At 33.9% G+C, this 57671-nt stretch carries 59 protein-coding genes and 1 other RNA gene (2 of these 60 running past the window's edge); 37 read left to right on the top strand and 23 right to left on the bottom strand.

Going from position 1 to position 57671, the window contains the following annotated elements; translation table 11 throughout:
- On the top strand, positions 1-702 hold the end of the coding sequence (locus B0I10_RS00795) for a DUF6029 family protein (RefSeq protein ID WP_220086184.1). The gene continues 1008 nt to the left of window position 1, outside the view; only the last 702 of its 1710 coding nucleotides appear in the window; its start codon lies off the left edge, out of view; its stop codon occupies positions 700-702.
- A gap of 53 nt (positions 703-755) precedes the next feature.
- Here B0I10_RS00795 and B0I10_RS00790 read toward each other — a convergent pair whose 3' ends face one another.
- The 7 genes from B0I10_RS00790 to B0I10_RS00760 form a co-directional block, all read right to left on the bottom strand.
- A complete protein-coding gene (locus B0I10_RS00790) occupies positions 756-1526 on the bottom strand; it encodes a CDP-alcohol phosphatidyltransferase family protein (RefSeq protein WP_112084583.1) in 771 nt (256 codons plus the stop codon).
- Between the two features lie 43 nt (positions 1527-1569).
- Positions 1570-2589 carry a COX15/CtaA family protein gene (locus tag B0I10_RS00785; protein WP_112084582.1) on the bottom strand — a complete coding sequence of 340 codons (1020 nt, stop codon included), beginning with the start codon at positions 2587-2589 and terminating at the stop codon, positions 1570-1572.
- Between the two features lie 72 nt (positions 2590-2661).
- The gene (locus B0I10_RS00780; protein WP_112084581.1) at positions 2662-4083 is read right to left on the bottom strand and encodes a CCA tRNA nucleotidyltransferase; all 1422 of its coding nucleotides are present in this window, start codon (positions 4081-4083) and stop codon (positions 2662-2664) included.
- Between the two features lie 95 nt (positions 4084-4178).
- On the bottom strand, positions 4179-4493 hold the full coding sequence (locus B0I10_RS00775) for a GxxExxY protein (protein ID WP_317047169.1): 315 nt from the start codon (positions 4491-4493) through the stop codon (positions 4179-4181).
- A gap of 85 nt (positions 4494-4578) precedes the next feature.
- Positions 4579-5148, bottom strand: a complete 570-nt coding sequence (locus B0I10_RS00770; RefSeq protein ID WP_112084580.1) for an L-threonylcarbamoyladenylate synthase — start codon at positions 5146-5148, stop codon at positions 4579-4581.
- Positions 5149-5150: 2 nt separating this feature from the next.
- The gene (locus tag B0I10_RS00765) at positions 5151-6062 is read right to left on the bottom strand and encodes a glycosyltransferase family 2 protein (RefSeq protein WP_112084579.1); all 912 of its coding nucleotides are present in this window, start codon (positions 6060-6062) and stop codon (positions 5151-5153) included.
- A gap of 1 nt (position 6063) precedes the next feature.
- Positions 6064-6861: a glycosyltransferase family 2 protein gene (locus B0I10_RS00760; protein WP_112084578.1), complete on the bottom strand. Its 798-nt coding sequence runs from the start codon at positions 6859-6861 to the stop codon at positions 6064-6066.
- 57 nt (positions 6862-6918) lie between these two features.
- Here B0I10_RS00760 and B0I10_RS00755 point away from each other — a divergent pair, with 57 nt between their 5' ends.
- Genes B0I10_RS00755 through B0I10_RS00745 form a run of 3 tightly spaced genes read left to right on the top strand, consistent with a single transcriptional unit; the run spans position 6919 to position 9375 of the window.
- The gene (locus tag B0I10_RS00755; protein ID WP_112084577.1) at positions 6919-7770 is read left to right on the top strand and encodes a glycosyltransferase family 17 protein; all 852 of its coding nucleotides are present in this window, start codon (positions 6919-6921) and stop codon (positions 7768-7770) included.
- Positions 7771-7774: 4 nt separating this feature from the next.
- Complete coding sequence (locus B0I10_RS00750; RefSeq protein ID WP_112084576.1) at positions 7775-8539, top strand: lipopolysaccharide kinase InaA family protein; 765 nt, start codon at positions 7775-7777, stop codon at positions 8537-8539.
- Positions 8540-8562: 23 nt separating this feature from the next.
- Entirely contained in the window at positions 8563-9375 is an 813-nt protein-coding gene (locus B0I10_RS00745; RefSeq protein WP_112084575.1) for a glycosyltransferase family 2 protein, read from the top strand.
- Positions 9376-9422: 47 nt separating this feature from the next.
- On the opposite strand, the gene B0I10_RS00740 is transcribed toward B0I10_RS00745, so the two are convergent.
- From B0I10_RS00740 to B0I10_RS00730, 3 genes are read right to left on the bottom strand one after another with little or no spacing between them, the layout of a single operon-like run.
- Positions 9423-10496: a glycosyltransferase family 9 protein gene (locus B0I10_RS00740; RefSeq protein ID WP_245942922.1), complete on the bottom strand. Its 1074-nt coding sequence runs from the start codon at positions 10494-10496 to the stop codon at positions 9423-9425.
- Entirely contained in the window at positions 10493-11479 is a 987-nt protein-coding gene (locus B0I10_RS00735; RefSeq protein ID WP_181456864.1) for a glycosyltransferase family 2 protein, read from the bottom strand. The genes B0I10_RS00740 and B0I10_RS00735 overlap by 4 nt, the downstream gene beginning before the upstream one ends.
- Before the next feature lies 1 nt (position 11480).
- Positions 11481-12296 carry a 2,3,4,5-tetrahydropyridine-2,6-dicarboxylate N-succinyltransferase gene (locus tag B0I10_RS00730; protein WP_112084573.1) on the bottom strand — a complete coding sequence of 272 codons (816 nt, stop codon included), beginning with the start codon at positions 12294-12296 and terminating at the stop codon, positions 11481-11483.
- A 124-nt stretch (positions 12297-12420) separates the two neighbouring features.
- Here B0I10_RS00730 and B0I10_RS00725 point away from each other — a divergent pair, with 124 nt between their 5' ends.
- The 7 genes from B0I10_RS00725 to mazG all read left to right on the top strand — a co-directional run bounded on the left by B0I10_RS00725 (position 12421) and on the right by mazG (position 16302).
- Entirely contained in the window at positions 12421-13317 is an 897-nt protein-coding gene (locus B0I10_RS00725; protein ID WP_220086183.1) for a copper resistance protein NlpE N-terminal domain-containing protein, read from the top strand.
- A 28-nt stretch (positions 13318-13345) separates the two neighbouring features.
- Complete coding sequence (locus B0I10_RS00720; RefSeq protein WP_112084571.1) at positions 13346-13579, top strand: hypothetical protein; 234 nt, start codon at positions 13346-13348, stop codon at positions 13577-13579.
- On the top strand, positions 13569-13850 hold the full coding sequence (locus tag B0I10_RS00715) for a type II toxin-antitoxin system RelE/ParE family toxin (protein WP_112084570.1): 282 nt from the start codon (positions 13569-13571) through the stop codon (positions 13848-13850). The genes B0I10_RS00720 and B0I10_RS00715 overlap by 11 nt, the downstream gene beginning before the upstream one ends.
- A gap of 1 nt (position 13851) precedes the next feature.
- On the top strand, positions 13852-14268 hold the full coding sequence (ruvX, locus tag B0I10_RS00710) for a Holliday junction resolvase RuvX (protein WP_112084569.1): 417 nt from the start codon (positions 13852-13854) through the stop codon (positions 14266-14268).
- Between the two features lie 105 nt (positions 14269-14373).
- Positions 14374-14961 (top strand): peptide deformylase, encoded by a 588-nt coding sequence (gene def / locus B0I10_RS00705; protein ID WP_112084568.1) that lies wholly within the window; start codon positions 14374-14376, stop codon positions 14959-14961.
- 27 nt (positions 14962-14988) lie between these two features.
- Positions 14989-15456, top strand: coding sequence for a DUF5606 family protein (locus tag B0I10_RS00700; RefSeq protein WP_112084567.1), 468 nt, complete (start codon positions 14989-14991; stop codon positions 15454-15456).
- A 72-nt stretch (positions 15457-15528) separates the two neighbouring features.
- Positions 15529-16302, top strand: a complete 774-nt coding sequence (gene mazG, locus B0I10_RS00695) for a nucleoside triphosphate pyrophosphohydrolase (protein WP_112084566.1) — start codon at positions 15529-15531, stop codon at positions 16300-16302.
- A gap of 2 nt (positions 16303-16304) precedes the next feature.
- On the opposite strand, the gene B0I10_RS00690 is transcribed toward mazG, so the two are convergent.
- A complete protein-coding gene (locus B0I10_RS00690; protein ID WP_112084565.1) occupies positions 16305-16985 on the bottom strand; it encodes a Crp/Fnr family transcriptional regulator in 681 nt (226 codons plus the stop codon).
- Between the two features lie 105 nt (positions 16986-17090).
- Between B0I10_RS00690 and B0I10_RS00685 the strand changes: the two genes are divergently transcribed.
- From B0I10_RS00685 to B0I10_RS00630, 12 genes are all read left to right on the top strand, one after another.
- Entirely contained in the window at positions 17091-19514 is a 2424-nt protein-coding gene (locus B0I10_RS00685; protein ID WP_112084564.1) for a heavy metal translocating P-type ATPase, read from the top strand.
- A 58-nt stretch (positions 19515-19572) separates the two neighbouring features.
- Positions 19573-19773, top strand: a complete 201-nt coding sequence (ccoS, locus tag B0I10_RS00680) for a cbb3-type cytochrome oxidase assembly protein CcoS (protein ID WP_112084563.1) — start codon at positions 19573-19575, stop codon at positions 19771-19773.
- A 2-nt stretch (positions 19774-19775) separates the two neighbouring features.
- On the top strand, positions 19776-21968 hold the full coding sequence (ccoN, locus tag B0I10_RS00675) for a cytochrome-c oxidase, cbb3-type subunit I (protein ID WP_112084562.1): 2193 nt from the start codon (positions 19776-19778) through the stop codon (positions 21966-21968).
- 2 nt (positions 21969-21970) lie between these two features.
- The gene (locus B0I10_RS00670; protein WP_112084561.1) at positions 21971-22144 is read left to right on the top strand and encodes a CcoQ/FixQ family Cbb3-type cytochrome c oxidase assembly chaperone; all 174 of its coding nucleotides are present in this window, start codon (positions 21971-21973) and stop codon (positions 22142-22144) included.
- A gap of 22 nt (positions 22145-22166) precedes the next feature.
- On the top strand, positions 22167-23108 hold the full coding sequence (locus B0I10_RS00665) for a cbb3-type cytochrome c oxidase N-terminal domain-containing protein (protein ID WP_112084560.1): 942 nt from the start codon (positions 22167-22169) through the stop codon (positions 23106-23108).
- 51 nt (positions 23109-23159) lie between these two features.
- A complete protein-coding gene (gene ccoG, locus B0I10_RS00660; RefSeq protein WP_112084559.1) occupies positions 23160-24578 on the top strand; it encodes a cytochrome c oxidase accessory protein CcoG in 1419 nt (472 codons plus the stop codon).
- A gap of 50 nt (positions 24579-24628) precedes the next feature.
- Entirely contained in the window at positions 24629-25075 is a 447-nt protein-coding gene (locus tag B0I10_RS00655) for a FixH family protein (RefSeq protein WP_112084558.1), read from the top strand.
- Between the two features lie 77 nt (positions 25076-25152).
- The gene (locus tag B0I10_RS00650; RefSeq protein WP_112084751.1) at positions 25153-25854 is read left to right on the top strand and encodes a sulfite exporter TauE/SafE family protein; all 702 of its coding nucleotides are present in this window, start codon (positions 25153-25155) and stop codon (positions 25852-25854) included.
- 143 nt (positions 25855-25997) lie between these two features.
- On the top strand, positions 25998-28127 hold the full coding sequence (locus B0I10_RS00645) for an elongation factor G (RefSeq protein ID WP_112084557.1): 2130 nt from the start codon (positions 25998-26000) through the stop codon (positions 28125-28127).
- Positions 28128-28236: 109 nt separating this feature from the next.
- The gene (locus B0I10_RS00640; protein WP_112084556.1) at positions 28237-29847 is read left to right on the top strand and encodes a tetratricopeptide repeat protein; all 1611 of its coding nucleotides are present in this window, start codon (positions 28237-28239) and stop codon (positions 29845-29847) included.
- A 115-nt stretch (positions 29848-29962) separates the two neighbouring features.
- The gene (locus tag B0I10_RS00635; protein ID WP_112084555.1) at positions 29963-31435 is read left to right on the top strand and encodes a T9SS type A sorting domain-containing protein; all 1473 of its coding nucleotides are present in this window, start codon (positions 29963-29965) and stop codon (positions 31433-31435) included.
- Positions 31436-31562: 127 nt separating this feature from the next.
- Positions 31563-33011, top strand: coding sequence for a T9SS type A sorting domain-containing protein (locus tag B0I10_RS00630; protein WP_112084554.1), 1449 nt, complete (start codon positions 31563-31565; stop codon positions 33009-33011).
- A gap of 73 nt (positions 33012-33084) precedes the next feature.
- Here B0I10_RS00630 and hemN read toward each other — a convergent pair whose 3' ends face one another.
- A complete protein-coding gene (gene hemN, locus B0I10_RS00625) occupies positions 33085-34443 on the bottom strand; it encodes an oxygen-independent coproporphyrinogen III oxidase (protein ID WP_112084553.1) in 1359 nt (452 codons plus the stop codon).
- A 388-nt stretch (positions 34444-34831) separates the two neighbouring features.
- Here hemN and B0I10_RS00620 point away from each other — a divergent pair, with 388 nt between their 5' ends.
- The gene (locus B0I10_RS00620; RefSeq protein WP_112084552.1) at positions 34832-35695 is read left to right on the top strand and encodes a hydroxymethylglutaryl-CoA lyase; all 864 of its coding nucleotides are present in this window, start codon (positions 34832-34834) and stop codon (positions 35693-35695) included.
- 172 nt (positions 35696-35867) lie between these two features.
- The gene (locus B0I10_RS00615; RefSeq protein ID WP_112084551.1) at positions 35868-36368 is read left to right on the top strand and encodes a tetratricopeptide repeat protein; all 501 of its coding nucleotides are present in this window, start codon (positions 35868-35870) and stop codon (positions 36366-36368) included.
- 35 nt (positions 36369-36403) lie between these two features.
- On the opposite strand, the gene B0I10_RS00610 is transcribed toward B0I10_RS00615, so the two are convergent.
- The gene (locus tag B0I10_RS00610) at positions 36404-37027 is read right to left on the bottom strand and encodes a putative polyvalent protein kinase domain-containing protein (protein WP_112084550.1); all 624 of its coding nucleotides are present in this window, start codon (positions 37025-37027) and stop codon (positions 36404-36406) included.
- A gap of 105 nt (positions 37028-37132) precedes the next feature.
- On the bottom strand, positions 37133-38212 hold the full coding sequence (locus B0I10_RS00605) for a glutaminyl-peptide cyclotransferase (protein ID WP_112084549.1): 1080 nt from the start codon (positions 38210-38212) through the stop codon (positions 37133-37135).
- 87 nt (positions 38213-38299) lie between these two features.
- On the opposite strand from B0I10_RS00605, the gene ffs reads away from it, so the two are divergent.
- Positions 38300-38397, top strand: an RNA gene (ffs, locus tag B0I10_RS00600) — signal recognition particle sRNA small type.
- Positions 38398-38505: 108 nt separating this feature from the next.
- A complete protein-coding gene (locus tag B0I10_RS00595) occupies positions 38506-39501 on the top strand; it encodes an enolase C-terminal domain-like protein (protein ID WP_112084548.1) in 996 nt (331 codons plus the stop codon).
- Between the two features lie 160 nt (positions 39502-39661).
- Here B0I10_RS00595 and B0I10_RS00590 read toward each other — a convergent pair whose 3' ends face one another.
- Positions 39662-40099 carry a hypothetical protein gene (locus tag B0I10_RS00590; RefSeq protein WP_146740282.1) on the bottom strand — a complete coding sequence of 146 codons (438 nt, stop codon included), beginning with the start codon at positions 40097-40099 and terminating at the stop codon, positions 39662-39664.
- A 429-nt stretch (positions 40100-40528) separates the two neighbouring features.
- Between B0I10_RS00590 and B0I10_RS00585 the strand changes: the two genes are divergently transcribed.
- Both B0I10_RS00585 and fsa read left to right on the top strand, forming a co-directional pair.
- Entirely contained in the window at positions 40529-41332 is an 804-nt protein-coding gene (locus B0I10_RS00585) for an SDR family oxidoreductase (protein ID WP_112084546.1), read from the top strand.
- 228 nt (positions 41333-41560) lie between these two features.
- The gene (gene fsa, locus B0I10_RS00580; protein WP_112084545.1) at positions 41561-42217 is read left to right on the top strand and encodes a fructose-6-phosphate aldolase; all 657 of its coding nucleotides are present in this window, start codon (positions 41561-41563) and stop codon (positions 42215-42217) included.
- Between the two features lie 64 nt (positions 42218-42281).
- Here the strand turns inward: fsa and B0I10_RS15885 are convergent, their stop codons facing one another.
- Positions 42282-42785, bottom strand: a complete 504-nt coding sequence (locus B0I10_RS15885) for a TlpA family protein disulfide reductase (protein WP_394336149.1) — start codon at positions 42783-42785, stop codon at positions 42282-42284.
- Positions 42786-43843: 1058 nt separating this feature from the next.
- Here B0I10_RS15885 and B0I10_RS00570 point away from each other — a divergent pair.
- From B0I10_RS00570 to B0I10_RS00550, 5 genes are all read left to right on the top strand, one after another.
- Complete coding sequence (locus tag B0I10_RS00570; protein ID WP_112084543.1) at positions 43844-45460, top strand: ABC-F family ATP-binding cassette domain-containing protein; 1617 nt, start codon at positions 43844-43846, stop codon at positions 45458-45460.
- A 92-nt stretch (positions 45461-45552) separates the two neighbouring features.
- The gene (gene pyrR, locus B0I10_RS00565) at positions 45553-46116 is read left to right on the top strand and encodes a bifunctional pyr operon transcriptional regulator/uracil phosphoribosyltransferase PyrR (protein WP_112084542.1); all 564 of its coding nucleotides are present in this window, start codon (positions 45553-45555) and stop codon (positions 46114-46116) included.
- Complete coding sequence (locus B0I10_RS00560; RefSeq protein ID WP_112084541.1) at positions 46109-47035, top strand: aspartate carbamoyltransferase catalytic subunit; 927 nt, start codon at positions 46109-46111, stop codon at positions 47033-47035. The genes pyrR and B0I10_RS00560 overlap by 8 nt, the downstream gene beginning before the upstream one ends.
- A gap of 52 nt (positions 47036-47087) precedes the next feature.
- Complete coding sequence (locus B0I10_RS00555) at positions 47088-47420, top strand: ribonuclease Z (protein ID WP_112084540.1); 333 nt, start codon at positions 47088-47090, stop codon at positions 47418-47420.
- 35 nt (positions 47421-47455) lie between these two features.
- Complete coding sequence (locus B0I10_RS00550; RefSeq protein WP_112084539.1) at positions 47456-48361, top strand: ribonuclease Z; 906 nt, start codon at positions 47456-47458, stop codon at positions 48359-48361.
- A gap of 63 nt (positions 48362-48424) precedes the next feature.
- On the opposite strand, the gene B0I10_RS00545 is transcribed toward B0I10_RS00550, so the two are convergent.
- On the bottom strand, positions 48425-49219 hold the full coding sequence (locus tag B0I10_RS00545; RefSeq protein WP_112084538.1) for an alpha/beta hydrolase: 795 nt from the start codon (positions 49217-49219) through the stop codon (positions 48425-48427).
- Between the two features lie 49 nt (positions 49220-49268).
- Between B0I10_RS00545 and B0I10_RS00540 the strand changes: the two genes are divergently transcribed.
- Positions 49269-49670, top strand: coding sequence for a TerB family tellurite resistance protein (locus tag B0I10_RS00540; protein WP_112084537.1), 402 nt, complete (start codon positions 49269-49271; stop codon positions 49668-49670).
- Positions 49671-50052: 382 nt separating this feature from the next.
- On the opposite strand, the gene B0I10_RS15880 is transcribed toward B0I10_RS00540, so the two are convergent.
- Both B0I10_RS15880 and B0I10_RS00530 read right to left on the bottom strand, forming a co-directional pair.
- Positions 50053-50370 (bottom strand): DoxX family protein, encoded by a 318-nt coding sequence (locus B0I10_RS15880; protein WP_394336148.1) that lies wholly within the window; start codon positions 50368-50370, stop codon positions 50053-50055.
- A 23-nt stretch (positions 50371-50393) separates the two neighbouring features.
- Positions 50394-50741, bottom strand: coding sequence for a DoxX family protein (locus B0I10_RS00530; protein ID WP_112084536.1), 348 nt, complete (start codon positions 50739-50741; stop codon positions 50394-50396).
- 1175 nt (positions 50742-51916) lie between these two features.
- Here B0I10_RS00530 and B0I10_RS00520 point away from each other — a divergent pair.
- The gene (locus tag B0I10_RS00520) at positions 51917-53185 is read left to right on the top strand and encodes a T9SS type A sorting domain-containing protein (RefSeq protein ID WP_181456863.1); all 1269 of its coding nucleotides are present in this window, start codon (positions 51917-51919) and stop codon (positions 53183-53185) included.
- Positions 53186-53404: 219 nt separating this feature from the next.
- Complete coding sequence (locus B0I10_RS00515; protein WP_112084533.1) at positions 53405-53839, top strand: Hsp20/alpha crystallin family protein; 435 nt, start codon at positions 53405-53407, stop codon at positions 53837-53839.
- Between the two features lie 68 nt (positions 53840-53907).
- Here B0I10_RS00515 and B0I10_RS00510 read toward each other — a convergent pair whose 3' ends face one another.
- From B0I10_RS00510 to B0I10_RS00500, 4 genes are all read right to left on the bottom strand, one after another.
- The gene (locus B0I10_RS00510) at positions 53908-54405 is read right to left on the bottom strand and encodes a hypothetical protein (protein WP_112084532.1); all 498 of its coding nucleotides are present in this window, start codon (positions 54403-54405) and stop codon (positions 53908-53910) included.
- A gap of 37 nt (positions 54406-54442) precedes the next feature.
- On the bottom strand, positions 54443-56983 hold the full coding sequence (locus B0I10_RS00505; protein ID WP_112084531.1) for a hypothetical protein: 2541 nt from the start codon (positions 56981-56983) through the stop codon (positions 54443-54445).
- Between the two features lie 2 nt (positions 56984-56985).
- Positions 56986-57144 (bottom strand): hypothetical protein, encoded by a 159-nt coding sequence (locus tag B0I10_RS15590; protein ID WP_181456862.1) that lies wholly within the window; start codon positions 57142-57144, stop codon positions 56986-56988.
- A gap of 132 nt (positions 57145-57276) precedes the next feature.
- Positions 57277-57671 carry the end of a response regulator gene (locus B0I10_RS00500; RefSeq protein ID WP_112084530.1) on the bottom strand. Its footprint extends 2494 nt past the window's final position, so only the last 395 of its 2889 coding nucleotides appear in the window; its start codon lies off the right edge, out of view — the gene reads right to left on this strand; its stop codon occupies positions 57277-57279.

Raw genomic sequence — 57671 nt, 5'->3', positions numbered from 1 at the left:
TATCAAGCTCAAGTTGGTTTTGATTTCAAAGACCCACGAATTTTAAAAGTAGGAGAAACCGGTGGTCAAATTGATATTTTTTATGAGTTTGCCAAAGACACAAAAATAGGCGGCAAATATGGAACGAAAGTAGCTTTAAATATGGCATCGTGGTATAATTTACCAGGCCAATATCGATTAACTCCGGCTGATTATGAAACAAACTTTTTTGGAGTAGGAACAAAATATTTTTCCGATTATAATTTAGAAGTTAAAAAACAATTGTCTGAAAATTGGCGAACGGGATTTTACTACATCAATCAATATTACAACAAGCCTTGGGTAGAAGATGGAAGTTCGGATGTTCGAACGAATATCGTTACAGCAGAAGCCGTTTATAACTTTGAATCCAACAAGTCCATCCGTTTTGAAGCAGAACATTTATGGGCAGACACCGATTTTAAAAATTGGGCAGGAGGAACGGTTGAACTGAACTTAAATGATAAATATTCTTTCTATGTTTGGGATATTATCAATTATGGAAATGATGACACATCTAAACAAAAACATTACTACAATTTTGGTGGAGCCTACCGAATCAATTCAACGCGTATTGCCATGAATTATGGTCGTCAACGTGGTGGTTTAGTGTGTGTGGGTGGCGTTTGTCGTTTTGTTCCGGAAAGTACCGGTTTTACGCTTTCGATTAATACGGCGTTTTAAAGCAGGATTTCAGCAATAATTTATAGAGCCTTTTCATTTTTGGAAAGGCTTTTTTAATGAATCCATATTTTTCTAATTCCAATCAACACAAATAACAAAATCGAATAGATTACAAAAAAAGGTACAATCCATTCTATCCAACCCAGTGGAAGCATAATGGCAATAATTAACAATTGAAAACCTAATCCATAAGCAGAAAGTAAGGTCATAAACCAGTTTGGAAAGGTTTTTACTTTGTAGGCATCCGCATCTAAAAAGTGAATAATTTCGTCAAATTGTCCATAAACAACAGTATAAATTTTAAAAAGAATGTTCACTAATTCCTGACTTTCTCCCGGCAACGCTTTGGGTGTTTTGTATTCAAAAATTTTACTGGTCGAATCACCACCCACCGATTTTGTTCGTAAGATGACATAGTAATAATTGTATAATGTTCCTTGCAACTGAATAGCCCAAAAAGCTACAATCGTAAACCACAAAGAGGTGGATGAAACATAGCAAATGACCATTAAAAAACCAAAATTCAGGAAAATATCAAATATACTATCCAAATACCTGCCTGAATAGGAAGGCGTTTTTTTCAGTCGAGCCAATTCACCATCGGCCGCATCAATAATCGATTTAAGAATAATGAAAAAAGCAGCCCAAACATAATGTTGATAAAGGATGCAATACATCGCAATTAATCCACTGATGCCAAAAAGTAGCGTCACATGGATCGGTGTAAAGCGTGTGTTTTTTAATTGTAAAGCAAAAATTCTTCCGAACGTTCTACCATAATCGGATAAATCTAAAAATTTATCCTGAGCGGCGAGTTTAGACATGTAATGTATTCTAACAAAAAAATGCGACAATATAGTCTGAAATTTATTTACTAAAGCGATGCAAAGTAAATGTCATGGCACTTAGTAATAAAAAAGCCATCAATTGATGAGCTAATCCCAGCCAAAGCGGTACATGAAATAAAAGCGTAAAAATACCCAAAATAAATTGAATAAATACAAATAAAACCAATGTTTTAACTGATTTTGATTGAAGTGCTGAAAGCGTATATTTTTTACTTCTTATAAACAATAAAATCATCAAACCAACGACTACATAGGCTAACGTTCGATGAACGAATTGCACACCACTTTTTCCTTCGGTTAAATTTTTTACTATGGTTGGTTGTTCAATCCAAACGGTTTCATGAATCACTTTTCCTTCACTCATCAACGGCCAGTGATTGTGAATTAATCCGGCGTTTAATCCGGCGACAAATCCACCATAAATGATTTGAATGATTAAAACCACCATCGCAATTCGAGCTAATTTTCGCAACGGTAAAATCACTTCAATTTTGTTGGGATAAATTAAATCCAACGCCACCCAAAGTGTATAAGCAAACGTGATGAATGCAAAAGTTAAGTGCAAAGCCAAACGATAATGACTCACATCGGGATTGTCAATTAAACCGCTTTTGACCATAAACCATCCTAAAAAACCTTGAAATCCACCCATCAATAGAAGGATGATACATTTTTTTATAGTTGAAGCGTCTAATTTTTTCTTAATCAAAAAATATACAAATGGAATGATGAAAACAATACCAATAATTCTTCCGATGAAGCGGTGAAACCATTCCCAGAAATAAATGAATTTGTAATCATCCATGGTAAAATCATTATGAATATTGATTTTTTGGTATTCGGGAAATTTCTTGTATTCTTCAAATGCTTCATTCCACGCTTGGTCGGATGTGGGAGGAAAAGTATCGGTCACCAAATGCCAATCGGTCATCGAAAGTCCGGAGTTGGTAAGGCGAGTGATACCACCCACCATCACCATAATAAACAATAAGACACAGCCGGAAAGAAGCCAAATTATAACGGGTTTGTTCGTTTTCATGTTTTATAAACTTAATGCAAAATTACAGCACTTTTGCTGATTGGCTTTTATAAACAAAAGTTAATCTTATAGTTAATTTTTTAGTATTTGCAATCCTAATTTTTCAGCTCTTTTCAGCATATAAGCGTATGCTGCATCATATTCATTCGGGATTTCACCTTCTAAAATCGCTTCTTTAATTGCCTCTTTCAAAACCCCAATTTCACGAGAAGGTTTTAAATTGAAAATAGCCATAATCTCTTCCCCGGAAATGGGTGGTTGAAAATTTCGCACATGGTCGCGTTCTTCCACTTCCACAATTTTTTGACGAACGATTTTGAAATTATTATGGTATTTTTTAAATTTATTGGGATTTTTAGTGGTAATGTCAGCTTCGCATAAAATCATCAAATCTTCAATGTCTTCGCCGGCATCAAATAGCAAACGGCGCACAGCAGAATCGGTCACTAAATCTTGTGAAAGAACAATCGGTCTTGAACTCAACATCACCAATTTGGAAACGAATTTCATTTTATGATTTTGTGGCATGTGTAAACGCTCGAAGATTCTCTTGACCATTTTTCCACCTAAAAATTCGTGTCCGTGAAACGTCCAACCTTGTTTTTTGTTGAACTTTTTGGTGGGAGCTTTTCCGATATCATGCAACAACGCTGCCCAACGCAACCAAACATCCTTGGTATTGGGACAAATGTTATCGACGACTTCTAAGGTGTGATAAAAGTTGTTTTTGTGGGTGTGACCTTCCATTTCTTCTACTTGATTTAAAGCGGTCAGTTCCGGTAAAATCAAATCCAATAATCCGGTTTGATACATTAAAATAAATCCTATTGACGGTTTTTCGGTTGCTAAAATTTTGTTTAACTCCTCTACAATTCGTTCACCGGAAATGATGTTGATGCGTTCACAATTTTTAGAAATGGAAGTCAATGATTTTTCTTCAATCGTAAAATTTAATTGCGAAGCAAAACGAATGGCACGCATCATTCGCAGTGGATCATCCGAAAAAGTGATGTCAGCATCTAAAGGTGTTCTGATGATTTTATTTTCCAAATCTTCCACTCCATTGAAAGGATCGATTAAATCGCCATAATTTTTTTCATTCAATGAAAAAGCCAAAGCATTGATGGTAAAATCACGCCGGTTTTGATCGTCTTGCAAGGTTCCATTTTCCACAATCGGATTTCGACTTTCAAATTGATAGCTTTCTTTTCGGGCACCTACAAATTCGATATCAATTTCTTGAAAACGAAGCATGGCGGTGCCGTAGTTTTTAAAAACCTGCACTTTTGGTTTGTTGGGAAGTAGTTCTGAAACTTTGAGAGCCAGTTCGATTCCGCTTCCAATGGCTACAATATCGATGTCTTTTTTGAAATCTCTTTCTAGCAAAAAATCACGTACAAAGCCACCAATTACGTAGCTTTCAACACCAAGTTCATTTGCTGCTTGTGAGATAATTTTGAAGATGGGGTTATGTAGGGCTTGTGTGTAATTCATTTTTTATTTTAGCCGCTGATTCGCTGATTTATTTGGAATTTATAATTCTTTTGTATTCAACTGATGTTTGGTTAAAGTTTACTAATAAAGCTAGTTTATTTTTTTGAAACTTTTAAATAGTTTAGACATTGAGCATAGTGATTGTTAACAAACGAATCAGTAGATTTAATTTCTAAAATTATTTTATCAAACACCACAAAATCAGCATAAAATTTGTGTTTTAAGACTGTGTCTTTATAATTTACTTTATATTCTTTTTCTCTTTCAAATGGAATATTATTTTTATTGAATTCATATTCTAATGCATCTTTGTAAACTATTTCAGAAAACCCTTTTCCTAGATTTTTATGAACTTCATATAAAATTCCAATTATTTTATAACTTTCATTTTCGTACAGATATTCAGGCATATATTAATTATTTTGGTTTATAAAAATTTTAAAAAGAATCAGCGAATCAGTGGCGAAAAACTATAATTATTCGTAGCGTATAACTTTATTTCCGAATAATCTGAACTTTACTATCCAACGTCAATTTAATAATCGTGGATGGCTTGTCACAAATTTTTTCGCGGTGCAAATTTACAACATAGTCTACACCTTTAATAATTTCGGGACTGATTTCTTTAAATGATTTTGGAGTAGGTTGACTGGAGATGTTTGCCGATGTAGAAACCAGCGGTCTTTTCATGCGTTCCATCAATTTAAAACAAAAGGGTTCTTTCACTATACGAACGGCCAACGATTGGTCTTCGGCAATAATATTTGGAGCAACATTTCGTGGATTGTCTAAAATTAAAGTCGTTGGTTTCTCCGATAAATCCAGAATTTGCCAAGCTACTTCGGGGATGGCTGCAAAAACAGTGTACATCATTTTTTCGCCATTCATTAACACAATCATACTTTTGGATTCTTCTCTTTTTTTGAGGGCATAGATTTTTTTAACGGCTTCCGGATTGGTAGCATCACAACCAATTCCCCAAACGGTATCGGTCGGGTAGAGGATGATGCCTCCGTTTTGGATGACTTGGAAGGCGTTGTGGATTTCGGTGTTGATGTCTTGCATGATTAGTTTTGTTTGTATTGTAGTGATTCACTCATTGGAGCACCTCTCCAAATTAATGAAAACAAAGGTCTGTTTTTAGCTTTAATTAAACTACTTAATCCGTATTTGAAAAGCAGAAACAACCTGACAGATTGATAACCAAAATTTCCATAATGTTTCCTCATTACGTATAATAACGAAATTTTAAGTTCTTTTTTTATGGCTAGTGATTTTTCGGTACTTGCTCCGTGATAATGAATAAATTCAGCCTCAGGAATCAGATAAGCATACTTATTTATATTGGCTAATCGCAAACATAAATCGGTTTCTTCATAGTATAAAAAAATTTGCTTATCAAATCCACCAGCATCAATAAAATCTTTGGTTTTTAAAAACATAAAGCTACCCGGAATAAAATTTACTTGGATTGGGGCGTTGTATTTTTTTTTTCGTTTGGGATATTTTTTAGGATTAATTAATTCTAAAAAGCCTCTTCCAAGTATCTCTCTAGTTGGTGAGGCAAAATGATCGAGTGAAATCAAAAATTTATTGCCTTCTTTGTAAGCCTGAGCACCAGCAATTCCTATTGAGTTATTAATGTCCAGCTGTTTTTTTAAAATTGCCAAACAATCATTTAAAAAGAGAGTATCATTGTTAACAAAAGCTAAGTATTTTGCGTTTGCTTGGTTAAAACCATACATGTTTCCTCCGCCAAATCCAGTATTCGCACTATTTACAAGCAGTGTTAGATGGGGTAAATTTGAATTGTCGCAAAAGCTTTTTAAATTTTCAAAATCTTCTATTTCAGAACAATTGTCTGTAATAATTACTTGAAAATTTATACCGTTTGACGTTTTTTCGTAAATAGACTTTATGCAATCAATACTAAGTTGACTTGAATTATAGTTGATTAAAATTACGGCAATATCAAACATATTATAAAAATTGGTTTATACCTTTTTCAATGTAAGTCAATTTCTTTTCTTTGGTTTGACGTTCAATTTCGTGGTTAATTTCAAGGTGACTTTTTGATTGTTCGTTGTGATAAATATGGTAGGCAATTCCGGCAAATTTTAAACGTTTGCCTTTGATTCCAATGTTATGCAATCGTTCAATCATTTCAGAATCATCAATTCCCCAACCTACCAAATCTTCATTAAAACCATTGACTTTTATAAAGTCTTCACGCCAAAAAGACATGTTACATCCTCTAAGTTTTGAAGATCTCTTTTCTACAATTTTGGTAAAGTTCATCATAAATGGAATACGAATTGTTCTGCCTCGTTTTTTAATTCCTTTTGAAAAGAAATCAAAATGAGTGATTTTTTTAAAAAAAAGCTCTTTTAAAAGAGATGCTTGAATATTTACTCTTGAACCAAAAAGATAAAACCCTTTTTGAGCAAATTGCAGATGGTCTTCCACAAAATGTTTATTTATAATAATATCGCCATCAATTTCAATAATGTACTCGTATTGCGCTTTAGCAATGGCTTGATTCATTATTCTGGGTTTCCTGTTTTTAATGTCTTCATGCCAAATATGGATTAAAGGAACGGGGAATTTTTTTTGAAAATCTTCTATTGCTATTCTTGTATCTTCTCTTGAACCATCATCTGCAATAATTACTTCATTCGGCAAAATGGTTTGATTCATTATGCTCAACAACAATAATTCCAAGGCTTCAGGCCAATTGTATGTTGGAGTTACCAGCGAACATTTAAGTTTATTTTTCATACTTGTAAATAAGCAGGCAAGTTAGGATATTTTTTTATATTTGTAAAAAAATACATTATGTTATATGATTGTTTTATTTTTTTCAATGAATTGGATTTGTTGGAAATTAGATTGAATGAATTGGATGGTGTGGTTGATAAATTTGTTTTAGTTGAAGCTGACAGAACTTTTCAAAACACCAAAAAACCGTTCATTTTTGAGGAAAATAAAGAGCGATTTTCAAAATATTTGCATAAAATAATACATATAAAACTTACCAAATATCCTTTGTTTGTCCCTGTTATTAATCCGTTTTCTCCTTGGAAAATTGAATTTTTTCAACGTGATTCGGTTGTGAAAGGATTAGTTGATTGTAAACCCGATGATATTATTATGATTTCGGATGTGGATGAGATTCCAAATTCGGAAGTGATTAAAATTCAATTAGAAAAAGGGATTCAAAAAATATATGGGTTAAAAATGGATATGTTTATGTATTATTTAAACAATAAGCTCACTTATGATGGCGGAAGTAACATTTCTAAAGAGGAATCTAAAGATGGTATTTGGCATTGTACCGCATTATTACCTTATAAATTTTTGAAGAAAAAACCTTATCGAATTAGAAAAATAATTATGCGAACTAAACGAAGAGGGGAAGTATATGAAATTATTCCAAATGCTGGATGGCATTTTACTTATATTGGTGGAGCCAAAAAAATTATTGAAAAGTTAGAATCGTTTTCGCACACGGAATACAATTTAGAAGAATTTAAAAATTTTGATAAAATTAGCCACTTGATAAAAAAGGGCAAAGATTTATTTGGAAGAGAGATGGAATTTGAAGTGGTTGATTTATCGTATAATTTACCAAAGTATTTAAAAACATCAGAAGCTCAACAAAAATTCAAGGATTTATTTATCTACTAAAAATATGAAATCATCCTTTTTTATTCAACAAAATGTTGATAAAGAAAAAATTATTGATATCATTCAATATTTCAATCAAAAAGGAAAACTATTTGATGATAGAAAACGAAATAAAATCAAACTTTTTGAATTTAATGAAATTACAATTAATGTAAAATCCTTTAAAATCCCAAACCTTTTTAACAAAATAATTTACCGTTATTTCAGAAAATCAAAAGCGAGACGTTCCTTTGAATTTGCAAATAAGTTGTTAGAAAACAAAATCGGCACACCGCAACCCATTGCTTATTTTGAGAATTTTGATTGGCTAGGTTTAAAAGATAGCTATTATGTTAGCGAACATTTGAATTGCGATTTAACCTACCGTGAGTTGGTAGAAGTTCCGAACTATCCCGATCGAGAAACAATTTTAAGACAATTTACTAGGTTTTCTTATCTATTGCATCAAAAAGGAATTGAATTTTTAGATCATTCTCCCGGTAATACTTTAATAAAAAAGGAAAATAATGCCAATTATTCTTTCTATTTGGTCGATTTAAATCGAATGAAATTTCATAAAACATTAGATTTTCAAAGTCGAATGAAAAACCTATCTCGCTTGACTCCTCAGAAGGAAATGATAGCAATCATGAGTAATGAATATGCAAAACTTTCAGGTGAAGATGAAAATACTGTTTTTGAAACCATGTGGAAGTATACGGAAGATTTTCAATATGGTTTTCACAGGAAAAAAAGAATAAAAAAGAAATTAAAGTTCTGGAAAAAGTAGTATTTTCACTTTTTATTCTTTAGATGAAATTATCGCTAATTATTACCACTTATAATTCAGAAGATTGGCTCCAAAAGGTTCTCGTTGGCTATAGTATCCAAACCGAGCAGGATTTTGAAGTGGTTATCGCTGATGACGGTTCTAATGAAAAAACAAAAGAAGTGATCGACTCGTTTAAAAATGTTTTCAAATATCCTATTATTCACGTTTGGCAAGAAGATCAAGGATTTCAAAAATGTAAAATTTTAAACAAAGCGATTTTAAAAACAACTACCGATTATCTGCTTTTTACAGATGGTGATTGTATTCCAAGAAAAGATTTTGTTGCCCAACATTTAAAACACAAAGAAGAAGGATATTTTCTTTCTGGAGGCTATTTTAAGTTACCAATGGAAACTTCTCAAAAAATTTCACTAGATATTATTAAAAGTCAGGATTGTTTTTCAATTTCTTGGTTGATTAAAAACGGTGTGCCCAAAACGTTTAAGTTGTCAAAACTAACCAAAGTTGGATTTTTTGCAGCCTTTATGAATTGGTTAACTCCTACCAAAAGAACATTTAACGGACATAATACTTCTTGTTTTAAAGCCGATTTATTGGCAATTAATGGTTTTAACGAAGAGATGCAATACGGCGGATTAGATAGAGAAGTTGGCGAGCGATTGTTTAATTTAGGTTTGCTCTCAAAACAAATTAGGTATAGTGCTGTTTGTTTGCATTTAGATCACAAAAGAGGCTATGCCAGTGAAGAAATCTGGAAAAAAAACCATCAAATTCGCGAGTTTAATCGAAAAAATAAAATCATTAAAATTAGTAAAGGGATTAGTCAATATTAAATTCACACAACATATTCATTGTTGAGCAATGTTATCATTTTAATTGTTTAACTAGGATTGTCAACATGATTTTTGAGAAAACTTGATAAAGAAGGAATGACCAACTTTGGCTCAAACTTTTCATAATAAAATGAATAGTTTTTTTTCACTTCTTTAGCCGATTTGTTTAAAAAAACTTCAGGTAAAAATTCTTCTAGATGCAATGAAACATGATTTCTTCCATCTTCCAAAAGTGCCCAACCTTTTTTATCAATCCAAGGACAGAACAAAATAAAACTGGGTTTCTGAAGTGCTTTTGCCATATTTGTTGCACCACCATCATTGCCAATAATTAAGTCACATTGATTCATAATAGCTATAAACTCTCTAATCGAATTTCCAATAACTTTAAAATATATTTTTTGTTGCGTTGAAGTCGTACACAAATCATATACTTTTTTTGCCTCCTCTTGTTGATTAGGTGAATAATTAAATAACAAGTTTACATCAAAATTAGCCGCTAGATCATCAATAATACTAGCCATGTAATGTAGTGGATAAGTTTTTGTTTTATCACTACCTAAAACACTTATCATGATAGTTTTTTTGTGCGTGTCAATTGCATTCTCTTCAAACAAAGCTGAAGCAAAAGTTTTTTCAGATGCACTTACTGTAATTGAAGGAAAAGTTATTTTTTTTTCAACACGTAGTGGTTCTAACAAAGCCAAACGCTGTTCGATTATCAACCCTAAATTGGAAGAATAATTGGAATGTCTCGTGATTAAATCTGTATAAAATAAATTTCGAAATTTTTTATTAAAGGAAATTTTTTTGGAAGCTCCAGAAAAGAGAACAATAAGCAAACTCTCTAATTTTGAATAAGCATCAATAACAATATCATATTTTGTTTTTCTAATTCTGCAGGCAAATTTTAGTAAAGCAATTTTATTTTTTCTTTCTTTTTCCGTAAACAAAATAAAATTAGAAATAGAGGTTGAACCCTCAACAACAGGTAACGTACTTTCATAAATCAAATAATCAATTTGAGCATCAGGAAAGCTTAATCGTAAATTTTTGCAAAGAATGGAGCTAACTAAAACATCACCAATCATTTTCTGTTGAATTACTAAAATTTTTTTCATCCTCTTGCGTTTTTTTTAAAATGTAAACTTCTGGGGCTCAAAATTGTATTGTTTTTTATTGCATGTGAAACATACCTAAAATAATTTGACAAAATAATTGTATTTACTTTTAATTTTACATTAAAAAATAATGGAATAGATAAAATGGAAAGTACAATTTTTTCTAAAAAGACTCCACCAAATAGTCTGATATGAAGAAAAAAACCAACAAATTTAGAAAAATGTTTAGTAATATAAACGTGTTTTGAAATAATTACTTCGGTTTTAGTTAGTGCTTTTGTTTTAATATTAATCCGAGAGGCACCACCGTGTTTGTGAAAAATAGTGCAATTCTTTGTCACAGCTACACGTCCGTTTTGTGCCGAAATTCTTTTGCAAAAATCAACATCTTCCATGTACATCCAGTACGATTCGTCCCATCCATCTATCGCTTCAAACCATTTTTTATGGATGAGAATCACTGCACCAGTTACCCATTCTGGATAAAAAAAATGCTGATCTTCTCTGAAAATTTGTTTGATTTTAGTTTTGTGAATCCATTGAAAAATCGCCCTAGGAAGGCCAAAAAAGGTGAAAAAAGTAGGAAATAAACGTTTTTGATTGTAGTACCTGTTATTTTCGTCAATTTGCAAACAAGACAGCAAAGCTATTTCCGGATTATTAACGTAGTCGCTCACAAAAATGTCTAAGCTATTTTCAAGAATAATTGTATCTGGGTTCAAAAACAAAAATAAATCATATTTGGCGTTTTTAGCCCCGACATTACAACCATTAGCAAAACCATTATTTCCTGAATTTTCAATGAAAATAAAGTTTGAATATTTTTGTTGGAACATTTTTAAATGACCGTCATTTGAGAAGTTATCTACAATAATTACCTCAAAAAGAAACGTGTTTGACGCATAATTGTGCAAGGAATCCAAACAAGCTTCTAGTGAGTTCCAACCTTTATAATTGACAATAATTATTGATAAATTTTGCATCTTAAACCGCCACATTATATTCCCTCAACGCATCGTTAAGTGAAGTTTTTAAATCAGTCGAAGGTTTTCGCTGACCAATAATCAACGCACACGGAACTTGAAATTCGCCAGCAGGAAATTTTTTGGTATAGGTTCCCGGAATTACCACCGATCGAGCAGGAACATAACCTTTATATTCAATCGGACTTTCGCCGGTCACGTCAATAATTTTTGTTGAACCGGTCAGAACAACATTTGCTCCTAAAACGGCTTCTTTTTCCACCCGAATTCCTTCTACTACAATACATCTTGAACCAATAAAAGCGCCATCTTCTATAATAACCGGTGCAGCTTGAAGCGGTTCTAATACTCCACCAATACCAACGCCACCACTTAAATGAACATCTTTTCCAATTTGAGCACAACTTCCCACGGTTGCCCACGTGTCAACCATTGTTCCTTCATCCACATACGCTCCGATGTTTACATAACTTGGCATCATGATTACGCCCTTGGAAATATATGAACCATATCTTGCAACAGCTGGCGGAACAACACGAATTCCTTTTTCGGCATAATCGCGTTTTAAAAGCATTTTGTCGTGGTATTCAAAAATACCGGCTTCCCACGTTTCCATTTTTTGAATTGGGAAATACATCACTACGGCTTTCTTAACCCATTCATTCACTTGCCAACCATTAGTTGTTGGTTCAGCTACGCGAAGTTTTCCGTTATCTAATAAATCAATAACATTTCTAATGGCTGAAATTGTAGTTTCTTCTTGCAATAAAGCTCTGTTTTCCCAAGCTTTTTCTATGATAGGTTGTAATTCGGTCATGATTATTTTATTTTGAAACAAAGATAAAATCTTTTAACCACAAAAAATGGTTTGATTTTTGTAAACTTTAATTTTTTTGAAAACAAAAAGCAGCAAGTTTGTGATAAACCTTAAAGTAGCAAATGTGAAAATAAAAGTAATTACCCTAGTGACTCTATTTTTTTTGGTGTTAAGTTGTGCTAAAAAGGATAAAAATGAAACAACCGATACAATGGTTGTAGATTCAACAGAAGTTGTTGTTAATGATGATCACAATGCCCGAAATTCTCTTGATTATATGGGAGTTTATGAAGGAATTCTTCCTTGTGCCGATTGTGAAGGCATTGAAACCATATTACAATTAGAAAATGATGAAAGTTATATTTTAAACACAATATATTTAGTTAAAACGAAACATATAAATAAAACGAAAAAATCGAATAATGAAGTTCGAGGTGTTTATACATGGAATGATGCTGGAAACACTATTGTTTTGTCAGGAATTGAAAATGCCCCAAATCAATTTTTTGTTGGTGAAAATTACCTAATACAATTAGATATGGATGGAAATAAAATTGAAGGTGATTTGGCTGAGAAATATGTGTTGCAAAAGAAATCAGACTCAGGAGAAATCCCACCACCACCTCCGCCACCAGCACCAGATTCAATAAAAGGGAATTTTATACCTCAAAAGACCTTATTTACATTTAATAAATGGAAGCTAGTTGAGTTAAACGGTGAACCAGTTCAAAATACTAGTGATTCCAAAAAAGAAATGTTTATTCAATTAAACAAAGAAAACCGTTATGCTGCATTTATCGGTTGTAATAATATGATGGGTGGTTTTGAGTTGAAAGAAGATGTAATGCGAATCAAATTCACAAAAGGAGCTTCCACCATGATGGCTTGCCCTGACATGACAACCGAGCAAGAATTTGCAGAAATGCTTGAAAAAGTAGATAATTATAGTTTAAACGGAAATAGTTTGTCATTTAATAGAGCAAGAATGGCTCCGTTAGCGAGGTTTGAAGCAATGAAATAATCATGTATATTTGTAAAAACTATTTGTTATGGAAACGATAAGAATTGATTGCGAACCAAATATCAAAACGAAAATTGTTGAGTTTTTGAATAATTTTTCTTCAAACGATTATAAAATAATCACAGAAGATGCATCATTTATAAACGATAAGAAAAAACTTGAGGCCACTTTAGAAAAAATGGCTAATGGAACGGCCGACTATTATTCACCTGATGAACTTGATAATTATTTAGAAAAAACGATTTCTAATTATGAATATTAGATTTGAAAAAGATTTTTTATTGGCATTAAACGAACAAGTTGAATATATTGCAAAAGATAAACCAAAAGCCGCAAGAAAGTTTAAAACGGATTTGATTAAAAATATCCGCAAAGACTTAAACAGACCATTTCATTTTAAAAAATCCATCCATTTTGATAATGAAATTATCGGAGATTATGTTTTCAAAGGATATGTCTGTGTTTACTTAGTTGACACAGAAAATCAATTAGTTACAATTTTTGGTTTCATTAAATACAAAGAATCTTTATAAAATGCCAAGAATCCTCGCCATAGATTACGGAATAAAACGCACCGGAATTGCCGTTACCGATGAATTGCAAATCATTGCATCGGGACTCACTACCATTCCATCCGAAACAATCATTCCTTTTTTAAAAGACTATTTTTCCAAAGAAAATGTTTCTACTGTTTTAATTGGCGAACCTAAACAAATGAACGGTTTACCATCTGAAAGCACACCAATTATTGAAAAATTTGTAACGACCTTTTCAACTGAATTTCCGGAGATGAAAGTCGTTCGAGTAGATGAACGATTTACCTCTAAAATGGCTTTTCAAACGATGATAGACAGCGGTTTAAGTAAAAAACAACGCCAAAATAAAGGTCTGGTAGATGAAATTGCCGCTACTATTTTGTTGCAGGATTTTTTGATTAGAAAAATGATTTAACAGAAAACCGACCAATTTTAAAGTAAAAGTCAGAATTCTTTTTATTACTTTTGTATCCGAATTTAATTAAAATTTTTTAAATTCTAAATTACAAAAATTGCTCTCATGATTTTACCAATTGTTGGATATGGTGATCCGGTTTTACGAAAAGTAGGTGCAGAAATTTCACCTGAATATCCCAATTTATCGGAACTTATTGCAAACATGTACGACACCATGTACAATGCGTATGGCGTTGGCTTGGCTGCTCCACAAATTGGTTCGGCCATTCGTTTATTTATTGTTGATACAGCACCATTCGCTGAAAGCGATGATTTATCAACAGAAGAAATAGCGCAATTAAAATCATTTAAAAAAACATTCATCAACGCCAAAATTCTTAAAGAAGAAGGCAACGAATGGGCATTCAACGAAGGTTGTTTGAGCATTCCCGAAGTGCGTGAGGATGTTTTTAGAAAAGAGCGAATCACCATTGAATATGTTGATGAAAATTTCGTTAAACATACTGATGTTTACGATGGCTTAATCGCCAGAGTGATTCAGCATGAATACGATCATATTGAAGGAGTTTTGTTTACGGATAAAATATCGTCACTCAAAAAAACGTTGATTAAAAAAAGATTACAAAACATCATCGACGGAAAAATTTTTCCTGATTACAGAATGAAGTTTTTCAACAAAAAAGGAAGATAATACACAAGTTTAATTTATATCTTAAAAATGAGTTTACAAAAAATATTAGCCATTTCCGGAAAACCGGGATTATTCGAATTAAAAATTCAAACCAGAACAGGATTTGTTGCTGAAAGCTTTTTAGACGGGAAAAAAATCACTGTTGGAATGCGAAGCAATGTGAGTTTACTTTCTGAAATTGCCGTGTACACGTACAGCGAAGAAATTAAATTAGCCGAAGTTTTTAAAGCCATTGCTACCAAAGAAAGTAATGGAGCAACCGCAATTTCTCACAAAGAGGACAACAGTGTATTGGTGTCTTATTTTCGTGAAGTTTTACCAGAATTTGACGAAGATCGCGTATATCCATCCGATATCAAAAAAATCATTAATTGGTATAATATGTTGCAACCAAAAGGATTAGTTTCGGTCGATGCGTTATCAAAAGAATTGAAAGAAGCGGAAAAAGACGCTGAAAAGGAGGCTGAAAAGGAGGCTGAAAAACCAGCCGAATAATTTTATAAATAAAATCATAATTAAATCCTGCTTTCGAGTAGGATTTTTTATTTTTACATAAATCAAAATCAAATGAATACCCGACAACAACAATTAGAAGCTTTTGGCAGATTATTAGACATTATGGACGACCTTCGAGAAAAATGTCCGTGGGATAAAAAGCAAACCTTAGCAAGTTTACGCCATCTTACCATCGAGGAAACCTACGAATTAGGCGATGCCATTTTGGATAATGATTTGCAGGAAATCAAAAAAGAATTAGGCGATTTGTTGTTGCATATTGTTTTTTATGCCAAAATCGGTAGCGAAACCAATGCTTTTGATATCGCCGATGTAGCTAATAGTATTTGTGATAAATTGATTGATCGTCATCCGCATATTTATGGTGATGTCGTTGTTGCAAATGAAGAGGAAGTAAAGCAAAACTGGGAAAAGCTCAAACTCAAAGAGGGTAAAAAGTCAGTTTTAGAAGGGGTGCCAAAAAGTTTGCCTGCTCTTGTCAAAGCAAGTCGAATTCAAGATAAAGTGAAAGGTGTTGGTTTTGATTGGGAAGAACCACACCAAGTTTGGGATAAAGTTCAAGAGGAAATTTCTGAATTTCAAGTGGAAGTAAAATCAGGAAATTTTAACAAAATGGAAGCCGAATTTGGCGATGTTTTGTTTTCGATGATTAATTATGCACGGTTTTTAAAAATCAATCCTGAAGATGCTTTAGAGCGAACCAATAAAAAATTCATAAAACGGTTTATGTATTTAGAAAGCAAAGCAGGTGAATTAGGAAAACCTTTATCAGATATGACTTTAGCTGAGATGGATGTGTTTTGGGAACAGGCGAAGAAATTATGATTTTATTCCGCCATCCTTTTTAATTTATTTTTATCTAAAATCACTATTTTTTTTCCGGTTAAATCAATTAAACCACTTTTGTTAAATTCGGAAAGTAAGCGTATGCAACTTTCTGTAGCAGTACCAATCATACCGGCGAGCTCTTCTCTTGATAACTGAATATGAAGGGAGCCATCCTCATTTTTTCCAAAAGTATCTTCCAAGTAGAGTAATGTTTCGGCTAATCGTTCTTTAACGGTTTTTTGAGCCATAGAAACCATATGGTCATCTGCTTCTTTTAAATCTCCACAGATCGATTTCATCATATTCATCGAAAATTGATTGTTGTTGTTAAAAAATCCTAAGACTTCCGATTTGGGAATAAAACAAACCTCCATATCTTCCAACGCCACTGCACTCAAATTGGCAGGCTCATCGCTAATCATAGAGCGTTGTCCTAATAATTCACCGGGTTTAACCAATTTTACAATCTGATCTTTTCCGTTGGCACTTAATTTGGATAGTTTACAAATACCATCTTTGATGCAAAAAATTCCATTAACAGATTCACCTTCTTCAAAGATAGGTTCACCTTTTTTAATGATATAGGAAGTTTTACAATTGGCCATTTTGATTAATTCATCTTTGTTTAGGGCTTTTAACGAACTAAATTCTCTGACGATGCATTGTTCACATTTACTCATGATGTACTAATTTATTGGTTTTACAAAGATAATTAAAGTATGACAAATATCATATTTTAAATTTATTCCTTTTGCAACCTTTGTTACAGGTAAAATGAGCAAATTATGAACACTGGAAATTGTTTCCATTGTGGTATTGAAATTAATAAAAAAGAAGAAATTATTTATGATGAGAAAAGTTTCTGTTGCAACGGTTGCAAGACAGTTTATGAAATTTTTAGTCAAAATGATTTATCGTGTTATTATGATTTTCAAGCATCTCCCGGTGCAACACCACTTGACATTAAAGGCAAATATGATTTTTTAGACAATGAAGATATCGTTGCAAAACTTCTCGAATTTCAAGAGGATACAACACATATTGTTTCACTCTTTATTCCTCATATACACTGTAGTTCGTGTATTTGGATTTTGGAGAATCTACAGAAACTTCAATCAGGAATAAGTACTTCGCAAGTTAATTTCCCGGAGAAAAAAGTTAGAATTACTTTCAATTCAGAGGGAACGTCGCTCAAAAAAATTGTAGAGTTGCTTTGTTCCATCGGTTATGAACCCTATATTAGTTTAGAAAATTTTGACGAAGGAAAAAAAGTCATCGACCGAAGTTTGATTTATAAAATCGGAGTTGCCTTTTTCTGTTTCGGGAACATTATGTTGCTCTCTTTTCCGGAATATTTTGAAGTAGAGGAATATTGGATTAATGAATACAGAGGATTTTTCCGTTGGTTGATTTTTGCAATTTCACTTCCGGCCTTCTTTTATTCGGCCAGTGGTTATTATGTTTCGGCCTATAAAAGCATCAAATCAGGAATGCTCAACATCGATATTCCGATTGCGTTGGGAATTGTGGTCATGTTTATCAGAAGTACCGTTGATATTGTTTTTGATTATGGTCAAGGTTTTTTCGACAGCATGACCGGACTCATTTTCTTTATGCTATTGGGAAAATTATTTCAAAAGAAAACCTATGATTTTTTGTCTTTTGAACGCGACTATAAATCCTATTTTCCCATTGCAATCACTAAAATTTTAGCGGATGGTTCAGAAACCTCTGTTCAAGTATATGAAATTGAAAAGGGCGATCGGCTACTGATCAGAAACCAAGAATTGATTCCGGTTGATGGTATTTTAATTTCCGAAAAAGCGTCTGTTGATTATAGTTTTGTAACCGGTGAAGCAGTGGCCATCGAGAAAAAATCAGGCGATAAAATTTTTGCCGGCGGAAAACAAATGGGCAAAGTCATCGAAATGGAAGTGCTTTTTTCAGTTTCACAAAGTTACCTTACACAATTGTGGAGCAACGATGTTTTTCAGAAAAAAGTGGATATCAAACATAAAACCATAACCGACAAAATTAGTCGTTATTTTACACCGGCGTTACTGGGACTAGCCTTTGTTTCTTTCTTCTACTGGTTATTTATTGACGTTTCAACCGCTTTTAATGTATTTACCGCCATTTTAATTGTGGCTTGTCCGTGTGCGTTGGCATTAACTGCTCCCTTTACCTTAGGAAATGTGTTGCGTATTCTAGGAAAGCGAAAATTCTACCTCAAAAATGCGACGGTAATTGAACAATTAGCCAAAGTAGATAGTATCGTTTTTGATAAAACAGGAACCATCACTACCAATAAAAAAACGGCTATTACGTATGAAGGAGCACCTTTAAATGATTTTGATTTAAAGTTGCTATATAACGCTTTGAGAGGATCCAATCATCCGTTGAGCAGGCGATTATATGATTTTATTCCCAAACAAACTAAACTCGTTCCCACTCATTTTGAAGAAATTATCGGAAAAGGAATTGACGCAGAAATTGACGGGAACACCATCAAATTAGGTTCTTCGCAGTTTTTAAAAACGATGACTGAAAACACGCACAAAAAAACGAAAGTGCACGTTGAAATTAATGGTGAATATAAAGGTAGTTATGTGTTTAATAATCAATACCGTGAAGGTTTGGAACAATTATTTTCTCAATTATCTAAACACTATCAGCTGATTATTTTGTCAGGTGATAATGATGGTGAGCGAAAAATTTTAGAGAAGATGCTTCCTTCTACCACAACATTAGTATTCAATCAAAAACCGGAACAAAAACTTCACTACATCAAGGAACTTCAGGACCAAGGTAAAAATGTAATGATGATTGGCGATGGCCTAAATGATGCAGGTGCTTTGGCTCAAAGTAACATCGGAATTTCACTCTCTGAGAATGTAAATGTTTTTTCACCCGCTTGCGACGGAATTTTAGATGCTTCTCAATTTCAAAAAATTGGGTTTTTTATGCAGTATTCCAAAAATGCTATGAAGACGATTTATATGAGTTTTGGCCTTTCTATCGCTTATAATATTGTTGGATTGACCTATGCAGTCTCCGGAAATTTATCGCCTTTGGTGGCGGCAATTATAATGCCTTTGAGCACAGTTACCATCGTGAGTTTTGTCACCGTCATGACGAATATTTACGCCCAAAATTCGCAACCCGCAACCCGCAACTTTCAACCCGCAACAAAAAATAATCAAGCATGATAAATATCATATTTTATAAAACCGAGTAAGTCTAATTTTGTTAACATATTTTTAAGGTATGGGCGTCATTTACATTTTAATCACCATCAGTATTATTGTTGCTGTTTTTTTTCTTTATGCTTTTATCAGAGCGGTAAGAAGTGGGCAGTACGATGATGACTACACACCATCAGTCAGAATGCTTTTTGACGATGAACTCAAAATCAAAACCAAAACCAACAAAAAACCAATACAAACAATTAAAGAAAAACAAGTATAATTATGGAGATGCAACAATTTTATTACGACAACAAAATTGTAAAGAAGTTCCTCTACGCCTGTATCCTTTTTGGTGTAGTCGGAATGTTAGTCGGCCTGATTCTGGCCATCATGTTTTTATTTCCCAACCTAACCGATGGAATTTCCTGGTTGAGTTTTGGTAGATTAAGACCTTTACACACCAACGCCGTCATCTTTGCCTTCGTTGGAAATGCCATATTTGCGGGGGTCTACTATTCCATGCAGCGATTACTCAAAACAAGAATGTATAGTGATTTATTGAGTAACATCAACTTTTGGGGATGGCAATTAATTATTGTAGCGGCGGCAATAACGCTACCGTTGGGTTATTCTACCTCAAAAGAATATGCCGAATTGGAATGGCCGATTGATATTGCCATTGCATTAATTTGGGTAGTTTTTGGTATCAACATGATTATGACAATTCTAAAACGCAGAGAGCGTCATATTTATGTGGCGATTTGGTTTTATATCGCCACGTTTGTTACGGTTGCCATTCTTCATATTTTTAACAGTTTGGCATTGCCGGTTTCAGGTTTAAAAAGTTATTCTGTTTATGCCGGTGTTCAAGATGCTTTGGTGCAATGGTGGTACGGACATAACGCCGTTGCGTTTTTCTTAACAACTCCGTTTCTAGGTTTAATGTATTATTTCGTGCCTAAGGTGGCGAATCGTCCGGTGTATTCTTACCGGTTATCAATCATTCACTTTTGGTCTTTAATTTTCATTTACATCTGGGCAGGACCGCACCATTTATTATACACAGCTTTGCCGGATTGGGCTCAAAACTTAGGCGTCGTTTTCTCTGTTATGTTAATTGCTCCTTCTTGGGGGGGTATGATTAACGGATTGCTTACGTTACGAGGTGTTTGGGATAAAGTACGCACAGATGCTGTTTTAAAATTCTTTGTGGTGGGAATTACCGGTTATGGTATGGCAACATTTGAAGGACCAATGCTTTCGCTTAAAAATGTAAACGCAATTGCTCACTTTACAGATTGGATTATTGCCCACGTTCACGTTGGAGCTTTGGCTTGGAACGGATTTATGACGTTCGGTATGATTTATTGGTTAATACCACGAATGACAAAAACCAAATTATTTTCTGAAAAATTAGCCAATTTCCATTTCTGGATTGGAACACTGGGGATTATTTTATATGCATTACCTCTTTATGTAGCTGGATTTACACAAGCTTCGATGTGGAAACAATTTAATCCAGACGGAACATTAGTATATGGTAACTTCCTTGAAACAGTAACGCAAATTATGCCAATGTATTGGATGCGTGCCATTGGTGGAACTTTATACGTTGCAGGTTTATTGGTTTTAGTTTACAATGTAATCAGAACCGTAGCTGCCGGTTCTACTGTAGAGGATGAATTGGCCGAAGCACCGGCATTAGCCGTAATTTCTCCAAAAAGAATGAAAGGCGAAAAATGGCATTCTTGGTTAGAAAGAAGACCAATTCAATTTACAGTGCTATCCTTAGTGGCTATTTTAATTGGTGGAGTCATTCAAATTATTCCAACAATAGTTGTGAAGTCCAATATACCAACGATTGCCTCAGTAAAACCGTATTCACCAATGGAGTTGGAAGGCCGTGATTTATATATCCGCGAAGGTTGTGTGGGCTGTCACTCTCAAATGATTCGCCCGTTCCGTTCTGAAGTTGAACGTTATGGTGAATATTCAAAAGGAGGAGAATATGTATATGATCATCCATTTTTATGGGGCTCTAAACGTACTGGTCCGGATTTGCATAGAGTCGGAGCTAAATATAACGATAATTGGCACTTTAACCACATGTGGGACCCACAAAGTACCTCGCCTGGGTCCATCATGCCGGGATACAAATGGATGTATGACAACAAGCCAATGGATTACTCTTCAATTGAGAAAAAAATGGAAGTAATGGTCACCTTAGGTGTTCCTTATACAGAAGAGGACATTAAAAATGCCAGAAAATCCATAGATGAACAAGGTGCTCAAATTGAAAAAAATCTTTATGCCGATCCCGATTTTGTAAAATCGTATGAAGAAAGCAAAAAGAATGCAGCTACTCGTGGAGAAGAATTTGTTCCGATGAAAGACAGAGAAATTACTGCGTTAATTGCTTACCTACAACGTTTGGGAACAGATATTAAAGTAAAAGAAACCGCTCAAAATAAATAGTTATGCTAAAGTTTATCAAACACCATATGGATACGATTATAGGCATTGAAATATATCCTATCATTTCCTTGAGTATTTTCTTTTTATTCTTTGTATTGCTTTTAGTTTGGGTATTTTCCTATAGCAAAGAAGCAATTAATGAACTAGGAGAAATACCTTTAAAAGAAGATAATTAGTTAACCTTATCATACGTTAAAAATGAAAAAATTAATCCCATCATACGTTAGAGTTCCATTGATTTTTGCCCTTGTTATGGGTGCAATGGAATATTTTATAGACTCAGGAGACAAACCGGCATTTATAGAATACCCAATGGTTTCTTTATTTTTAGGAGTTTTCCTGTTCTTGTTGGTTGCCATCGAAATTGTAGTGAGTGCTGTGGATAAAGTAACTTATCACTTGCTTACCGATGAGCAGAAAAAACAATTAGAGGAAGTGCAGTCATTGCCCTTTACGGAAAGTGCTTTTTATCAAAGTTTGACAAAAAAATTAACCCGTTCCAAGGAAATGGAGGAGGAGCACGATATACTGTTGGACCACGATTATGATGGTATCAAAGAACTTGACAATGTATTGCCACCTTGGTGGGTGAATTTATTCTATATAACTATTGTTTTTGCTTTTGTTTATATGGTGAGATTCCATATCTACAATGATTACGACCAAGCATCAGAATTTGAAACTGAAATGGCTATTGCAAAAGCGGAAGTTGAAAAATATAAGTTAACTGCACCGGATCTAATGGATAAGGATAAAGTAACCTTATTAACAGATGCTTCTGATTTAGCTCAAGGTAAAAAGTTATATGAAGTAAATTGTGTAGCTTGCCATAAAGCAGATGGTGGTGGTTCGATTGGGCCCAACCTCACAGATGAACACTGGATTTTAGGAGGAGGTATAAAAAATGTATTTAATACCTTAATGGAGGGTGGTCGCGAAGGAAAAGGAATGGTGGCCTGGAAATCGACCATAAAACCATCCGATTTGCAAAAAGTAGCCAGTTACGTTTTATCAATGCAAGGAACAAATCCACCGGATGCAAAACCTGCAGAAGGCGATATTTGGGTCGATGAAAATGCACCAAAAACTGAGGTAGTTTCAGACTCTACTAAAACAGTGGCAGAAGTTGCCATAAAATAAAAAATACAAATCCCGTTTCAAAGCGGGATTTGTAAATTTAAAAGCCAAATCATGAACACCTTACCCGAAGAAAGTTTTAGAGACACGATCGGAACCATCAATAAAGAGGGAAAAAGGGCCTTTATTCTTCCAAAGAAACCCAAAGGTCCTTTTTATGATAAGAGAAAACTCGTAAGCTATTTTTTATTGGTTTTTTTAGTTTTAGCACCTTTTATTAAAATTAATGGGCATCAATTTTTGATGTTTAATGTATTAGAAAGAAGATTTACTGTTTTTAGTTTTCCGTTTTGGCCACAAGATTTTTATCTTTTTGTTGTTTCGATGATCATTGGGGTAGTTGGATTGGCTTTGTTTACTGTTGCTTTTGGAAGAATTTTTTGCGGATGGTTTTGTCCACAAACGATTTTTATGGAAATGGTTTTCCGCCGAATCGAATATTGGATTGACGGCGACAGAGGAGCTCAAATTCGTTTGCAAAAACAAGAATGGAATGCTGAAAAAATCAGAAAGAGAGTTACAAAATGGATTATCTTTTTTATATTTTCCTTCCTCATTGCCAATGTGTTTTTAGCCTATTTGGTTAGTAGCGACCGATTGTTATTAATGATTAAAGAAGGGCCGGCTTTGCACACCAGTACGCTCATTGCCTTGTTGATTTTTACAGGCGTATTCTATTTTATTTTTGCATGGTTTAGAGAACAAGTCTGCATAATTGCTTGTCCATACGGAAGAATGCAAGGGGTTTTGTTAGATAATAAATCCATCAATGTTGCGTATGATTATGTGCGTGGCGAAAAAGAATTAGGAAGAGCCAAATTCAATAAACAGGAAGACAGAGCAACAACCGGAAAAGGCGATTGTATCGATTGTAAACAATGCGTGCATGTTTGCCCAACCGGAATAGACATTCGAAACGGAACGCAGTTGGAATGCATCAATTGCACTGCTTGTATTGACGAATGTGATACAATTATGGAAGGCGTTGGGTTGCCAAAGGGCTTAATTCGTTATGCCAGTGAAAATGAAATTGTTAAAAAAGAAAAATTCGTTTTTACCACAAGAATGAAGGGTTATGCCGCAGTTTTAGTAATTTTAATTGGTGTTTTAATCGGAATGTTATTTTTGCGAAATGATGTGGAAGCCAACGTCTTACGATTGCCTGGACAACTTTTTCAACATAAAGGAGAAAATATTAGCAACGTATATACCTATAAAATCGTCAATAAAACAACAAAACAATTTGATGAAGTGACGTTTAAACTTATCGAACCAAAAGGTAAAATTATTTTAGTTGGCAAACCAAAAGTAAAAGTAAAACCGGACGGAATTGCCAAAGGAACATTGTTTATAGAAATTAATCCTGCCTATCTGGAAGGTGACAAAATAGAAATAAAAATAGAAGTATATGACGGTGAAGACTTAATAGAAACCACTACCACCAACTTCATGGGACCAAGAAGCTTTAACTAACACAGTAACTTAGCTACTCAGTAACTTAGCTACTCAGAAACTTAAAAAAAATGAAAATAAATTGGGGAATAGGAATCGTGATTGCAATAGTATTATTTATCTCATTTATATTGTATTTTGTAATCAAAGTACAGGTTGACTCAACTTATGATCATGATTTGGTTGTAGAAGAATATTACAAACAAGAACTTGTTTTTGAAAAACGAATGGAGAAAGAGCAAAATGATAAAAATTTAGCTCTTCCCGTTGAGATTATCGCTCAAGAAGATGGATTAAAAATCGTTTTCCCAACCGATATAGATGCCACAAAAATCAAAGGAAAAGTGTCCCTTTACCGACCGTCTAACCTGAAACTGGATTTTGAAGTTCCGATTTCGCTTTCCGGTTCACATTTGCTCATACCTAAAAACAATTTGGTGGGCGGTCGTTGGGACATTTCTATTGATTGGACGTATGAAGGAAAAGAAATTTTAACAAAGAAAACAATTTATTTATAAAAAGTAATAGGTTATAGGTGATGGGTAATTGGTTAAATTCATCACCCATCACCTATAACCAATTACCCATCACCCTAATGCTTTACACCGCTCTCATATTTGGTTTACTCAGCAGCTTCCATTGCATCGGCATGTGTGGCCCAATAGCCATGATGATTCCGGTTGATCGAAACAATGCAACCAAACGAGTTTTTCAACTTTTTCTTTATCATTTGGGTAGATTAACTGCATACGGAATGCTAGGCTTGTTTTTCGGAATTTTAGGAAAAGGACTTTTTCTGGCCGGATTTCAACAACAATTATCCATTTTGGTTGGGATTTTAATGATTCTTTTTGTCATTATTCCCGAAAGAAAATTAGCTCAGTACAACTTTTCTAAACCAATTTATAGATTAATTTCTAAAGTAAAAAGTCATCTGGGAGCTCAATTCAAAAAGAAAACATTTGATGCCTTATTTACCATCGGTTTATTAAACGGATTTTTACCATGCGGAATGGTGTATGCAGCACTTTTTGGTGCCATTGCCATGCAAAATGAATGGTTGGGAGCATCCTATATGATTCTATTCGGATTAGGAACCATTCCAATGATGAGTGCCGTGGTACTAATTTCAAATTTTATAACAGTACCGGTTCGAAACAAAATTCAAAAATTTATTCCCATCATGGTGATTATTATTGGCGGATTATTTATCATCCGTGGAATGGGATTAGATATTCCTTACATCTCTCCAAAAACAACGAGTTTAATCGTTCAGGCAAATCCGGATTGCCATTAATAAATTTTTTAGTTTTCCAATTTTTTTAGTAGACAACAACTCAAAAGGTTTGTCGGCTTTTTTGTGCTTATACCTGATTTTAATCATGTTTTTTATCCATAAAAAATCCGAAATTTATAGTATTAATTATAAAAAGTTAGGATATGTTACAGTTTGACAGCAAGCACGTAAAAAATGTGGTTTTACTCGGGCATACCGGAAGCGGTAAGACCACTTTGGCAGAAACCATGTTGTTTGAATCAGGTGTAATTAATCGCCGTGGTACCGTGGAAGATCAAAATACCATTGCCGATTATACCGATATTGAACACGAAAAAGGTAAAACACTTTTTTCAAAATTACTCAATTCGAAATGGAAAGGCTATAAAATTAATATCCTGGATACGCCTGGTTATGATGACTTATCAGGCGATATTATTGCTTCGATGCGAGTGGCAGAATGTGGATTAATGCTACTTAATGCACGAATGGGCGTAGAAGTGGGCACCGATATCATTTGGCAATATACCAACGAATTCAAATTGCCTACCATTTTTGCTGTGAACCAGTTGGATCATGAAAAAGCCGATTTCGATAAAACAGTAGCCGAAGCTAAAGCTCATTTTGGCAATCAAGTTGTCATTGTTCAATACCCGGTAAATCAAGGGCCAAATTTCAATGCGGTGATTGATGTGCTCAACATGGTCATGTATCAATATCCTCCTGAAGGTGGAAAACCGGAAAAATTGCCTATTCCAAATTCCGAAAAAGAAAAAGCCATTCAGTTACACAAAGAATTAATTGAAACTATTGCCGCCAATGACGAACAATTAATGGAAAACTATTTTGAAAAAGGCGAATTGAATGAAGACGAAATGAAATTAGGTTTACATCATTCCTTGATTAAACACGAAATTTTCCCTGTTTTTTGTATTTCAGCCAAGCAAAATATGGGTGGTGGTCGATTAATGGGTTTTATTGATAATGTTTGTCCGTCCGCCTATGAAATGCCACCGCAATTAACTATTGATAACCGTGAAATAGCATGTTCCGATAAAGGAAAAACAGCTATTTTTATTTATAAAACAATAGCAGAACCACATGTTGGCGAACTGAGTTTCTTTAAAGTCCTTTCCGGAACTGTAAAAGTAGGAGACGAATTAACTAATGAAGAGACCGGTCAAGTCGAAAAAATCATGCAGTTGTTTGAAATGGAAGGAAACAAGAGAATTGCTGTAGATGAATTAACTGCCGGCGATATTGGTGCGACTTTAAAACTAAAAAACACACATACCAACAACACGTTGCATGAAAAAGGATTTCCTATTGCCATTCAACCCATCCAATTTCCTACACCAACATTTACCATCGCAGTTGAAGGTACTAAAAAAGGCGAAGAAGAAAAATTATCATCCGCTTTACACCAATTAGTAGAAGAAGATCCTAGTATACAAGTAGAAGTTTCTGCCGAATTAAAACAAACACTTTTGCATTGTCAAGGAGAACTTCATTTGGCTATTATCAAGTGGAAATTAGAAAATACCTATAAACTATCAGTAAATTTCAATAAACCAAAAGTGGCCTACCGAGAAACCATTCAAACGGAAGCAGATACAACCTATCGTCACAAAAAGCAATCCGGTGGAGCAGGGCAGTTTGGTGAAATTTCGATGAAAATTTATCCGTGGACAGAAGATACGCCCGATCCAAAAGGCTATTCCATCCGAGGAAAAGAAGAAATTGAATTGCCTTGGGGTGGAAAATTAGTGTATTATAATTGCATTGTGGGCGGAGCTATTGACACACGTTTCCATCCGTCTATCCTGAAAGGTGTGATGGAAAAAATGCAAGAAGGACCACTCACCGGCTCACACGTACAAGATGTTTGTGTTGTTGTTTACGACGGAAAAATGCACGCAGTAGATAGTAACGACCTTTCCTTTAAAATTGCAGGAATGATGGCTTTTAAAGAGAATTTTGTAAACGCCAATCCGCAATTGTTAGAACCAATTTATACCACAATAATTACAGCTCCTGATGAAATAACCGGTTCGGTGATGAGTGCCATTCAATCGCATCGCTCTATGGTAGAAGGGATGGATGCGGAAGGACATTTCACTAAAATTAAAGCCTTAGTTCCAATTGCCGAAATGCATGAATTTTCAGCCGCTGTTCGTTCGCTATCACAAGGAAGAGCTAAAATAGCCATGGCGTTTTCGCATTATGATAAAGTGCCTTATGAAATTCAAAATGAGTTGATTAAATCATTCAAAAAAGAGTTACAAGAAGTGTAAATTCATAATGAACATTCTAAATTAAAGCTCGATATTTGTCGGGCTTTAATTTTTAAATAGTTATTCATAAAGAGTATAAATTAATTTTATTTAGATTTCGCAAAGTGATATGAAGTATAGAAACGTTTTCAGGATAGTCTTATTTTTCTTTTTTATAACTACAAATTTTGTTGCCCAAAACAAATCGTATGACTTAAAAGTAATTTGGGAAAATACTAAAAATGCTGATTCTATACGATTTAACGCTTTAGCTGACTATTATAAATTAAATAATCAAGCCCAACCGGATTCTACGCTCAAAGTATTGGATTACTACTACCAACTAGCCAAAGAAAAAAACAATACAAAGGAACTTTACAATGTTGCAAATGACAGAGGTGGTATTTATAGATTAAAAGGTGAATTAGACACTTCTATGAGCTACTATCAAGAAGCAGAAAAATTAGCAACAAAATTAAATGATTCCATTTTAAAAGCTGCAAATTTAGGTAATATAGGTAATGTTTATGCCAACAAAAAAGATTATAAGAAAGCGTTACAATACTTTACTAATTCATTAACGATTTATAAGAAAATAAAAGACAAAACAGGAGAATCGCGAATGTTAAGTAGCATAGGCAATGTGTACTTATACATACAAAATTATGATTTAGCTTTAGCGTATTATCAAAAGGCACTAACGGCTATTAAAAATAGTGATGTTCCTCCAAGAAGCATAGCGGTTATTTATATAAACATAGGTTGGACAAACTATGAATTAAAAAAGTACAAGGAATCTATAATACATTACGACAAAGCTCTAAAAATATTGGAGGTGACTAACGATAAGTTCTTTTTAGTCTCTTGTTATTCCACCTTGGCTAATATTTATATTGAATTAAATGAATTGGAAAAAGCCAATTTTTATGCTAAAAAAAATAGTTTCCTGTGTAACGAATTAAAAATAGAAGGTTATACCCTTGATAGTGAAATCATATTTGCAAAAATTGCTTTCAAAGAAGGAAATATTGCGGAGGCTAGAAAAAAAGGAGAAACGATATTGGCAGGTTTAGATATAAATTCTGGCCATGAAATAAAATTAAGTCTTTATGATTTATTATACAAATGTTATCAAGCTGAGAATAACCCCGAAAAATCTTTAGAAATGTTTCAGAAGTATACCATCTATAAAGATAGTATACAATTAGAAAAGAATAAAATATCACTTATAAGAGAAGTTATCAAAAATGAATTTGATGATATAGTTCAAGAAAATAAATTAAAAAACGAAAAAGAAAAGGCAGAACTTGAATTAAAACAATTAAAAAAAACCTATGGAATTATTATTGGCTCATTAATTTTAATTGGGCTAATTACTTTATATTTCAATAGAAACTTAAAAAGGAATAGAAAAAAAAGAGATGAATTGCTTCAGGAAATCGAAAAACTTAAAAATAATGAGGTAAATGCTCTTGTGGTAAATCCACATGAATTTCAATTAGTAAGAGAAAAGATAGAAAATTTCATCCAACGAAAGTTAAACGATACCGACTGGAACGTGCTTAATATCTTATTAAAAGAACCGGATATTTCTAACAAAGAACTTGCTGAAAAAGCATTTTTGAGTGTGGATGGTATTGGATCTGCACTTCGAAGAATGTATATTTATTTTGATATTAAAGAATCAAAGTACAAAAAAATCGCTCTTATCACGGAAGCTATAAAAATTTCAAATCATTAATAGTAAATAATTTAAGTTTATTACATGTAAATTTCACTCCTGAACGTGAAAGATTATATAAAAGGATAGTTGAATTTTGTTTAAAGAATTAATTCAACCCCTTAAAACTTAAACTATGAAAAAAATTACATTATTTTTATTATTTACTTCATTCATCACTACTGCACAATGGAACCAATTAGGCACAAATATTAATGGGCAAGCCACAAATGAACAATCTGGTAGTTCAAGCAAATTAAATGCTGACGGTACTGTTTTAGTTGTAAGTGCTCCTCGGGCGATGGACAACGGAATTATGACAGGTAAAGTCAGAGTTTTTACTTGGAATGGCTCTAATTGGATACAACGAGGTAATGATATCATTGGTTCTGAACAAGGTGATATTTTTGGTGAACGTGTAAGCATAAGTGCTGATGGAAATATAATTGTAATTGGAGCTCCAAGTTATCTAAATCCAGCATATTTAAGTCCAACTGGTCCAACTGGATATACCCGAGTTTTTGAATGGAATGGTACTAATTGGATTCAAAAAGGAACTGATATTACAGGGTCAGCTCCAAATGATATAGCAGGAAGTGATGTTAGTATCAATGCAAATGGAACAATAATCGGGATTAGTTTTCCTGGTTTCGATGGAGCTAATGGAACAAACTGTGGAGCTATTCGTACCTATGAATGGAATGGAACTACTTGGTTGCAAAAAGGACAAGATATAGTAGGACCAAATGCAGACGCCTATATTGGTACAATATCCCTGAATTCAACTGGAAACATAATTGCTATTGGCAATGCAGGAGATGATACCGGAGGCACCAACGCAGGAAATGTAAAGGTTTATGAATTTAGTGGCAACAGTTGGATACAAAAAGGAAATACTGTAATAGGTAATAATTCTATATTACAAGGTCATGGTAGTACGTTAGCAATTGATGACTCCGGGACCAACTTTATAACAGGTGGTTTTTCTTTTACAAATGGTGCTTTAGGCTATGTGAAAGCATATTCATGGAATGGAACAAACTGGATTCCAAAAGGTGCAACTTTACCAGGAACTACTGGCAGTGATTTTTTTGGTACAGCGGTAGATATTAGTCAAGATGGTAATATCATAGCAGCTAGTTCATTAACCCTTCTTAATGGCTATGTTCGTGTTTTTAAATTTGTTGGAAGTTCTTGGATACAACAAGGTTCGGATATTTTAGGTGAAGCATCCGGAGACCAATTTGGAAGATCATTGAGTTTAAGTGCAGATGGAAGTATTCTTGCCGCAGGTACACCATTTAATGATGGTAACGGAAACAATGCAGGTCATGTAAGAGTTTTTGAAAACACTACACTTTCAACGGCTGGTTTTGAAAATAGCACTATTTCTTTTTATCCTAATCCAACAAACAATAGTGTGAATTTTTCTTCATCGGAAACTATTAAAAGAATTTCATTATACAATTTGTTAGGGCAAGAAGTTTTATCAAAACAAGTTAATTCTGATAGATTTAGTTTAGATTTGACCAACTTATCAAACGGAACTTACATTGCTAAATTAAATTCAAATGAAAAATTAGAGTCTACTAGAATAATTAAAAGATAGCTTTATTTTTTTCAATTTTAGTGTCATATTGATTAAAGAAAGATTTTTCACAACTACACGTGAAGTGATTTGTACTTTATATATAGATATTTGACATCAGTAAATACTAATTAAAAAATTTTGAGCTATGAAAAAAATCCTACTACTAAAAATCGTTTTTTTAATTTGTTCCGTTGGGTACACACAAACCTTAGATTTCACCTTAGCAAATCCGCAACCTAACTTAATGGAGGCATATGGCGGGACATTTGCAAGCGGTGATATAGATGGAGATGGCGATTTAGACTTGTTCATGACTGGAATAACTCCCCAAATATGGACTAGACTTTATAAAAATGATGGTGCTGGAAATTTTACCGAAGTAACTCACAATTTTCCTCGTTCAGGTAATAGTCAAGCATTCTTTAAAGACTTAGATGGTGATGGAGATTTAGATTTGTTTTTCTCTGGACAGGATCAACTTGCTCAAAAATTTGCAAATATTTATAGAAATGATGGCACGGGTAATTTTACTCTAGTACCTAATAATTTACCTGTATTTATTAAAGGAGCTGCAATTGCAGACGTGGATAATGATGGTGACCAAGACTTGGTTATTACTACTTCTACTGTTGCAGGAATTTATCTTAATAATGGAAACGCAGTTTTCACGGCACAAGGAAACTCCGTTTTTACTCCAGTAGATGGAATTGCACAAATTATTGATATAGATAACGATGGAGACCAAGATGTTATTATTTCTGGTTCAAATACCATTAAATTATATCAAAATAATGGTTCTGGTGTATATACTTTAAACACAAATACAACATTCCCAGCAATTTCTGCTGCAGGTATTGAAGTGGCTGATACCGATAATGATGGAGATTTAGATTTACTTATCAATGGTAATACACAAAACTTATTATATATCAATAATGGAACAGGAGTTTTTACACAAATTGCTACTACTATTCAACAAACTTTTGCAGGGAAAAATGCCTTTGCTGATTTGGATAACGATGGAGACCAAGACTTACTAATAGTGGGTAGTCAAGCTGGTGGTTTGCCGAACATTTTCAATATTCTTTATAGAAATGACGGGAATAATACATTTGTCCAAACCCAAATTTTGGGTGGTGAATATATTGCCGATTGTATAATAGATGATTTTAATGGAGATGGACTAAAAGATATTATTATACAAGGATTTGTAGATAAAACAAATGTCTATTGGAATACATCTACAACATTAAGTACTTCTGAAATAGCTTCAAATCAAGAAGTAAACTTTTATCCCAATCCAGCAAAAGATTTTGTTTATTTTAATTTAAATGAAACAATCGAAAGTCTATCGCTTTATAATTTAGTGGGGCAAGAAGTAGTGTCAAAACAAGTAAATGATGAAAATTTCTCATTGGATATTAGTCACTTGTCTGCGGGTACTTATATTGCAAAATTGAATAGTAATGGAAAATCCAAATCGATCAAAATAATTAAATTTTTAAAAAAAAGAATTTTCACCCTTGAAAAAGCGCCTTATGGAATTGAAAATGAGCTGATTAAGTCATTTAAAAAAGCATTGCAAGAAGTGTAAATTCAAAATAAGCAAACAAAAGTAAAGCCCGAAAAAAATTGGGCTTTTTAATTGTATAATCTATTAAATAGTTCTAAACCGTCATCGAAAACAACTTTGTTTCAGGCTTGTTTCGGTTCATCCGTAAATCAAAAGCCATGCAAATGTTGCGAATGTAGGGTTTTCCTTTTTCTGTTACAGTGAGCGAATGATTGGTGATGATGACTAATCCGTCTTCTTCCATTTCATGTAGTCGCTCCAATACTTGATTAATTTCAGAAAAATAGAAACCATATTCATGCCAAGAAGTATGCAATTGACACATAATATTCAAAATATGTTTACGAATAATTAAATCTTCATCGGTTAAAAGATGACCTCTAAAAACCGGTAATTCATTTTCTGCTAAACAAACATAATACTCTTCCAATGTTTTTACGTTTTGAGCAAAACTGTACCAACTATCGCTAATGGATGATAAGCCTAATCCAATCATTACTTGTGTTTTAGATGACGTATAACCCATGAAATTGCGATGCAGTTTTCGTTCTTGAAACGAATGATATAAACTGTCTGTTTCCAATGCAAAATGGTCCATTCCGATTTCGTGATAGCCATTTTCAGAAAGGCGTTTTTTACCTAATTCATATAACATCCTTTTTTCTTCATCTTTTGGCAAATCGTCATCTTTAAAACCACGTTGTCCATTTCCTTTAATCCACGGAACGTGAGCATAACTGTAAAATGCCAATCGGTCGGGTTGTAGTGAATTGGTTTTGTCGATCGTATCAATCACATCTTCAACAGTTTGAAACGGTAATCCGAAAATCAAATCATGACCAACTGAAGTATAACCAATTTCTCTCGCCCAAAAAGTCACTTTTGCCACATTATGAAACGATTGAATGCGATGAATGGCTTTTTGCACGGTTTCAGAATAATCTTGAACGCCAAAACTCACTCTGCGAAAGCCTAAATCAAATAATTTTTGAAGATGTGTTCGTGTAGTATTGTTGGGATGACCTTCAAAACTAAATTCGTGATTCGGGTGTTTAGTTGCATTTTCAAATAAACCGTTTATCAATCGTTCTAAATTTTCTGGCGAAAAGAAGGTCGGGGTGCCACCACCCAAGTGAATTTCTCTGATGATTGGTTTTTTGGGTAATAATTCGCAATACAATTGCCATTCTTTTAAAACGGCTTCTATATACGGATTTTCTACATCGTGGCGTTTGGTGATGCGTTTATTGCATCCACAAAACGTACATAAACTTTCGCAAAACGGTAAATGAATATATAAACTTATCCCTTCTGCAGTATTGCTCTGCAAAAATGACTTTTTAAGGGTTTCTTTCCAGTCGGCTACCGAAAAACCATCCTCATCCCAATAAGGAACGGTGGGGTAACTGGTGTAACGAGGTCCCGGAACATTATATTTTTGAATCAATGACATCTTTTATCGTTTTTAAACAGTAAAAAGTCAAGAATGAATGAGAACATTTTCCTCTTAACTTCTCACTATCGAAGTAAAATATAGTTCAAAAGTAAGCGGATTGGATGAAGAATAAAATGATAATTGTCATACGCTTTCTTTTGCCACATTTTTTACAATTCCTTCAATTTTCCACATCCGTGTTCCCTCTTAAACTTTTAACCCTCTAAACCATTTTATCAATTTTCCTAATTTTGCAAATCCGTGTTCCCTCTAAAACTTTTAACCCTTTAAAGCATTTTATCAATTTTCCTAATTTTCCAAATCCGTGTTCCCTCTTAAACTTTTAACCCTTTAAACTTTTAAACCCTTTTCAAATTCCAAAATACTTCCCTATATTTGAACACCTATGCAACCAGTAAAAATAATTGAATGTCCACGCGATGCCATGCAAGGCATTAAAACGTTTATTCCTACGGAAAGAAAGGTCACCTATTTGCAATCACTTTTGCGAGTTGGCTTTGATACATTGGACTTTGGGAGTTTTGTTTCACCAAAAGCTATTCCGCAAATGGTTGATACAGCTGAGGTTTTGGCTCGATTAGATTTGTCGCAAACCCGAAGTAAATTGTTGGCTATTATTGCCAATACAAAAGGGGCAGAACTGGCAGCGGTGCACAAAGAAATTCAGTATTTAGGTTTTCCGTTTTCGATTTCAGAGAATTTTCAGATGCGAAATACACACAAAACGATTGCGGAATCAATTGTAACCTTAAATGAAATTTTAGAAATAGCCGACAAATCTAACAAAGAAGTCGTGGCTTATTTATCAATGGGTTTCGGAAATCCGTACGGCGATCCGTGGAACGTGGAGATAGTAGGCGAGTGGACAGAAAAAATGGCAGGAATGGGCGTGAAAATTTTATCACTTTCCGACACAGTTGGCAGCTCAACCCCCGAAGTTATAGATTATTTATTCTCCAATCTCATCACAAAATATCCCGAAATTGAGTTTGGAGCTCATTTGCACACCACACCCGATAAATGGTTTGAAAAAGTGGATGCTGCCTACAAAGCCGGTTGCCGCCGATTTGATGGTGCCATTCAAGGTTTTGGTGGTTGCCCCATGGCGAAAGACGACCTCACCGGAAATATGCCTACGGAGAAATTACTATCTTATTTTACTACCCAAAAAGAAAATACCAACACCAGCCCGATGAGTTTTGAAAGTGCTTATAATGAAGCGACAAAGGTGTTTGGGGAGTTTCATTAGGAGCTGTTGTCTGTTGACAGTTGTCGGTTTTTCGTCACTTAGAATTAGGATTGCAATATTTTTTCAATAAATTAGTTCTATTATTGATATTAAAAATTAAGACGTGCATAAACTAACAGTTTTATTATTTCTACTAATTACAAATCTTTTCTTCGGACAAGAAAGTAAGTCAATGGAAGATAAAATTCTTTACGAAAAGGGTCAGGCTATTATAGCTCTTTTACATGAAGATTATTATTTCTTTGAAAATTTAAATTCAACTAATCTTGAGCGGAAAAAAGTAACACAAGAAACATATAATTTTATTGTTTCACAGGCATTGGTTTATTTTAATGATTTAATAACTAATTATCCTTATTCAGATTATTATGTGCTTGCTCTCTATGAGAAAGCTCATTTTGAATATCAACTAGACAATAAAAAAGCAGCGAAAGAAATGTTTCTTAGTATTTTGAATTTAGAAAATAACAAATGGAAATTTACGATTAATGACAGTCTAATGTCACTTGCAGCAATTGCAATTGAAGAACATGAATTTGAACAAGCTCTCCAATATTTAGATAGAAGAAAAAGCAATGGCCTTTTTTATTTTTGTGGTAATGAAAGAGAGACTACTGAAATAAGAATGAAAAACATGTATGATGAAATTCAAAAGGGTTTAAAAAAGAAATAGTTCAAATTTATTGGATACTAAAAAGGTAATCTGATTTATTTATAAAACTCTTCAGTTAAATAAAAAACAGTATCAATAAAATAGAGATTTCCTTCATAAGTCAAGACATTTTCATCATGTAAATCTTCTAAAATGATGCCCCATTCAGGATGATAATAATCATTGTTTTTTTTGTTTTTAAACCCATTTGCTTCTAAGAAACTTTTGACATTTTCTAAAGAAGTCACCTGATCAAACTTTATAAATGGCTGTTGTACGACTGCGTACAATACTGATTCAGATTCGTAAAACCCAATTAGTTTGTAGGCAGTATCTGGAAAGAAATAATTATTCAATAATAAGTTAGAAAAATAATCTTCCCATGTTTCATAATAAATAGAGTCGTTTAACTTAAAAACCTGAAATTCATCTTGAAGGTAAACTTTCTGTTCTGCACCGCTTGATACAAAAGAAGTTATATCAATTTCATTAAACCAAAAATTGTTTTCATCACAAAACCGACTTATAGTCGCTGTTTCTTGACTTTTGATTTGCTTTTTTTCTTTAGTCTTGCTACCTGATCCCTTGCTTCTTCTAAGGTAATTGGCAATCTTTTGGATAGCATCTCCATGCCTAACTTGGCTCTTTCCTGAAATGATATTCTGTAGTTCATGTTTCATGGAATTTTAACAAAGGTAAAACAAAATTCTTTTTTTTACAAAGATTGAAAATTTTGTCAATCGGTTTTTTCAGACAACTGAGAACGGAAAACCGACAACCGAAATCTATTCCTCCACCCTTATCTCAAACATTTTATCCCAATTCTTACCCGTTACAAAAAGTGTTTTGGTTTTCGGGTTATAAGCAATACCGTTTAACACATCAATATCCGGGTGTTGCGAAACCAATTTTTTTAAATCACCCAAATAAATTACTGATTCTATTGCTCCGTTTTTTGGATTAATGATGGCAATCGCATCTTTTTGGTATATGTTTCCGTAGATTTTTCCATCGATCCATTCTAATTCGTTCACCGATTTGATTTTATTGGCACCGGAATACACGTTGATATTTCCTTCAATTTGAAGGGATTCCGGATTTAAGAAGTAAATTTTCTCCGTACCATCTGATTGATATAGCATTTTTCCGTCGTTGCATAATCCCCAGCCTTGAATTCGTTTGGAGTAATTGAAACGTTTGATTTCTTTAAAAGTATCTGCGTCATAAATAAAACCAATTAAATTTTGCCAAGTTAATTGGTACACTTTATTATTTAAAATGGTTATGCCTTCTCCAAAGATTTCTTGTGGATGTTCTACTTTTTTATAGACTTCTCCGGTTTTGTAATTGGTTTTGCGTAAGCTTGAAATTCCTTTTAATCCGGTAGTATTTCCTGCTCCGTTTCCGGTTCCTTCGTACAAGGTGTCACGGTGAAACTCCAGTCCTTGCGTGTAGGCTTTGATGTCGTGTGGATAGGTGTTTACTAACGTATATTTAAGTAATTTGGGTTCTTTAATTGCAGAAATTAGTTCTATGCGGTGTGTCGCTTCGGCATAGTCATTTTCATAATAAACCAACGCTTTTAGGTTTTGGTAACCTAATTTTTCATCGGTTAATGTAAATTCGACGTTTTTTGCACCGGTAACAGTTCCCACTTTTTTATCATTAGCGAAATAAACAATGCTGTCTATTGTTTTGTTTTTGGTGTTTGAAATAGTCAAAGTAGCTTTTTCATCCGTTGAAAATTGTGCTTTTGATTGAGTAGTATTCAATAAAAACAAACCTGATTTATCTTTTTTTGAGTCTTCACAACTTGCAAAAAGAATGGCTAATAAAATGAATGAGAATAAGTTATAGTTTTTCATATGAATTTCTGAATAATATTGACAAATATAACAATTTGAATCGAACTATTTTCCTTGTAAAAATATAAAAAGATTGTATATTTGCAGTGGCAAGTCCTACACGACCAGCTCCTGCAAACTCCTCCAGGGTGGGAACACAGCAAAGGTATGTGGTTGTAGCGGTGCGATGTAGGTCGCTTGCCATTTTTAATCTGAACTCGTTTCAGATTCTTGTATCCAACTTGTTTCAGATTCTTTTGAGTGCAGTTCAACTCTTTCCTTTAAACTTTCAGAAATTTTCCTAATTACATCCTATGCAATTAAATTGGAAAATAGTGCACCACCAACTGAAAGAACCTTTCAAAATTGCTTACGGTGTTTATCATTTCAGAAAAGCGTTAATTATTTCAATCGATTTTAATGGAAAAACCGGTTTTGGGGAATGTACCGAAATTGATTATTATCACATTCATTTGGATGATTTTGTGAATGATTTAGAACGAATTCAGCCCATTTTCAGCAATTTTCTGATTGAACATCCATTTAATTTTTTCAAGAAACTTCAAGCTTTTTTATTACATCCTTTTTTACAATCGGCAATAGATTGTGCGTTTTGGGATTTGTATGGAAAGTTAGAAAACAAAACATTTGCTGAACTTAATCAAATAAAAATAACATATTTTCCTCCATCTTCCATTACGATTAGCATGGATGAGGAAGCCGTTCAGCTCAAGAAAATCATTGATTCGGATTGGGAATTTTGTAAAGTAAAAGTCAATTCGTGGTCTACTTCCTTGCGGGATAAATTGTTGGCTACAGGAAAAAAAATCAGCATCGATTCCAATGGCAGTTTTTCATTGGAAATATGTGAATTCATTCAAAATGATCCGCTTTCTGCAAAATTCTTATATTTCGAACAACCGATGCCAAAAGGTACAGATAATTACAGAAATTTATCGCAAACTAGTTATGCCAATTGGATGGCGGATGAAGATTTGCAAAGTATTGATGATTTGGAATTGTTACAACCTCATTACAAAACCTTGAATATAAAAGTGATGAAATGCGGTGGATTGACACCTTCTTTAGACATTATTCAAAAAGCAAAAGCAATGAATTTCAAAATTATGATTGGATGCATGACAGAATCAACAGTTGGTATTTCTGCTGGAATTGCATTAGCTTCTTTTGCTGATTATTTAGATTTGGATGGAGCTAATTTAATTGCGAATGATTTGTTTAATGGTTCAAAAATTGTGAATGGGGAAGTGGTTTTGAGCGAGGGTTCGGGGTTGGGAATTTTTTTGTGAAAGTTTAATAATTATTTTTTACAGTAATGTCTTTTTTTAGCTTCTGAAAGTATAAAGCAATTTTTAAATCAAATAAGGCAAACTATTACCTTTGCCTTTTGGATTTAAATTTTATTTAAGTATTGATTTACTTGGGTTAAGTTTTGGATTTTAGTTCATCTTAGTTTTGGACATCATCAATTTTGATTTTATCATTCCAAACATAATCACAACTATCATCTAAAACTATAACAACATCTTTATTCCAATATTCAGGTGTTGATTTTTTCAAAATGAAGTTTACAAAAATCATTTTGTTGCCGTTCTCATCAATTTCACCAAAATATTGTCTGTTATATTTACATAATTTATTATAATTCCAACATTTGTTTTCGGTTGATAATTTATTGCGTTTTATATCTTTTGATTTTTGATTTAATAACTTTTCAACCTCCATAATATTTTCTATTGTTGGAGTAAATAATTTATCAGTGTCTCTCACAAAATACTTGTTCTTATATTCCTTAGAAAATATATAACCTTTAAAACCTTTTCCTTCTACTAAAACTGTATTATTAAATACAAGTGATAATGTTATTAATGTTAAATAGGACATCATTGTTGAATATTTATTATGATTGTTGGTATAGTTTGTGCTTTACTTGAAATTGCTGATGCAGTTGAAATGCTTGAGTTCAAACCTCCGCTTCACAAAGTCTGCTTAGTAACGACGCTCCGCAAATGTCTCCGGACTTTGCGGAATGTAAGGTAGTCATTACTTTTGTATTTCATTAATAAATTAAGCTTTGCTATCTAATGCCATATCTTTCCTTAGTAGCGTATAATTTTACATAAAAATAATAAAATTTCGACAATTTCTTACTTTATTTTTACTACTTTAAATTTCGCAAAGTCAAGACATTTGCCTTTTCATAGGAAATCTTTTTTAGAACTCGTTGAGGAGCAAGGTTAACAAATAACAAATAACAGAAAACCGACAACCGACAGCCGATAACTTTTTCACTATATTTGCTTTTTAAACCCAACCATGTCAAAAGTAATTCTCATCACTGGCGGTTCCAGCGGAATTGGTAAATCAATTGGCACTTTTCTACATCAAAAAGGCTATGTTGTTTATGGAACAAGTAGAAATCCTAATCAAGTGAAAGATTCCGTTTTTCAATTGTTAGAATTGGATGTACGTGATGTGAACAGTATTAAAAATGCCATTTCCGAATTAATTCAAAAAGAAGGCAAATTGGATGTTGTCATCAATAATGCCGGAGTCGGAATTACCGGTCCGCTTGAAGAAATTCCAACCCAAGAAATCAAAAACAATTTTGAAACCAATTTTTTTGGTCCGATTGAAGTGATAAAAGCTGTTTTGCCTCAAATGAGAAGTCAAAAATCAGGCTTAATAATCAATATTACTTCTATTGCCGGTTATATGGGTTTGCCTTATCGGAGTGTGTATTCTGCCTCCAAAGGTGCGTTGGAACTCATTACCGAAGCCATTCGAATGGAAGTCAAATCGTTCGGCATTCAATTAACCAATGTGGCTCCCGGTGATTTTGCTACCAATATAGCTTCAGGTCGTTATCATGCTCCTTTAAATGATGAATCATCTTACGAAATTCCTTATGGAAATACACTAAAAATGATGGATGAACACGTTGATTCAGGTAGTAATCCCAACGAAATGGCCTTTGCAATTCATAAAATAATTGAAACTTCCAAACCGAATGTTCATTATAAAGTTGGGAGTTTTATGCAACGTTTTTCAGTTGTTTTAAAACGAATTTTGCCTGATAAAATGTATGAAAAAATGTTGATGAGGCATTACAAACTTTAAATTGTGGTTGTTGCTCCATCTCTCTAATTTTCTCGCATTGAAAAAATGAAAGAAAATCTCGCAAAGACGCAAAGACGCAAATTTCCGGACGTAGTTTTTGCGACTTTGCGACTTTACGTGAGATAAATTGAACGCTTGTTTGAAGAAAAACTTGAAACTTGAAACTTGAAACTTGAAACTTGAAACAAAAATAGTAACTTTGCATCCGAATTTAAACACAACTCACATATGAAATTTTTTATTGACACCGCCAACCTCGATCAAATCAAAGAAGCTCAGGCTTTGGGTGTTTTAGATGGAGTAACAACCAATCCGTCTTTGATGGCCAAAGAAGGCATCAGCGGAAAGAATAATGTTTTAAAGCATTATGTAGATATTTGTAACATTGTAACCGGCGATGTAAGTGCCGAAGTAATCGCAACCGATTATGACGGAATGATAAAAGAAGGCGAAGAGTTATCGGAATTACACGATCAAATCGTTGTAAAATTACCAATGACTAAAGAAGGTATCAAAGCATGTAAATATTTCTCAGATAGAGGAGTAAAAACGAATGTAACGTTGGTTTTTTCTGCCGGACAAGCTTTGTTAGCAGCGAAAGCAGGAGCTACGTATGTTTCGCCATTTATTGGAAGGTTGGATGATGTTTCTACTGATGGTTTAGCTCTTATCGAAGAAATCCGTGATATTTATGACAACTATGGTTATGATACACAAATTTTGGCTGCTTCAGTTCGTCACACAATGCACATTGTGAATTGTGCAAAAATTGGTGCCGATGTAATGACCGGACCATTATCAGCCATTTTAGGATTGTTAAAACATCCGTTAACAGATATTGGTTTGGCTCAGTTTTTAGCCGATCATGCAAAAGCAAATCAATAGTTTTTAAACATAAAAAAATCCCGTAATTTTTTCAAGTGACGGGATTTTCTATTTTATAATTTTTCTATTTTAAATTCTCTGCAAATTTCACATCAAACAGGTTTACAAAACCATTATGAATTTTTCCGGTTTCATCTAAAATGATGGTGCGGTGCAATTTTGTAATTACCCATTTATCTTTTAATTCTTCAAAATTATCGGCTCTAAATTCATTGATCGTTCCAAATCTGTGATTTTCTAACACTTTTTTCCATTTCGTTTGATCTTCATCAATATTAATAGCTACAAACTGATAATCAGGATTGTTTTTGTGAAAATCCAATGCCTTTTTGTGAACGGCTAATAAATGTGATTCTGCATTTTCTGTCCAAAAGAAAATAACAGTTTTTTTGTTTAAAATGGTTTGACTATTGATTTTATTACCATTTAAATCAATCAGCGTAACGGCTGGTAAATCATTTCCAAGTGACAGGTATTGTATGGAAGAACCGATTTTATTAATCTCGTTTTGTTTGCCTTTATCTGTGGACAGTTGGTTGTAACGTGCTAGGAATTTTTGATTATTCACAATATTTTGATCTTCTAATAAATAGGAAAAAGCAATATTGTCAAGAATTCTATTTTTTATTTTCTCATTCTTAAAAAGCGTATCGGCAATGTTTAATTTGTGAATGTGTTGCACTAAATCTTCGTCCTCCAAATTTGATGAAATGGGTTGACTAAAGGAAACATTTCCTAAAAAATGGGTTAAGTATCGAACAAAGGGCGAATAATTTACTAATGACTTATTGTTAAAATCAACTTCATTTCTATGGTTGTAATAATTGGCAGGGAGCTTATTCGCAACATTTGCACCCGTTCTCATTTTGTGAGCCATCGGATAAATTTCTTTCTTAGAAAAATGATGAAATTTCAGCATTGTTTTCGCATACAAATCAAAGTCATCATTCCATTTAATTTTCTCTTTTTTGGAATTATAAAACTTTGCTTTACTGTCGTAGGATGAATCACAATTTGAGATAAATTTATCTACATCATAATCAAAAACATCAAACATTTTATTTTTGTCGTCTTCATTTTTGAGATAAAGTTCCATCAAAAAGTTATTCTTTTCATCACCGCGGCCACAAAACACTATCGATTCATCAAATTCAATCGGATTAATGCGAACCATTAAACTGTCGTTTTTATCAAAGTAAACATATTGATATTCAGGTTCATGCTTAAAAGTATATAAACCGGGAGTTAACGAATCAAATTTCTTAATAAATCGATTGTTTTTATCCAAAAAAAGAGTATCAATAACTTCATCGTCTTTTAGAAACAAGACAAAGTTACTTTTGGGATTAATTACTTCACCACCAAAATAAGCTGTATAATTATCTTTGTCAAATTCTTTTTGACATCCAATAACTACAAACAGTATGGAAATGGGTAAGAAGGAAAGTATTTTTTTTGAATAGGCAATCATTATGTGGTATTAGATTATAGCAAAAGTATTTTTTCTACCGTTTATATCTTGTTAACAGACAGTTAAATTAAACCTATATTTATTCTAAATAACTGTGGTTTAAAAGTGCTTTATTTTTTCTACTTTTGCAACGCTTTTTAAAATATAGAAAACACATGTTGACAGTTTCAAATTTATCGGTTCAGTTTGGCAAAAGAATTTTGTTTGACGAAGTAAATGTAACCTTCACACAAGGCAATTGCTACGGAATTATAGGGGCAAATGGTGCAGGAAAATCCACGTTTATGAAAATTATTTCAGGCGATATGGATCCAACCTCCGGTCGTATAATTTTGGAACCCGGAAAAAGAATGTCGGTTTTAAACCAAAATCACAATATGTTTGATGAACATACGGTGTTGGAAACGGTTCTAATGGGGAATAAAGTTTTATATGCCGTTAAAACAGAAATGGATGCGTTGTATGCCGATTATAATGATAGCAATGCCGATAAAATTGGTGAATTGCAAGTGCAATTTGAAGAAATGAATGGTTGGAATGCCGATTCAGATGCGGCTTCAATGCTTTCAAATTTAGGAATTTCTGCTGATTACCACTATAATTTAATGGGTGAATTGGAAGGGAAATTGAAAGTTCGTGTCCTTTTAGCTCAAGCTCTTTTTGGGAATCCTGACGTCTTGATTATGGATGAGCCTACCAACGATTTGGATTTTGAAACCATTGGATGGTTAGAGAATTTCTTAGCCAATTATGAGAACACCGTTTTGGTTGTCTCGCATGATCGTCACTTTTTAGATGCAGTTTGTACGCATGTTTCGGATATCGACTTCGGAAAAATAACCCATTATTCAGGAAACTATACTTTTTGGTATGAAAGTAGCCAATTAGCCGCCAAACAACGAGCACAACAAAACAAAAAAGCAGAGGAGAAGAAAGCTGAATTAGAAGAATTTATCCGTCGTTTTAGTGCCAATGTAGCCAAATCAAAACAAGCTACTTCCCGTAAAAAAATGATTGAAAAATTAAATTTAGATGAAATAAAACCTTCGAGTAGAAGATATCCAGCCATTATTTTTGACCAAGAGCGAGAAGCCGGTGATCAAATTTTAAATGTGGTTGGTTTGAGTACTTCTCAAGAAGGAGAAGTGTTGTTTAAAAACATCGATTTAAACATGGCCAAAGGTGATAAAGTGGTTGTTTTTTCTAAAGATTCACGAGCTACTTCCGCTTTTTATGAGATTTTAAACGGAAACTTAAAAGCAGATTCCGGAACTTTTGATTGGGGAATTACAACCATTCAATCCTATTTACCTGCTGATAATCATTCCTTTTTTGAAAATGATTTAACCTTAGTAGATTGGTTACGCCAATGGGCAAAAACCGAAGAAGAACGCGACGAAGTTCATGTGCGAGGCTTCTTAGGAAAAATGATTTTTTCCGGTGAGGAAGCTCTCAAAACCGGTCGTGTTTTGTCCGGTGGAGAAAAAGTACGTTGTATGATTTCAAGAATGATGATGCTTCGTGCCAACGTTTTAATGCTAGACGAACCAACCAATCACTTGGACTTGGAATCGATTCAAGCGTTCAACAATTCCTTAAAGAACTTCAAGGGTTCGGTATTGTTTACTACACATGACCACGAATTTGCTCAAACTGTTGCTAATCGCGTAGTTGAAATTACACCAAATGGAGTAATCGACCGCTATATGACCTTTGATGAATATTTAGAAGATGAAAAAGTAAAAGAATTAAGAAAGAAAATGTATTCATAATGATAAATAGAATCCTGAGACGTTGTTTCGGGATTTTTTTTAAATCCAAATCGTAAAAAAAATTATATCTTTACACACCAAACACCACCACCATGAGTCAAAAAGTATTGCTCACTTCCAAAGAAGTCAATATCATTCTCCATCGTTTGGCCTGTCAGCTGATTGAAAAACACCTTGATTTCACAGATACGATCATTATTGGATTACAGCCGCGTGGTTCTTTTTTAGCCAAACGGATTGTTAAATTATTGCAGGAAGAATACAACATCAACACCATACAATTCGGATTGTTAGACATCACTTTTTTTAGAGATGATTTCCGTCGTGGCGAAAAACCGTTGGAAGCCAACAAAACCGAAATTGATTTTATTGTAGAAGATAAAAAAGTCATTTTTATTGATGATGTTTTATATACCGGCCGAAGCATTCGTTCTGCTTTAACTGCCATTCAATCCTTCGGAAGACCAAGCGAAATTGAGCTTTTGGTACTCATTGATAGACGATTTAGCCGTCATTTGCCCATTCAACCCGATTACAGAGGAAGACAAGTGGATGCCATTAACAACGAAAAAGTAAAAGTTTGCTGGACTGAAAATGAAGGCGAAGACACCGTATATTTAGTAACTACTAACACACAAACACCTGAAAATGTCTGAACTAACTGTCAACCATTTATTAGGCATAAAATACCTTCAACCGGAAGATATTCAACTTATTTTTGAAACAGCCGATCATTTTAAAGAAGTGATTAATCGTCCGATTAAAAAAGTTCCGTCTTTACGGGATATTACCATTGCCAATATCTTTTTTGAAAACAGTACACGGACGAAATTATCATTCGAACTGGCTCAAAAAAGACTTTCTGCTGATGTGATTAGTTTTTCTGCGGCTCAATCATCCGTCAAAAAAGGGGAAACCTTAATTGATACCGTCAATAATATTTTGGCTATGAAAGTGGATATGGTCGTCATGCGTCACGCCAATCCGGGAGCCGCTTATTTCCTTTCTAAAAATGTAAAAGCAAGTATTATCAATGCCGGAGACGGAGCACACGAACATCCTACACAAGCGTTATTAGACAGTTATTCTATAAGAGAACGATTAGGCGAAGTAGGCGGAAAAAAGGTTGTAATTGTGGGTGATATTCTGCATTCCAGAGTAGCACTTTCAAATATTTTTGCGCTGCAAATGCAAGGAGCAGAAGTGAAAGTGTGCGGACCAAAAACACTAATCCCAAAACACATTGAAAGTTTAGGTGTTTCGGTTGAACCCAATTTGAGAAAAGCTCTAGAATGGTGCGATGTAGCCAATATGCTTCGTGTGCAAAACGAACGAATGGATGTCAATTATTTTCCATCAACAAGAGAATATGCGCAACAATATGGTGTAGATAAAGCACTTTTGGATTCACTTAGCAAAGAAATTGTCATCATGCATCCCGGACCAATCAACCGTGGAGTTGAAATCACAAGTGATGTAGCCGACTCCAAACAATCCGTTATTTTGGAACAAGTTGAGAACGGTGTCGCTATTAGAATGGCAGTAATTTACCTTTTGGCTTCTAAAATTAAATAATTTTTTGTAACTTAGAGCCTCAGAACCTTAGTACCTCAGCACCTTAAAATACATGAAAGTCGAACAAAAAGGACATACTACCATTTTAAAAAACACCCAAGGTGACTGCGAAGCTTTTCTTGAAAAAGTCACTTCGCAGCATACTAGTTTTAAAAGTCAGAATCTCATTTTAGATATGTCAAAAGACAAGGATGTGGATTTAAAACAAATACAATTGTTCAATGATTTATCCAAAACCCATAAAAAAGGAAAAAAATCATTTGTCATGGTGGTTCAAGATATTAATTTTAATGATGTTCCAACCAAATTAACCGTTGTTCCTACACTATTAGAAGCCCACGACATTATTGAAATGGAAGAAATTGAACGTGATTTGGGTTTTTAACCGACAACAAATAACCGACAACCGACAACTTCCTTATGAAACTTACCATCCTCGGCTGTTACGCCGCCACACCACGCACCATCACCAATCCAACTTCACAAGTGTTAGAAATTAAAAACCGTATGTTTTTGATTGATTGTGGAGAAGGAACGCAAGTGCAATTGCGGAAAAACAAAATCAAATTCTCAAAAATCAATCACATCTTTATTTCGCATTTACACGGTGATCATTTTTTTGGTTTGGTGGGATTGATTTCTACGTTTATGTTGCTTAATCGCGAAAGTGATTTGCACGTTTACGGCCCAAAAGGTGTGAAAGAAATTATATTGTTGCAATTACGAGCAGGAAATTCATTTACGGGTTACAACCTTTATTTCCATGAATTAGAGTCAAAAGAAAGCGAAGTTTTGTTTGAAGATGAGAAAGTTATCGTTAAAACCATTCCGCTCAAACACCGCATTTACACCAACGGATTTTTATTCCAAGAAAAAAATAAAGAACGAAAATTGAACATTGATAAAATTCAACACCTTGGAATTGATGTCGTTTACTACCAAAAAATAAAATACGGAGGAGATATCACTTTAGATAATGGAACAATTATTCCCAATCACGAAATTACTTTTGACCCCGAACACGAAAAAAGTTATGCTTTTTGTTCGGATACGGTTTATGACGAGAATTTAATTTCATTAATTGAAAACGTGGATGTGTTGTATCATGAAGCTACTTTTTTAGAAAAGGAATCTCATCTTGCTGAAAAAACGATGCATACAACAGCCAAGCAAGCCGCTACAATCGCTTTAAGAGCCAATGTTAAAAAGTTGGTACTTGGGCATTACTCTACCCGTTACGAATCCATTGAACTGTTTAAAACAGAAGCAGAAACTATTTTTACAAATGTACTTTTGGCGGAGGATGGCAAGGAGTTTGAATTTTAGAAATTATTTTTTACTCATTTTTCAATAGCTGTTTTCAAATACAACTGTTTTCAAATACAACAACTATTTTAACAGCCACCTAACAGCTTCCCCAAAATTTTCCCGCCACAACTTTTCATTGTGTTTTCCATCTTTGATAATGACTTGTTTAAAATTTGATTTTTTATACATTCGTTTTTCAACCAAAGTGGTCATTTTAGTCAAATCACTTACCATGTCTTCGCTTTCACTGTCGCCACAGAGGAAATAGAGCTTTGCATTTATTTTTTCTTTGTTTTCTGTCAACGCAAAAATATCATTTGTAAACCAAAAAGAAGGAGAGAAGACACCCGCTTTTTCAAATACTTCCGCATACTTTAACACCGCATAGTACGAAACCAATCCGCCCAACGAACTACCGAAAATAGTGGTGTGTTTGGCTTTTGTTTTGGTTCGATAGGTTTTATCAACGTGCGGTTTTAACGAAGTTACAATAAAATCTAAATACGCATCTGCATTACCACCACCGTATTTTTCATGTTGATAGGGTGTCAATTCTTCCAAACGTTTTTCGTTTCCGTGTTCGATACCAATCACAATGACGTTTAATTTTAAGCTATCTAAGGTTTCATCCACGTTCCATTCGCCGGCATAAGAAGTTTGGGCATCAAACAGATTTTGAGCATCGTGCATATAAATTACCGGATAATTTCGGGTTTGTTTCGAATAGTCTTTTGGGAGATATACCCATATTTTTTTGGTGGTTTTCAGTTGCGGTGATTCTATCTCGAAAGTTGCATAGCGTTTTTGACTCCAAACATTCTGACTCATAAAAACGAGTAAACTTAGTAGTAGGCGTAACGAGAAAATTAACTTCATTTTTTGATAAATTAAATGGAAAAACTAAATTAGCCAAAAATAGGGTTTTATGATTACTTACAAAGAAAAATTAAGTTTATTGGGCGACATGATTGAATTGTCTAAAGTTGACGGACAATTACATGACCGCGAGTATGAGTTTATCAAAATGGTGGCTGAAGAACTTAAAGTTCGAGCCGCTGATTTTGAGGAATTATTTTCAATTCCAAACGAACTCTTGGTTTTTAAGTCGGAATTTAAACGTATTGAGCATTTTTATCGCTTAGCCTTACTTTCGCATTGCGATAACCATCACCATGACCGTGAACATGAATTTATGTATCAGTTAGGTTTAAAATTAGGACTAAATCCTTTTTCCATTAAGCGTGTTTTACATGAGATTGAAAAATCACCTACGCGAATGATTGAAGCTGATTTGTTGTTTGGGATTTTTAAGGAGCAGCACAATTGATAAGTTTAGATGATTACAGTTTTAAAGTTTAAAATATTTTCAGTTTAAAAGGGAATCTGTGCCGTTTTATGATTTTTAAATATTGGATTGGACCTATCAAAATCTTATCGTATTTACGAAAGGAGAAATTTTCAATTTTTAATGAGCAGTAATACAGTTTCTAAATCCTTAAAAACTTCATCAATTGTTATTCTTTTTTTATTTAATGGCAGCAGAAGAATCTTCAGTTTGCATTTTAGACTCGAATCTAAATTATTAGCAAAGCAAATGTAGACTTAATTGTTTGGTGCAAGTTGAATACACCGCAGCTCGCACCAATTCAATCGATTATTGAATAGTCTTTACTGCATTTATTAAATTAGAGTTGCATTGAAATTTGAATTTATTTTATCGATGCTAAGAAAATATATAAATTCAGCAACATAAAAAATCCTGCTGGTATCGAAATCCAGATGCTATCTTTTAATTTTATCCTTACAATCAAACCACACAACATAAGTAAACAGAGTCCTAGAGACGATAATGTTAAAAGTATATTGTGGACTAAGCCTAATAATAAACCCGTCGCACCAATAAATTCGATGATAATTGTTAATAAGCCAAGCTTTTCTAAATTAAAACGTTTGAATTCGTTTTTCATATGAGGTGATATGAAATAAGAAATTATGTAGGCATAAAAAGAAAAACTTGACAGTAGCACACAAAGTGTGAGAAGCGTCACTTTCAAAATGATTGCGTTGAACCTACTGCAATGATTGCAGACAAAATCAACAGAATTAAAGAAGGTAGGTGTTTGCTAAAGGGATTTTTAATTTTGAAATGGAAATATTGAGCAGCAATCATAAATAAACCCATAAAAACAGCTGAAATTTGCACTAATGACGGGTGCCAAACACCTGCAATGAGCAATGTCGATACGGCAATTTTAGATGTTCCCACAAAGTTGCGGGTGATATCACTTAATCCAAATTGTTTAAATTCTTTGGCTACATTATCAAATCTAAAAACCCAAACATAGACTACGGATAGTCCTAAAACAAATTGTATTACGTTTAAAAAAACAGTTCCCATTTTCTGTATTTGTTGCGTTATAGTTGCTTTTTCAAGATCAATAGCTCTGTTTTCACAAGCCCTGTATTTTACATAAGGCCGATTCGTTTCAAAAACGTATTCATTTTTCGATTATGACTAAAGATAAAATTTTAAAAAAACAAAGTTTATTTTTTTTTATCTTTTTTGAAATCCCAGCCGTCAGTAAGAGCATAACTGAAAGCAACACCGAATAGTATTGTTATAATTCCGGCAAAATAGGGTATAAAATCAGTCATTATTTTTGTTATTTATTAGTTTCAAATAAATACCAAATGCTAAAATACTTGGAACCCATAGCCCAATAAAAATCGCCTGATCTGTATTTCCAGTAAAAAACAATATCTCGGCGTAAACCAGCGAGAGCATAGCTGAAATAAAGAGTAATTTGTCTGTGAGTGTAAATTTCTTAAACATGCTTTTAAATTTCTTTACCTACTCATATGGCTTTTCAGGAGACGCCCCGTTTTTTTTAGTGGATTCTGGACTCCACTTAAGATTTTAAGTTGTTGTCAACAATCGACAAATTCTTATTCTCAAAGATACAATTTAATTTGACAAATATGAGGTTTTATAATTTCTTGCAATTAAGTGAGGTTTGTTCGTGCAGAGGGTAACTTCTTTAAGATTATCAAGATAAAATTTCTTCGCATTTTGAATTTTAATCGAACTTTCAACGGTCATATTTCTGCTATTTTCTTAACTCCTCTTTTATTAAAAATAGATTTTGAAGAAAATGCAATTTCAATTTTTATCGTTTAGAATTCTTCGGTTTTTAATTTACTTACTATCAATCGGAAAATTCAAAAGAATAATAAAACTAGGTGAAATAAAAGAAGAATTTAAAACTGTTTAATAGGTGTTAATTTAAAATCCTCGCTAAAGAAAATATCTTCGTCTGATTTCTATAGACTTACTGATTTATTTTTGAATTTTCATGCCAAAGTATTTTAGGTGATACAAGCATTAGTAAGCGTGGGTATTGCTAAAGAAATAGCTATAAACTACAGTTTTTTAATTTTCACAAATCTACTTTTCTAAGCTTTAAACATTAGTTAAATATCTATCATTTTAATATTTGTATTTATTATTGTAATAGCTTTAACGTAAATAATTGCGGAATCAATAATATTTTAGGTTTATCAAAATTTATGGCTATGAAAAATACACTACTATTAATCGGAATTTTGGCAACCGCATTTCAAATTAATGCTCAATCCACTGATGAATTGTACACGGTTGTGTCGAAGTATAATGCTCAATCCGGATCAACTACCCGGATGGGTAAATTAAATCCCACCGATGGAACTGTTGCAAATGTGGGGGAGGCAACCAGTCCAAATATTTTTAATGTGACCGGTGGTTCATTGAATCAATCATCCAATCGATTTAATCTAGTTTCTACTAATTTTATGATGTCGTTTGATATTTTTACAGGAGATATTGTGGACGAATTACCCATCCATAGTTTTTTTGAAGGAACTACCTTTTTTGCGAATGTTCGTTATAATAATTCAAACAACAAACTCTATGGTTTAGCAAGCACCTTCGCAGAAAATAATCAATTAATTGGTATGTATTTGGCGGAATTGAATAGCGAAAATGGCGATTTAACCCAACTTTCGCAAACGTCCATTGGTTCAGGTTATCAATTGGCAGGAACTGCAATAGACCCTGAAGAAATGGTGTATTATTACTCAACCGGATCAAAATTTATGGGGATCGATTTATATAACGGAGCAGTTTACAGCAATCCGGACATTGTTTTTAGTCATCCAAATGAGTTTAATTTTACGAATTTCAGCTATAATTGTGCCGATCAAACGGTTTACGGTTTGGTGGTAGAAAACACGCAAGTTCAAAATCCTGATGTTTCGTTTCCTTTCTCGATTTATCTAATGCGTTTCGGGAAAATTAATCCTACCACCGGTGAAGTGACAAACATTTCTGAAGTTCCGTTGCCAACCGCTGTGTATTCAGTAAATGGCGGATCTACAATCGATCCAATTACAGGGACTTACTATTTTAATAATGGTTCTAATGTGTTTGGCATCTCGCTTGAAACAGGACTTGTTACAAGTAATACGGTCATCAATAATGAAGAAGGTTCGGTTATCAATATGATGACAAATTACAACAATTGTCTAGGAGCAATTGCGACACGTCCGGATTCAACATTGAATCTACCGCCATCAGATTTGGAAGCTAGAATCTCACTATATCCAAATCCAACTACAAGTATGCTCATGATTACTTCATCATTAGCTATTGATGCATTGGAAGTGATTGATATGCATGGAAAAATAGTGAAAAGCAGTCATAATCCAAGCAATAATCTAGACGTGCAAGACTTGCAAGCGGGTGTTTATTTCTTGAAACTTATTGCAGGAAATGTAATAGAAAACAGGAAATTTGTAAAGAACTAAAGGTGGGTCGTAAACTAAATTTCGATGCTTTCTAATCCTTTTCAGATAAAATTCAACATCCTGAAAAAATGTCTGTTAAAACCTTGTTAATCAAGCTGTAAAACTGAATTTTTGACGGTTTTTGTGTGGAAAAAATGTCAATTTGACTTAAATAGTGAACTGGTATAAACTTTGTCTGTAGTAAGTCAAAAGAAATGTTTAACCATAAATAATAAAGTTATGACACTTGTAAAAACAAACAATCGTTTTGCGTTCCCATCATTAATTGATGAATTTTTAAAACCTGATTGGATGGGTGGAGTGGAACGCTTTAATGTAAATGTTCCAGCAGTGAACATCAAAGAAACTGACACTACCTTTGTAGTGGAGTTAGCCGCTCCCGGCAAGAAAAAAGAAGATTTCAACATTGAGTTGGATGATAACGTATTGACTATTTCATCTGAAGCAAGTTCTGAAAACGAAGAAAAAGACAAAGAAGGGAAATATACCCGCAAAGAGTTCAGCTATTCTTCTTTCAAACGTTCTTTTACGCTGCCTGAAATTGTCAATGAATTTGATATCAACGCAACGTATGAAAATGGTGTGCTTCACATCGCTCTTCCCAAACGCGAAGAAGCTTTACCAAAACCAAAACGAATGATCGAGATTGGTTAAAAATAAAGTGGAATAAGAAAAAGCACCTTTCGAGGTGCTTTTGTTGTACTATGGTAAAACGTTAAAAATTATGGCACAATCGGCACAGCATTAAAATAGCCATTTATTGAAGTGATGCCTTTGTAATCAATTCCGGCTCCTTCCACTTTAATAATTCCGGAAATTTCAGCAGCATTATTTTGAGTAATTTTTATATAACCGTCATAGGCATACCAAGTATTTGGATTTGATGGCAAGTTATAGGTAAAACTGTTTGAACCGCCAATAAAATAAGTACCAACCTCTATAGAGCTAAGTGGTATTTTTATCACATTAAATGAACCGTCCATTGCGTAGATTACATTGTTAGAAATGACCACAAATGCTTCAGGAACACTGGTGTAAGGCATAACGCCATTGTATCGATAATAAAATTCAGATAATCCCGGAGGTGGCGGTTTTAAAAGACTTGAATTACTGCTGTTGGTTGCATTTTCATTGGTAACAATAGCATCGCTACTGCAAGAAAATAGGCCAGTACTCATAAATAGTACTATTGCAACTGATTTTAAAATTGTTGTTTTCATTTGTATTAAAATTTGATTGTTAAAGTTTTGTGTTGTTTTAAAAAGCTCTTATGGCTCGAACTACATTAGTATCTGATTTATCTTGTTGTCCAAAAGTGCCTGTGAAAGAAAACAAGGAATATGCACTGTTGCCAATATATTCAGTGCTACTCCAATAAAGTGCTGTTCGGGAAATAAGTGTATAGCCTCCTAATCTCAAGGCTTTATTTGCATAATATCGATTGTTGTACAGAATATTTAACTCATCAATACTAGGTATATACCAACCAGCACCAAGCGAAGATACATAGCTTGCGGCTGGGCTACTTGTCATCTGTGCGGTATTAAATGCACCATCTTCCGATCTGTTCGCATTAACTAATGTATTGGTCGTTTGCCAAGCATGAGAAGATTCTGTAAGTGAAACAATAAGTCCATGTTCCAGTCCATCACTACCTTTATATAGTTCAAAAATAATTCCACCAAGGTATAATTCACCTAAATAATGTGTAAAACCGGATGGTGTTGGGTTTTGCCAAGTAGCAACACCATTTAGATCAGATGTTAATACTCTGCCTGCTGCCTGAGTGCCATCAACAATACGTACAGCACCTGAAGTTGCATTTTCCACATGAAGCCTTGTTGATGGTGTTTCGGTACCTAAACCGGTTCTTCCACCCAATATAGGTACCACTATGGCATAATTATTTGCACCACCAGCAGCATAAAATCGAGCTGCAATATTGGTAGCATTGTTAAATCCTGCAGCAGTAAATTGAGAATTATAATATAATTCATTGGTTCCTCCGCCTGTTGAAGTTGTAGTTACAATCAAAGTAGGAGAAACATAACTACCACCTGCAATAATTGATCCTGAAAGATTTGACTTTTTTAACCAACTAGTTATGTAGGGCGAGTTAATATCTTCAATTTCAAATTTTGCATTTGGATTATTAGTTCCTATTCCAATATTTCCAAATGCAGATATTTTCATTCTACTCCTATTATTAGCTCCAAAAACTAAATCTTCATAATCAGTTGTTCCAATAAAATTTTCGGTTGCAGCAACTGGAGAATCAATTGTAGAGGGTGGATTTGTGCCCGCATTACCATTTAATAACCAACCATTGCTACTCGAAGGCGTTTGCCAAGAAAGTGTACCTGTACCGTTGGTTTGTAAAACTTGGTTGGCTGTTCCGTCTGTATTAGGTAAAGTATAAGCTTCGTTAATATTTAATCTTCCGTCTTTAAAAACCGTTAGTGCGTTATGTGTTGCTATTGCCGAAGTGCCATTTCCTAAATTAAACAAGTGATCGTTTCCATCAAGAGTGGTAGAACCAGAAGGCGACATTGTGTACAATCTGTTGAAAACGCCTAAGGTCGTTTCGCCAATAGATTGTGCTGTGGTTCCAAATCCTCCGGAAAACGAATAAGCACCATTGGCAGTAGAAAATCCCGTTGATACACTTGAGTCGCCATTGGCAGTACTCTCTACCATTGCAATGGTGTTCTGTCCATTGGCAATCGAATTATTGAAAGCCGTAGCATATTGTCCTGTTGCACTAGCACTACCAAATGCTGCCGAATCAGCAGCAGTTGCAGATGCAGATCTTCCCATAGCAACAGCATTTTGTCCACTGGCAATAGAGGAGTCACCAGTTGCTACTGAGTTGTTTCCACTGGCAACACTTCCAGCACCACCTGATATGGCATAGTTTCCAAAGGTTGTTGAAAAACCAGTGGCAAGACTACCATAACCATTGGCAGTTGCAATTCCCATTGAAGTTGCATTTTCTTCATTGGCTGTAGAAGTATTTAAAGCGGTAGCATAAGAGGCATTTGCTGTAGAATTTCCCATTGCTACAGAATGCTCTCCTGTTGCTGTTGCACTATTTCCCATTGCCACAGTATTTGTACCACTGGCTATTGAACCTTCGCCCATGGCAAAAGAGCCATAACCTGATGCTGTATTGTTTCTTCCCATAGCGGCTGAATTGGCACCTACATTTGAATTATCCCATTGTGTTCCTGAAACACTACCGGCACGAAATGCATTTTTACCCGGAAAAAACATCATTCTAGTTCCAGCACCTAAATTGGGTACCGTTCCAGCACCATTATTAGCACCATTAAATAGTATTCCATCAGTAGTACTTGCACCTAACTCTACTTGTAATACGGCAGTTGCTGCTGGCGTTGCAGAGCCAATGACTACTTTTCCAAGGTTAAACATATTATCTGTAATCGCATTGGGTGCTACTGTAGTTCCCACTTCATACCAATCATGGTCTGATGGAGCATTTCCGGCAATAGCAGTCCACTGTGAACCATTCCAATAATAAAAACCTGCCACAACATTATTTGGTACAACTCCAGCCGGTGCAATATTATATACCAATGTTGAGGTTTCTAGTGGACCTGCATTTGGGTTAACTACGGTCGTTATATCAAGTGTAGATGTCAGTTGAACTCTTGGAATCAATACACCATTATTTGTTGATTCAACATCCAAAGCTGCTTTTGGAGCCGTTGTATTTACTCCAACTTGTGCAATTGATAAATAAGGCAATAACAGTAAAAGTATTAGAATTTTTTTCATGGTTATTTCTTTTTGAATGTTGTTTTTACGATGAGTTTATTTTTATTGATGATGTTCAATTCATAATTCCCATTGTCTAAATGGTTCACATTAATAATTATCTTCTTATCAAAAAACTGATCAATTTTAGCTTCATATTTAGCCGTTTCTTTTTTTGACATTGAGTAATCGTTTTTGTGTTGATGTAAAAGTATAGGAAGCACAAAAAAATCCCTGTGACTATTGTAACAGGGATTATGATTATTGTAACAAGGTGTTACATCTCAATAAAATTTGGGTCTAAGCAGCGTAATTTAGTTTCTTTCCATGTATTCAGTTGGAGTGCAATGATACATTTCTTTGAAGCATTTTGAAAAATAGGACACATCATTAAAACCAACAGAATAAGCAACTTCGGATATGTTTGCTTTGCCCTTTTTAAGTAATTGTGTGCTTGCTTTTAATCGTTCGTTTCGTAAAAACTCGGAAGTTGAAACACCTAAAAGTGATTTTAATTTACGATGTAACTGCATTCTACTCATACCAATGGAAGCAGCAAAGTCGTCTGAACTAAATTCAGAGTTAGCTAGTTCTTTGATTAAAATGAGTTGCAATTTTTCAATAAATTTTTCTTCTACGGAATTGATAACAATATCCACCGGGCGTAAAACCAATTCCTGACTGTAACGTGTGTGCAGTTTTTTGCGTT

This window comes from Flavobacterium lacus, assembly GCF_003268815.1.
Taxonomy (GTDB): domain Bacteria; phylum Bacteroidota; class Bacteroidia; order Flavobacteriales; family Flavobacteriaceae; genus Flavobacterium; species Flavobacterium lacus.
This window is presented reverse-complemented; position numbering and strand designations above follow the sequence as displayed.

Coding starts and splice junctions, on each gene's coding strand:
- B0I10_RS00590 (WP_146740282.1), bottom strand. CDS start 40,099: ATGATGTCCTATTTAACATTAATAACATTATCACTTGTATTTAATAAT.
- B0I10_RS00770 (WP_112084580.1), bottom strand. CDS start 5,148: ATGCAAGACATCAACACCGAAATCCACAACGCCTTCCAAGTCATCCAA.
- B0I10_RS00745 (WP_112084575.1), top strand. CDS start 8,563: ATGAAATTATCGCTAATTATTACCACTTATAATTCAGAAGATTGGCTC.
- B0I10_RS00615 (WP_112084551.1), top strand. CDS start 35,868: ATGGAAGATAAAATTCTTTACGAAAAGGGTCAGGCTATTATAGCTCTT.
- B0I10_RS00775 (WP_317047169.1), bottom strand. CDS start 4,493: ATGCCTGAATATCTGTACGAAAATGAAAGTTATAAAATAATTGGAATT.
- B0I10_RS00755 (WP_112084577.1), top strand. CDS start 6,919: ATGTTATATGATTGTTTTATTTTTTTCAATGAATTGGATTTGTTGGAA.
- hemN (WP_112084553.1), bottom strand. CDS start 34,443: ATGTCATTGATTCAAAAATATAATGTTCCGGGACCTCGTTACACCAGT.
- B0I10_RS00630 (WP_112084554.1), top strand. CDS start 31,563: ATGAAAAAAATCCTACTACTAAAAATCGTTTTTTTAATTTGTTCCGTT.
- B0I10_RS00785 (WP_112084582.1), bottom strand. CDS start 2,589: ATGAAAACGAACAAACCCGTTATAATTTGGCTTCTTTCCGGCTGTGTC.
- B0I10_RS00585 (WP_112084546.1), top strand. CDS start 40,529: ATGTCAAAAGTAATTCTCATCACTGGCGGTTCCAGCGGAATTGGTAAA.
- B0I10_RS00560 (WP_112084541.1), top strand. CDS start 46,109: ATGTCTGAACTAACTGTCAACCATTTATTAGGCATAAAATACCTTCAA.
- ruvX (WP_112084569.1), top strand. CDS start 13,852: ATGCCAAGAATCCTCGCCATAGATTACGGAATAAAACGCACCGGAATT.
- B0I10_RS00505 (WP_112084531.1), bottom strand. CDS start 56,983: ATGAAAAAAATTCTAATACTTTTACTGTTATTGCCTTATTTATCAATT.
- B0I10_RS00520 (WP_181456863.1), top strand. CDS start 51,917: ATGAAAAATACACTACTATTAATCGGAATTTTGGCAACCGCATTTCAA.
- B0I10_RS00720 (WP_112084571.1), top strand. CDS start 13,346: ATGGAAACGATAAGAATTGATTGCGAACCAAATATCAAAACGAAAATT.
- B0I10_RS00715 (WP_112084570.1), top strand. CDS start 13,569: ATGAATATTAGATTTGAAAAAGATTTTTTATTGGCATTAAACGAACAA.
- B0I10_RS00515 (WP_112084533.1), top strand. CDS start 53,405: ATGACACTTGTAAAAACAAACAATCGTTTTGCGTTCCCATCATTAATT.
- B0I10_RS00780 (WP_112084581.1), bottom strand. CDS start 4,083: ATGAATTACACACAAGCCCTACATAACCCCATCTTCAAAATTATCTCA.
- B0I10_RS00655 (WP_112084558.1), top strand. CDS start 24,629: ATGAAAATAAATTGGGGAATAGGAATCGTGATTGCAATAGTATTATTT.
- B0I10_RS00640 (WP_112084556.1), top strand. CDS start 28,237: ATGAAGTATAGAAACGTTTTCAGGATAGTCTTATTTTTCTTTTTTATA.
- B0I10_RS15590 (WP_181456862.1), bottom strand. CDS start 57,144: ATGTCAAAAAAAGAAACGGCTAAATATGAAGCTAAAATTGATCAGTTT.
- B0I10_RS00735 (WP_181456864.1), bottom strand. CDS start 11,479: ATGCAAAATTTATCAATAATTATTGTCAATTATAAAGGTTGGAACTCA.
- ccoG (WP_112084559.1), top strand. CDS start 23,160: ATGAACACCTTACCCGAAGAAAGTTTTAGAGACACGATCGGAACCATC.
- B0I10_RS00690 (WP_112084565.1), bottom strand. CDS start 16,985: ATGAGTAAATGTGAACAATGCATCGTCAGAGAATTTAGTTCGTTAAAA.
- B0I10_RS00665 (WP_112084560.1), top strand. CDS start 22,167: ATGAAAAAATTAATCCCATCATACGTTAGAGTTCCATTGATTTTTGCC.
- ccoS (WP_112084563.1), top strand. CDS start 19,573: ATGGGCGTCATTTACATTTTAATCACCATCAGTATTATTGTTGCTGTT.
- def (WP_112084568.1), top strand. CDS start 14,374: ATGATTTTACCAATTGTTGGATATGGTGATCCGGTTTTACGAAAAGTA.
- B0I10_RS00670 (WP_112084561.1), top strand. CDS start 21,971: ATGCTAAAGTTTATCAAACACCATATGGATACGATTATAGGCATTGAA.
- mazG (WP_112084566.1), top strand. CDS start 15,529: ATGAATACCCGACAACAACAATTAGAAGCTTTTGGCAGATTATTAGAC.
- B0I10_RS00620 (WP_112084552.1), top strand. CDS start 34,832: ATGCAACCAGTAAAAATAATTGAATGTCCACGCGATGCCATGCAAGGC.
- B0I10_RS00550 (WP_112084539.1), top strand. CDS start 47,456: ATGAAACTTACCATCCTCGGCTGTTACGCCGCCACACCACGCACCATC.
- B0I10_RS00595 (WP_112084548.1), top strand. CDS start 38,506: ATGCAATTAAATTGGAAAATAGTGCACCACCAACTGAAAGAACCTTTC.
- B0I10_RS00685 (WP_112084564.1), top strand. CDS start 17,091: ATGAACACTGGAAATTGTTTCCATTGTGGTATTGAAATTAATAAAAAA.
- B0I10_RS00760 (WP_112084578.1), bottom strand. CDS start 6,861: ATGAAAAATAAACTTAAATGTTCGCTGGTAACTCCAACATACAATTGG.
- B0I10_RS00540 (WP_112084537.1), top strand. CDS start 49,269: ATGATTACTTACAAAGAAAAATTAAGTTTATTGGGCGACATGATTGAA.
- B0I10_RS00650 (WP_112084751.1), top strand. CDS start 25,153: ATGCTTTACACCGCTCTCATATTTGGTTTACTCAGCAGCTTCCATTGC.
- B0I10_RS00730 (WP_112084573.1), bottom strand. CDS start 12,296: ATGACCGAATTACAACCTATCATAGAAAAAGCTTGGGAAAACAGAGCT.
- B0I10_RS00765 (WP_112084579.1), bottom strand. CDS start 6,062: ATGTTTGATATTGCCGTAATTTTAATCAACTATAATTCAAGTCAACTT.
- B0I10_RS00750 (WP_112084576.1), top strand. CDS start 7,775: ATGAAATCATCCTTTTTTATTCAACAAAATGTTGATAAAGAAAAAATT.
- B0I10_RS00510 (WP_112084532.1), bottom strand. CDS start 54,405: ATGAAAACAACAATTTTAAAATCAGTTGCAATAGTACTATTTATGAGT.
- ccoN (WP_112084562.1), top strand. CDS start 19,776: ATGGAGATGCAACAATTTTATTACGACAACAAAATTGTAAAGAAGTTC.
- B0I10_RS00610 (WP_112084550.1), bottom strand. CDS start 37,027: ATGAAACATGAACTACAGAATATCATTTCAGGAAAGAGCCAAGTTAGG.
- B0I10_RS00700 (WP_112084567.1), top strand. CDS start 14,989: ATGAGTTTACAAAAAATATTAGCCATTTCCGGAAAACCGGGATTATTC.
- B0I10_RS00555 (WP_112084540.1), top strand. CDS start 47,088: ATGAAAGTCGAACAAAAAGGACATACTACCATTTTAAAAAACACCCAA.
- B0I10_RS00545 (WP_112084538.1), bottom strand. CDS start 49,219: ATGAAGTTAATTTTCTCGTTACGCCTACTACTAAGTTTACTCGTTTTT.
- B0I10_RS00635 (WP_112084555.1), top strand. CDS start 29,963: ATGAAAAAAATTACATTATTTTTATTATTTACTTCATTCATCACTACT.
- B0I10_RS00645 (WP_112084557.1), top strand. CDS start 25,998: ATGTTACAGTTTGACAGCAAGCACGTAAAAAATGTGGTTTTACTCGGG.
- B0I10_RS00530 (WP_112084536.1), bottom strand. CDS start 50,741: ATGGGAACTGTTTTTTTAAACGTAATACAATTTGTTTTAGGACTATCC.
- pyrR (WP_112084542.1), top strand. CDS start 45,553: ATGAGTCAAAAAGTATTGCTCACTTCCAAAGAAGTCAATATCATTCTC.
- B0I10_RS00740 (WP_245942922.1), bottom strand. CDS start 10,496: ATGAAAAAAATTTTAGTAATTCAACAGAAAATGATTGGTGATGTTTTA.
- B0I10_RS00570 (WP_112084543.1), top strand. CDS start 43,844: ATGTTGACAGTTTCAAATTTATCGGTTCAGTTTGGCAAAAGAATTTTG.
- B0I10_RS00605 (WP_112084549.1), bottom strand. CDS start 38,212: ATGAAAAACTATAACTTATTCTCATTCATTTTATTAGCCATTCTTTTT.
- fsa (WP_112084545.1), top strand. CDS start 41,561: ATGAAATTTTTTATTGACACCGCCAACCTCGATCAAATCAAAGAAGCT.
- B0I10_RS00790 (WP_112084583.1), bottom strand. CDS start 1,526: ATGTCTAAACTCGCCGCTCAGGATAAATTTTTAGATTTATCCGATTAT.